Annotated in this window: 38 protein-coding genes and 2 tRNA genes (2 of these 40 cut by a window edge); 24 read left to right on the top strand and 16 right to left on the bottom strand. The window is 67.1% G+C overall.

Features of this window, described 5'->3' with window-relative positions; all coding sequences use genetic code 11:
* Both mutS and IP83_RS06995 read left to right on the top strand, forming a co-directional pair.
* Nucleotides 1–40: the end of a DNA mismatch repair protein MutS gene (gene mutS, locus IP83_RS07000; protein WP_054121477.1), read on the top strand. Its footprint begins 2,531 nt before the window's first position; only the last 40 of its 2,571 coding nucleotides appear in the window; its start codon lies off the left edge, out of view; it ends in the stop codon at nucleotides 38–40.
* A 53-nt stretch (nucleotides 41–93) separates the two neighbouring features.
* Nucleotides 94–1,020, top strand: coding sequence for a hypothetical protein (locus tag IP83_RS06995; protein ID WP_054121476.1), 927 nt, complete (start codon nucleotides 94–96; stop codon nucleotides 1,018–1,020).
* Here the strand turns inward: IP83_RS06995 and IP83_RS20140 are convergent.
* Together IP83_RS20140 and IP83_RS06990 are read right to left on the bottom strand one after the other, a co-directional pair.
* Nucleotides 985–1,383, bottom strand: coding sequence for a hypothetical protein (locus IP83_RS20140; RefSeq protein WP_156309610.1), 399 nt, complete (start codon nucleotides 1,381–1,383; stop codon nucleotides 985–987). The genes IP83_RS06995 and IP83_RS20140 overlap by 36 nt on opposite strands.
* Before the next feature lie 4 nt (nucleotides 1,384–1,387).
* Nucleotides 1,388–2,638 (bottom strand): NupC/NupG family nucleoside CNT transporter, encoded by a 1,251-nt coding sequence (locus tag IP83_RS06990; protein ID WP_054121475.1) that lies wholly within the window; start codon nucleotides 2,636–2,638, stop codon nucleotides 1,388–1,390.
* An 87-nt stretch (nucleotides 2,639–2,725) separates the two neighbouring features.
* Here IP83_RS06990 and IP83_RS06985 point away from each other — a divergent pair, with 87 nt between their 5' ends.
* The 7 genes from IP83_RS06985 to IP83_RS06955 all read left to right on the top strand — a co-directional run bounded on the left by IP83_RS06985 (nucleotide 2,726) and on the right by IP83_RS06955 (nucleotide 7,710).
* Nucleotides 2,726–3,421, top strand: a complete 696-nt coding sequence (locus IP83_RS06985) for a queuosine precursor transporter (RefSeq protein WP_054121474.1) — start codon at nucleotides 2,726–2,728, stop codon at nucleotides 3,419–3,421.
* A gap of 44 nt (nucleotides 3,422–3,465) precedes the next feature.
* The gene (argB, locus tag IP83_RS06980; protein WP_054121473.1) at nucleotides 3,466–4,404 is read left to right on the top strand and encodes an acetylglutamate kinase; all 939 of its coding nucleotides are present in this window, start codon (nucleotides 3,466–3,468) and stop codon (nucleotides 4,402–4,404) included.
* 37 nt (nucleotides 4,405–4,441) lie between these two features.
* On the top strand, nucleotides 4,442–4,915 hold the full coding sequence (locus IP83_RS06975) for a hypothetical protein (protein WP_054121472.1): 474 nt from the start codon (nucleotides 4,442–4,444) through the stop codon (nucleotides 4,913–4,915).
* Between the two features lie 153 nt (nucleotides 4,916–5,068).
* Complete coding sequence (locus IP83_RS06970; RefSeq protein ID WP_054121471.1) at nucleotides 5,069–5,368, top strand: YggT family protein; 300 nt, start codon at nucleotides 5,069–5,071, stop codon at nucleotides 5,366–5,368.
* A 24-nt stretch (nucleotides 5,369–5,392) separates the two neighbouring features.
* Nucleotides 5,393–6,286: a bifunctional methylenetetrahydrofolate dehydrogenase/methenyltetrahydrofolate cyclohydrolase FolD gene (gene folD / locus IP83_RS06965; RefSeq protein WP_054121470.1), complete on the top strand. Its 894-nt coding sequence runs from the start codon at nucleotides 5,393–5,395 to the stop codon at nucleotides 6,284–6,286.
* 46 nt (nucleotides 6,287–6,332) lie between these two features.
* Nucleotides 6,333–7,085, top strand: coding sequence for a hypothetical protein (locus IP83_RS06960; protein WP_054121469.1), 753 nt, complete (start codon nucleotides 6,333–6,335; stop codon nucleotides 7,083–7,085).
* 4 nt (nucleotides 7,086–7,089) lie between these two features.
* A complete protein-coding gene (locus tag IP83_RS06955; RefSeq protein WP_054121468.1) occupies nucleotides 7,090–7,710 on the top strand; it encodes a MarC family protein in 621 nt (206 codons plus the stop codon).
* Between the two features lies 1 nt (nucleotide 7,711).
* On the opposite strand, the gene IP83_RS06950 is transcribed toward IP83_RS06955, so the two are convergent.
* Together IP83_RS06950 and IP83_RS06945 are read right to left on the bottom strand one after the other, a co-directional pair.
* Entirely contained in the window at nucleotides 7,712–8,338 is a 627-nt protein-coding gene (locus IP83_RS06950; RefSeq protein WP_171955462.1) for an LON peptidase substrate-binding domain-containing protein, read from the bottom strand.
* A gap of 4 nt (nucleotides 8,339–8,342) precedes the next feature.
* Nucleotides 8,343–9,251, bottom strand: a complete 909-nt coding sequence (locus IP83_RS06945) for a tetratricopeptide repeat protein (RefSeq protein WP_054121467.1) — start codon at nucleotides 9,249–9,251, stop codon at nucleotides 8,343–8,345.
* Between the two features lie 193 nt (nucleotides 9,252–9,444).
* Here IP83_RS06945 and IP83_RS06940 point away from each other — a divergent pair.
* The 5 genes from IP83_RS06940 (at nucleotide 9,445) to IP83_RS06920 (ending at nucleotide 14,713) form a co-directional block, all read left to right on the top strand.
* Nucleotides 9,445–9,519: transfer RNA gene (locus tag IP83_RS06940), tRNA-Gly, on the top strand.
* Between the two features lie 368 nt (nucleotides 9,520–9,887).
* Nucleotides 9,888–11,393, top strand: a complete 1,506-nt coding sequence (adh, locus tag IP83_RS06935; RefSeq protein WP_054121466.1) for an aldehyde dehydrogenase — start codon at nucleotides 9,888–9,890, stop codon at nucleotides 11,391–11,393.
* Between the two features lie 4 nt (nucleotides 11,394–11,397).
* Nucleotides 11,398–11,739 carry a DUF779 domain-containing protein gene (locus tag IP83_RS06930; RefSeq protein WP_054121465.1) on the top strand — a complete coding sequence of 114 codons (342 nt, stop codon included), beginning with the start codon at nucleotides 11,398–11,400 and terminating at the stop codon, nucleotides 11,737–11,739.
* A gap of 110 nt (nucleotides 11,740–11,849) precedes the next feature.
* Entirely contained in the window at nucleotides 11,850–12,443 is a 594-nt protein-coding gene (locus tag IP83_RS06925; protein ID WP_054121464.1) for a TetR/AcrR family transcriptional regulator, read from the top strand.
* Nucleotides 12,440–14,713: a molybdopterin-dependent oxidoreductase gene (locus IP83_RS06920; protein WP_054121463.1), complete on the top strand. Its 2,274-nt coding sequence runs from the start codon at nucleotides 12,440–12,442 to the stop codon at nucleotides 14,711–14,713. Before IP83_RS06925 ends, IP83_RS06920 begins: the two co-directional genes overlap by 4 nt.
* Here the strand turns inward: IP83_RS06920 and IP83_RS06915 are convergent.
* The 8 genes from IP83_RS06915 to IP83_RS06880 form a co-directional block, all read right to left on the bottom strand.
* Nucleotides 14,710–14,994, bottom strand: coding sequence for a hypothetical protein (locus IP83_RS06915; RefSeq protein WP_054121462.1), 285 nt, complete (start codon nucleotides 14,992–14,994; stop codon nucleotides 14,710–14,712). The two genes, IP83_RS06920 and IP83_RS06915, sit on opposite strands and share 4 nt — an antisense overlap.
* Before the next feature lie 294 nt (nucleotides 14,995–15,288).
* The gene (locus IP83_RS06910; RefSeq protein WP_054121461.1) at nucleotides 15,289–15,894 is read right to left on the bottom strand and encodes a pyridoxamine 5'-phosphate oxidase family protein; all 606 of its coding nucleotides are present in this window, start codon (nucleotides 15,892–15,894) and stop codon (nucleotides 15,289–15,291) included.
* Nucleotides 15,895–16,005: 111 nt separating this feature from the next.
* Nucleotides 16,006–35,934, bottom strand: a complete 19,929-nt coding sequence (locus IP83_RS21070; protein WP_054121460.1) for a hypothetical protein — start codon at nucleotides 35,932–35,934, stop codon at nucleotides 16,006–16,008.
* Between the two features lie 95 nt (nucleotides 35,935–36,029).
* Nucleotides 36,030–37,889: a TolC family outer membrane protein gene (locus IP83_RS06900; RefSeq protein WP_197274302.1), complete on the bottom strand. Its 1,860-nt coding sequence runs from the start codon at nucleotides 37,887–37,889 to the stop codon at nucleotides 36,030–36,032.
* A gap of 100 nt (nucleotides 37,890–37,989) precedes the next feature.
* A complete protein-coding gene (locus tag IP83_RS06895) occupies nucleotides 37,990–38,331 on the bottom strand; it encodes a PilZ domain-containing protein (protein WP_054121458.1) in 342 nt (113 codons plus the stop codon).
* Nucleotides 38,331–39,971: a hypothetical protein gene (locus IP83_RS06890; protein ID WP_156309608.1), complete on the bottom strand. Its 1,641-nt coding sequence runs from the start codon at nucleotides 39,969–39,971 to the stop codon at nucleotides 38,331–38,333. The genes IP83_RS06895 and IP83_RS06890 overlap by 1 nt, the downstream gene beginning before the upstream one ends.
* Nucleotides 39,972–40,009: 38 nt before the next feature.
* Nucleotides 40,010–40,738: a hypothetical protein gene (locus tag IP83_RS06885; RefSeq protein ID WP_054121456.1), complete on the bottom strand. Its 729-nt coding sequence runs from the start codon at nucleotides 40,736–40,738 to the stop codon at nucleotides 40,010–40,012.
* A gap of 92 nt (nucleotides 40,739–40,830) precedes the next feature.
* Nucleotides 40,831–43,068, bottom strand: coding sequence for an ATP-binding cassette domain-containing protein (locus tag IP83_RS06880; RefSeq protein WP_082364547.1), 2,238 nt, complete (start codon nucleotides 43,066–43,068; stop codon nucleotides 40,831–40,833).
* 157 nt (nucleotides 43,069–43,225) lie between these two features.
* Here IP83_RS06880 and IP83_RS06875 point away from each other — a divergent pair, with 157 nt between their 5' ends.
* The 6 genes from IP83_RS06875 to IP83_RS06850 all read left to right on the top strand — a co-directional run bounded on the left by IP83_RS06875 (nucleotide 43,226) and on the right by IP83_RS06850 (nucleotide 52,149).
* A complete protein-coding gene (locus IP83_RS06875) occupies nucleotides 43,226–44,632 on the top strand; it encodes an HlyD family type I secretion periplasmic adaptor subunit (RefSeq protein ID WP_054121454.1) in 1,407 nt (468 codons plus the stop codon).
* A gap of 218 nt (nucleotides 44,633–44,850) precedes the next feature.
* Entirely contained in the window at nucleotides 44,851–47,478 is a 2,628-nt protein-coding gene (locus IP83_RS06870) for a TonB-dependent siderophore receptor (RefSeq protein WP_231624946.1), read from the top strand.
* Nucleotides 47,479–47,585: 107 nt separating this feature from the next.
* On the top strand, nucleotides 47,586–49,310 hold the full coding sequence (ggt, locus tag IP83_RS06865; RefSeq protein ID WP_054121452.1) for a gamma-glutamyltransferase: 1,725 nt from the start codon (nucleotides 47,586–47,588) through the stop codon (nucleotides 49,308–49,310).
* Between the two features lie 61 nt (nucleotides 49,311–49,371).
* The gene (locus IP83_RS06860) at nucleotides 49,372–49,848 is read left to right on the top strand and encodes a GNAT family N-acetyltransferase (protein WP_231624945.1); all 477 of its coding nucleotides are present in this window, start codon (nucleotides 49,372–49,374) and stop codon (nucleotides 49,846–49,848) included.
* Between the two features lie 146 nt (nucleotides 49,849–49,994).
* Entirely contained in the window at nucleotides 49,995–51,482 is a 1,488-nt protein-coding gene (locus IP83_RS06855; protein WP_054121450.1) for a phosphomannomutase, read from the top strand.
* Nucleotides 51,483–51,588: 106 nt separating this feature from the next.
* Complete coding sequence (locus tag IP83_RS06850; protein WP_054121449.1) at nucleotides 51,589–52,149, top strand: VOC family protein; 561 nt, start codon at nucleotides 51,589–51,591, stop codon at nucleotides 52,147–52,149.
* 27 nt (nucleotides 52,150–52,176) lie between these two features.
* On the opposite strand, the gene IP83_RS06845 is transcribed toward IP83_RS06850, so the two are convergent.
* A tRNA-Arg gene (locus tag IP83_RS06845) sits at nucleotides 52,177–52,253 on the bottom strand.
* A gap of 92 nt (nucleotides 52,254–52,345) precedes the next feature.
* On the opposite strand from IP83_RS06845, the gene IP83_RS06840 reads away from it, so the two are divergent.
* Nucleotides 52,346–52,726: a hypothetical protein gene (locus IP83_RS06840; protein WP_231624944.1), complete on the top strand. Its 381-nt coding sequence runs from the start codon at nucleotides 52,346–52,348 to the stop codon at nucleotides 52,724–52,726.
* A gap of 48 nt (nucleotides 52,727–52,774) precedes the next feature.
* A complete protein-coding gene (locus IP83_RS06835; protein ID WP_054121448.1) occupies nucleotides 52,775–53,269 on the top strand; it encodes an MmcB family DNA repair protein in 495 nt (164 codons plus the stop codon).
* On the opposite strand, the gene IP83_RS06830 is transcribed toward IP83_RS06835, so the two are convergent.
* Complete coding sequence (locus IP83_RS06830) at nucleotides 53,266–53,838, bottom strand: TMEM165/GDT1 family protein (RefSeq protein ID WP_054121504.1); 573 nt, start codon at nucleotides 53,836–53,838, stop codon at nucleotides 53,266–53,268. The genes IP83_RS06835 and IP83_RS06830 overlap by 4 nt on opposite strands.
* A gap of 391 nt (nucleotides 53,839–54,229) precedes the next feature.
* On the opposite strand from IP83_RS06830, the gene IP83_RS06825 reads away from it, so the two are divergent.
* Nucleotides 54,230–55,615 (top strand): alginate export family protein, encoded by a 1,386-nt coding sequence (locus tag IP83_RS06825; protein ID WP_231624943.1) that lies wholly within the window; start codon nucleotides 54,230–54,232, stop codon nucleotides 55,613–55,615.
* Here IP83_RS06825 and IP83_RS19540 read toward each other — a convergent pair.
* Together IP83_RS19540 and IP83_RS06820 are read right to left on the bottom strand one after the other, a co-directional pair.
* Entirely contained in the window at nucleotides 55,588–55,776 is a 189-nt protein-coding gene (locus IP83_RS19540; RefSeq protein WP_082364546.1) for a DUF1289 domain-containing protein, read from the bottom strand. The genes IP83_RS06825 and IP83_RS19540 overlap by 28 nt on opposite strands.
* Nucleotides 55,773–57,098 (bottom strand): M20/M25/M40 family metallo-hydrolase, encoded by a 1,326-nt coding sequence (locus IP83_RS06820; RefSeq protein ID WP_054121503.1) that lies wholly within the window; start codon nucleotides 57,096–57,098, stop codon nucleotides 55,773–55,775. The genes IP83_RS19540 and IP83_RS06820 overlap by 4 nt, the downstream gene beginning before the upstream one ends.
* A 286-nt stretch (nucleotides 57,099–57,384) precedes the next feature.
* Between IP83_RS06820 and IP83_RS06815 the strand changes: the two genes are divergently transcribed.
* On the top strand, nucleotides 57,385–57,671 hold the start of the coding sequence (locus IP83_RS06815) for a DEAD/DEAH box helicase (protein ID WP_054121502.1). The gene runs 1,234 nt beyond the window's last position; the window shows 287 of its 1,521 coding nt (coding positions 1–287); its start codon is at nucleotides 57,385–57,387; the stop codon falls past the right edge of the window.

Below are 57,671 nucleotides of genomic sequence, written 5' to 3'. Positions count from 1 at the left end.
GGCGCTCGATCTCCTCTATGATCTGAAGCGCGAGCTGTGAGGGCGTGGCGCGCGCTCCTGCTGGCGCTGCTTGCCTGCCTAGCGATTCCAGCCATGGCCGGTGCGCCCAAAAAGCCGATCCAACTTGATCAGGAACTCTATCGCACCGTGGTCGAGCGCGTCCGGGCAGGCGAGAACTTCTATCCCGCAACAATGGCTGCGCAGCGCGAGCGCTCCTACCCGGTGCAGCCTGCGCTCGCCGTGCGCCCGCCGACGATGACCTGGTGGCTTGCGCTGTTTCCGAACACCGGAACGCGCACCGCAGCCTTGATCGCCCTCCTGTTCGGTGCGCTCATCGCGCTGCGACAAAGCCTGTCCGACCGCCCGCCTGTCGAAGCACTCAGTGTGGTGGCCTTGGCCGTGGCAGGACTGTTCGGCGCATTCTTTCCGGACAACGTCTATCTGCACGAGCAGTGGAGCGTGCTGCTGATCATGCTCTCGCTGGCGGCCTATCGGCGGCCATGGCTGATGATCGGGCTCGCGTTGCTGGCGGTGCTGGTGCGCGAGACAGCGCTGGCGTGGCTGGGAGCCATCGTTCTCCATGGCCTGTGGCAACGCGACTGGAAACGCGCCGGAATGGCAGCAGCAGCCATCGCGCTGGCCGCCGGTCTCTGGCTGGTGCACGCGCAATTCGTGGCCGCACAGGTCCAGCCCGGCGACCTCACCTCCCCCGGCTGGGTACGCTTCGGCGGCCTTCCGCTGGTGATCGACGCGCTGCGCCGCAATCTCGTGCTGACCGGCCTGCCCGGGCCGCTCGTGCTGGCGCTGGTGGCGGCGTCGCTTGCCGCGATGCTGCGCTGGGGCGGCGAGATGGAACGGATTGCCGCCGTCGGCAGCGCGGGTTTCCTTGCGGCGCTCACCGTCTTCGGACGGCCCGACAACGGCTACTGGGGCTTCATGGCCGCGCCGTTCGTGCTGCTGGGGCTGCCGCTGATCGCGCGGCAGTTACTTCCTCGACACCGCAAGACCGGCAGGCAGTAAAGCAAATACGATCTGGCCCGCCAGCCCCAGCATGCCGGGCGGACGCGCCATCCCAGCAAGTATGTCCTGCAAAGTCTGACCCAGGGCCAAGCCGAGCATTACTTCGCAGGCCATGAGAGCGGCAAACCCGACCACACCGGCAACAAGGGCATAAGCTGGCCGGGCAGACTGCCAATTGTGGAGGCACCAGCTGGCAAGCGGCAAGCAGGCTGCCAACAGAAGCGCGGTTTCGACGGCAACCGCAGCAAATGCGCCTATGGCAGGGGCAACGAAAAGAGTTCGGACGACGCCGAAAACAAGCCCGAGCGCAAAGCCGATCAAACCGTAAGCAAGTCCGGCGGTGATCGGACCGCGGATGCTCACGATCTCATACGCTCAGGAACAGCCCCGCCAGCGCTGCACTCATCAGGTTGGACAGCGCGCCCGCCGCCAGTGCTTTGAGGCCAAGCTTGGCGATCACAGGACGCTGGTTGGGCGCAAGGCTGCCCGAAACCGCCATCTGGATCGCGATCGAGCTGAAATTGGCGAAACCGCACAGCGCAAATGTCACGATGGCAACGGTGTGGGCGCTGAGGTCCTTCGCCGCGCTGAGATCGATGAAGGCAACGAATTCGTTGAGCACGATCTTGGTACCGAACAGGCCTCCCGCGTGCGCCGCCTCCGCCCAGTTGGGTGCGCCGAGGAGGAGGAATACGGGGGCAAAGATCGCGCCGAGGATCTGCTCGAACGAAAGGCCCGGATAGCCGATGTGCGCCCCGATGCTGCCGAGCAGGCCGTTGGCCATGGCCACCAGCGCCACAAAGGCGAGCACCATCGCACCGACCGCCACGGCAAGACGCACGCCCGTCTGCGCGCCCTGGCTTGCTGCCATGATGAGGTTGGCGGGGCGCTCCTCGTCCGGCGCGGAGACGGCGATGTGGGGGTTGGGCAGGTCCGCATCGGCGGGCGCTTCGGGCATCGGAGGCATGTCCGGCATGATCAGCTTGGCCATCAGCACCCCGCCCGGCGCCGACATGAACGCGGCGGCGACGAGGTAGTCCACCCGGATGCCCATCGCGGCATAGGCGGCAAGGATCGTCCCCGCGACGCCGGCCATGCCCACGCTCATCACGGTGAAGATCTGCGAGGGGTTGAGGCTGGCGAGATAGGGGCGAATGACGAGCGGCGATTCGCTCTGGCCGACGAAGATGTTGCTTGCCGCGCACAGCGCCTCGACGCGGCTGATGCCGGTGATCGCCTCGAGCCCACCGCCGATCCAGCGGATCACGAGTTGCATGATGCCCAGGTAGTAGAGGATCGAGATCAGCGCCGCGAAGAACACGATGGTCGGCAGCGCGGCGATGGCGAAGCTGCGGCCGCCGATGGCCGGATCGGCGAGCGGCCCGAACAGAAATGCGACGCCCGCCTTGGCATATCCGAGCAGCCCCTCGACCCCCGCCGCCGCGCCCTGCAAAGCGGCATTGCCTGGCGGAAAGTAAAGCACGAGCGCGGCAAACCCCGCCTGCAGCGCAAAGGCGGGACCCACCACCCGCAGCTTGATCGCCCGCCGGTTGGAGGAAAGCAGGACAGCAATCAGCAGAATCAGCGCCATGCCGGCGAGGCTCATCAAAACGCGCATCGCGGGCCTGCCGCTCCCCTGAAGACCAAGTCCGGCATGGCTTAAACGGGATTTGGCGCAGGGTCAAAATCCCGCTAACCGTTGTGGATGCAAGACAAGCCGCACGCCGCAACCGCTCCCAATTCGGGCATTCCCACCTCCCTGTTCGCCTTTTCGCTGCTCTATGGCGGGCTCGTGGTGCTGGCCGGCGTGCTCGGCACCAAGATCGCCGCGCTGGGGCATTGGCCGCTGGTCGGCGATCTGGCGGTCGAAAGCGGGATCTTCGCGTTCCTGCTGCTGGTGGTGATGGCAAGCGCGGTGGCCGAGCTGTTCGGGCAGGATGTCGCCAATCGGCTGGTGCGCTTCGGTTTCGTGCCGCTGATCTGTTCGATGCTGCTCCTGACCTTTGTGATCAACGTGGTGCCGCCTGCGCCGTTCTGGGGCGATCAGGATGCCTATGCCCGCCTGCTCGGCCAGGGCGCGCGGATGCAGTTTGCGGGGCTCATTTCCTACGGCACCTCGCAGACGCTCAATGTCTATGTGTTCTCGCGCCTTGCGGGCGGACGCGGCCGACTGCTTATGCTGCGCGCCTGGATCGCCAGCCTGCTGAGCCAGATGGTCGACACGCTGATCTTCATCACCATCTCGTTCGCCGGGGTGAAGGACGCCGCCGGCGTGCCGCTGCCGATCGGGGAAATCATGGCCGGGCAGATCGCTTCCAAGCTGCTGCTGTCCACGATCATGGTGCCGCCGCTGATCTGGGTCTTCGTGCAGCTGGGCCGCAAGCTGGACGGCCAGCGCTAGAAATATTGCGCCGCCGCGCCGCTTGGTCCAAAGCGCAGGCCGTCATGGCTACCACGCACGAACCCACCGCAGACGACGCCGCCCACCACAAGGCGATGCTCGCCAAGGCCGAAACGCTGACCGAGGCGCTGCCTTACTTGCAGCGATATGCGGGCAAGACGTTTGTGGTGAAGTATGGCGGCCACGCGATGGGCGATCCTGAACTTGCGCAGGACTTTGCCGAGGACATCGTGCTGCTGAAGGCGATCGGCATCAATCCGGTCGTCGTCCATGGGGGCGGCCCGCAGATCGGGCGGATGCTCAAGGCACTCGGCATCGAATCGCAGTTCGTCGATGGCCTGCGCGTCACCGACAAGCAGACCGCCGAAGTCGCCGAGATGGTCCTGGCGGGAGCGATCAACAAGGAACTCGTCAGCTGGATCGCCCGCGCGGGCGGCAAGGCCATCGGCATTTCCGGCAAGGATGGCGGCATGGTCATCGCCCGCAAGGTCGAGGCCAAGAAGGCGCCCAAGGCGATCAACGACAAGGACAGCGGCGAGCAGATCGTCGTCGACCTCGGCTTCGTAGGCGAACCGGCGCGGATCGACACAACGGTGATCGACACCATCACCGCTGCCAACATGATCCCGGTGATCGCCCCGATCGGCGTGGGCGAGGACGGCGAGACCTACAATATAAACGCCGACACCATGGCAGGCGCCATCGCAGCGGCGCTCGGCGCGGCGCGGCTGTTCCTGCTGACCGACGTGCCGGGCGTGCTCGACAAGGAGCGCCGCCTGCTGACCGACCTGACGCCAGCAGACATCACCCGCCTTGCCGAGGACGGCACGATCAGCGGGGGCATGATCCCCAAGCTCGAGACCTGCGTCCACGCGGTCGAAGCCGGATGCGAGGCGGCGGTCGTGCTGGACGGGCGCGTACCGCATGCCATGCTGATCGAGATCTTCACCGCACGCGGCGCGGGCACGCTGATCCGCGCGTGACGCGGGAACCGGCGGCTCGGCAAGGCGTTTGGGTCTGATGAACCTCCGCATTCTGTCCGCCGCCTACCTGCTGGCCCTTGGTGCCTGCCACGATCAGGCACCGGCGTCTCCGCCGGAAGCGACCGTCTCGCCAGTGCCGTCGCCACCTGCGCCCGCCCGTCCGCCAAGCTCGCGGGATCCGGACGTGGTCCTGCGCGCCTGGGGCGATGCGATCGAGGCGCGCGACTGGACGACCGTGCGCGCGTTCTGGGGCGATCAGGGGGCACGCAGCGCTCTTTCCGAGACCGACTTCGCAGTGCGCTGGTCCGGCCTGCACTATCCCAGGGTGACGCCCAGCAAGGGGCAGAGCCAGGGCGCGGCCGGTTCGACCTACTACACCGCGCCGGTGACGATCACCGACGGCAAGCGCGTGATCACCGGCGAAGTCGTGATGCGGCGGGTCAACGACATCGAAGGCGCCACTCCGGAGCAATTGCGCTGGCACATCGAGAGCACCACACTCGTGCCCTGAGATTGCTTGTTTTCCCGAAGAACTGCTGGACAAATTTGTATGCAACACATACAAGTTTGTCCGGCGCCGTCGGCCGTTCGGCGAGGGAGCCCTTGTGGGGCGGGGAGAGGGTCGGCTAGGAGCGTGGCTCCTTGCTGACATAGGGAATGCGTGATGCTGTTCTACCAACTGATCAATGCCATACTCCTGCTCATTGGCATCGTTCGAGCAGTCGTCATCGTTCAATTCATCCTGTTCCTGCTGGTCGCATTCAATGTCGTCAGTATGCGCAACAAGTTCGTCTCCGCGCTCAACACTGCGCTCAGCGCAATTCTGGACCCGATTCTCGATCCGATCCGGCGGGTTATGCCCAATACCGGCGGGATCGACTTTTCACCCATGGTAGTGATCTTTGGCCTCAGCCTGCTGGCCGAGCTGGTGGGCTTCATCGGTCAATTGGCGCTGCAGATCTGAAGCCCCCCTCAAGAGAGTACCCCAATGACTGCCGCGATCATCGATGGAAAAGCCTTTGCCGCGAACCTGCGTGGCAAGGTGGGTGAACTTGCCGCCGCGTTCGAAGCCAAGGCCGGGCGCAAGGCGGGCCTTGCGGTGGTGCTGGTGGGCGAGGACCCGGCGAGCCAGGTCTACGTCCGCTCCAAGGGCAAGCAGACCGTGGAAGCCGGCATGGCGAGCTTCGAGCACAAGCTGCCGGCCGAGACGCCGGAGGCCGATCTCCTTGCGCTGGTCGAGCAGCTGAATGTCGATCCCGCTGTCGATGGCATTCTCGTGCAGTTGCCGCTGCCGAAGCACATGGACGAGCAGAAGGTGATTTCCGCGATCAATCCCGACAAGGACGTCGACGGCTTCCACGTGATCAGCGCTGGCCGCCTCGCGGTGGGCCAGCCTGGCTTCGTACCCTGCACGCCGCTGGGCTGTCTGATGCTGCTGAGAGACCGGCTGGGCTCGCTTTCGGGCCTCGATGCCGTCGTGATCGGGCGCTCCAACATCGTCGGCAAGCCGATGGCGCAACTGCTGCTGGCCGAAAGCTGCACCGTGACCATCGCGCACAGCCGCACCAAGGACCTGCCCGAAGTCGTGCGCCGCGCCGATATCGTGGTCGCGGCGGTCGGCCGTCCGGAAATGGTCAAGGCGGACTGGGTCAAGCCGGGCGCAACCGTGATCGATGTCGGCATCAACCGCGTGCCGGCGGCCGAGGAAGGCAAGACGCGGCTTGTGGGCGACGTGGATTATGCCGGCGCCATGGCGGTTGCCGGTGCCGTCACGCCGGTCCCGGGCGGGGTCGGCCCGATGACCATCGCCGTGCTGCTGCGCAATGCGCTCGTCGCAGCCTACCGCAATGCCGGGCTGGAGCTGGCGGCGGACGCGATCTGAGGCGCCTGCCTTTCTATTGCCGCCCGCCTGCTCTAGGCAGGGCGGCATGAAGCGGCTGTTCCCCCTCGTCCTGTTGGCTAGCGCCCTGCCTTTGGCCGCGCAGGACATCCGTCCGGCGATAACCCCCATCGGCAATCCCAGCGCGCTGATCGCGGCGGAAAGCGCCTTTGCGCGGTTGGCGCGCGAGAAGGGGCAGTGGACGGCCTTTGCCGAGACCGCGACCGACGAGGCGGAAATGTTCGTGCCGCAGCGGACGCTCGCCAAGGCGTGGCTCAAGGGCCGCGCCAATCCGCCACAGGCGGTGCAGTGGCAGCCCAGTTCGGTGTGGATGAGCTGCGACGGCAGCGCGGGCGTGACCTTCGGCGGCTATCAGGCCGGGGCGGGATATGGCTGGTTCTCCACCGTTTGGGAGCGCCAGAAGAAGAAGGGCGACTACAAGTGGGTGCTCGATCAGGGCGGGGACCTTGCCGCACCGCTGGCAGGCGCCGACTTCATCACCGGCAAGGTGGCGGACTGCGTGCCGCGTCCGCGCCGCGATCCGCTGGCGGATGATCCGCCGCCCCCGCCCAAGGTGCCCAAGGCGGCCCCGCCACCGCTGCGCCCGCTGCCCGGCCCGATCCCGGCGCTGAACGCACCCGCAGGCGCTGACAGCAAGGATGGCCGCTCGATCGATGGCACGATTGCCTGGCGCTCGACGGTGCTCCCCGGCGGGACACGCGAGTGGACGGTGTGGATGTGGCAGGACGGCAAGATGAACGAGGTGCTGAAGCGCACCGAAGTCGCGAAGAACGAAGGATAGGACGATGCTGGCGCTGTTCCTCTCCGCCTTCACGACGCTGTTCGTGGTGATCGACCCGCCCGGCTGCGCACCGATCTATGCTGGCCTCACTGCCAACGCCACGCCCCGGCAGGCCTTCATCATGGCCTTGCGGGCATGCCTGATCGCCAGCGGCATCCTGATCGTGTTCGCCCTGTTCGGCGAGGACCTGCTTGGCGCGCTGCACATCGAGCTCGACAGCTTCCGCATCGCGGGCGGGATCATGCTGTTCATGATCGCGCTCGACATGGTGTTTGAGAAGCGCACCGAACGGCGCGAGGAGCGCGCGGAGAAAGTACGCAGCCAGCAGCCGCATGTGGAGGACGTCTCGGTCTTCCCGATGGCCATGCCGATGCTGGCGGGTCCGGGCTCGATCGCCTCGGTCATGCTGCTCACGGCGCGCGCAAAGGGCCTTCAGGAAACGCTGGTGATCCTCGGCGCGCTGGGCGCGGTGATGACGCTGAGCTTCATCGCCCTCGTCGCCGCGCGGCCGATCATCCGCGCGCTGGGTTCGCAGGTGGAAGCGGTGATCACGCGGTTGCTCGGCGTGCTGCTGGCCGCGCTGGCGGCGCAGTTCGTGATCGACGGGCTGAAAGCGCAGTTCTGAATTACTGCAGCGTCACCCGGCCATCGTCGGAATCGCGCCGCCCGAAGAACTGCATGAGCTGAACCAGCAGCTCGCAGCGCGCGGTCAGGTTGTCTGCTTCGAGCAGGGCCTGCTTGGCAGCGGCATCGAACGGCGCGATCTGCGAGACGCCGTTGATCAGCGAGACATCGTCGAGCCGGCCGACCGAATCCCAATCGACCGAATAGCCCTGCGCTTCGGCAAAGCGGCGCGCCTCGCGCTCGAACGAGGCGCGCTCGACAGCGCTGAGGCTGGCGCCCGCGTCGTCTTCGATCAGCTCACCCTCGACCTGGCGGAACGGCGTCGTGACATCGAGTTCGCGCAGCAGCCGGAAGCGGGAAATGCCTTCGAGGATCACGTTGTAGCGCCCGTCCTCCATCGCTTCGACTTCGCCGATCTTGCCGACACAGCCGATCTGGAACAGCGGCGCGCCTTCGTACTGGCCCTGCGGCTGGATCATCGCAATGCGCCGATCGCGCACCAGCGAATCGGAAATCATCGCCCGGTAGCGCGGCTCGAAGATGTGCAGCGGCAATTGCAACCCGGGGAACAGCAGCGCGCCGGTCAGCGGGAAGATCGACAGGCGCAAGGTCTTGGTGTCCTGACCCATGCGCCTAGCCGAACAGCACGGTGGAGAGCTTGCGCCGGGTGGCGGCGACCCACGGATCCTCGAGACCGATGGCTTCGAAGATCTGGAGCAGTCGCGTGCGGGCGGCGCCTTCGTTCCACGCACGGTCGCGGGCGACCATGCCAAGTAGAAGAGTGGCGGCCCCGTCGCGATCACCGGCGGCGTAGAGGCCGTTGGCGAGCGCGAGTTCCGCGTCCATGTCGCCCGGATTGGCGGCGACGGCGGCGCGCAGGCCGTCGAGTTCGCTGGGTTCGGGCGCATCGGCAGCTAGCGCGAGGGCAGAGCGGGCCTGTGCCAGCGCCTGGTCTTCCGCCAGCTTGGGATCGAGCGAGGCGAGGACTTCCTCGGCCGCCGCCTTGTCGCCCGCCAGGAGCAGCGCGCGAATCAGGCCGGAGTGAGCGGCGGCATTGTCGGGTGCGATTTCGGCGATCTGCGAGAAGATGCCGACTGCGCGCTCGCCGTCGCCGCCGGCGAGCACTTCCTCGCCCATCGCGAGCAACGGGGCGATATCCTGCTCGGGCTCCTCCCCGCCGCGGATGGGCAGACGGGCGATCATCTGGTCGAGCATCTGGCGCAGCTGCGATTCGCTCCGCGCAGGCGTGAGGTCTGCCACCGGCTGGCCCTGGAACATGGCATAGACAGTAGGGATCGAACGCACCTGGAACTGCGCGGCGATGAACTGTTCCTCATCGACGTTGATCTTGGCGAGGACGACGCCCTTGTCGGCATATTCGCCGCAGACCTTTTCGAGCACCGGGGTGAGCGCCTTGCACGGCCCGCACCATTCCGCCCAGAAATCGAGCACGACCAGCTTGGTCATCGAGGGTTCGACCACGGCCTTGCGAAAGCGGTCCACCGCTTTCTGTTCTTCTAGATTGAGGCCGAGGCTTGCCACTGGATGGTCTCCGCACTGAATAGTCTTTCCCCCATGTGGGAAGCGAGGGGCATTCGGCAAGGGCATTTGCGGGCAAGCAGGGCCGGGATGCCACCGAGACGCATTTTTGCTGTTGCGCAGGCCACGGAGGGAAGCTAAGGGCGCGCTTCACCCCGGTCGGGGGCCTTTTGGCAGCCCGATCCGAAACGCACGAGCGGGCGTAGCTCAGGGGTAGAGCACAACCTTGCCAAGGTTGGGGTCGAGGGTTCGAATCCCTTCGCCCGCTCCAGTTTCTCTCCTCACATCGCAGTCGTTCCGGTTGGCCATACGGGCTAGCCTCCGCGATTCTCGCGTCCTATCCTGATCAGGTTGACACGGTTGACACAGTCCTGAGCGAAAACTCGGGAGGGGGCCTGCGAGGGCTTCCGCGGCGGCGCTGGTTCGCGATTTGACGGGCATCAAGGAGCATCGCGCCGGTTTACCGCAGGACGCACTGTGTAGGACAGGGGATTGTGCGCCGGTCTGGCGGCAGCCTGCATCGAAACCCTTGTTTTCGCGCCTGCCAGCGATAGGTTTCGCCGGTGGACAGGCCATTGCGGCCGACCCGCATTCCACGTCCGGGCGCCAGACCCGGCGGGACCAACGAGAGGAACGAGCATGACCGGCACGCTGCCCGCGCACCCCTACAAGGACTATTACGGCAACTTCATCGGGGGCCGCTGGGTCGATGCCGCGGACGGGCGGCGGTTCGACAATCCCTCGCCGATCACCGGCAAGGTGATCACTTCGCTGGCGCGCTCTTCCGCCGCCGATGTGGAAGCCGCGCTCGATGCCGCGCATGCCGCCAAGGACGCGTGGGGGCGGACGAGTCCGGCCGAGCGCGCGCTGATCCTGAACCGCATTGCCGACCGCATGGAAGCGAACCTTGCCCTGCTCGCCACCGCAGAGACGTGGGACAACGGCAAGCCGATCCGCGAGACCATGGCGGCAGACATGCCGCTGGCCATCGATCACTTCCGTTACTTCGCCGGGTGCATCCGCGCGCAGGAAGGCGGAATTTCGGAGATCGACCACGACACGATCGCCTACCACTTCCACGAACCGCTGGGCGTCGTCGGCCAGATCATCCCATGGAACTTCCCGATCCTCATGGCCGTGTGGAAGCTCGCCCCGGCGCTCGCCGCGGGCAACTGCGTGGTGTTGAAACCCGCCGAGCAGACCCCGGCTTCGATCCATGTGCTGCTGGAGCTGATCGGCGATCTGCTGCCGCCGGGCGTGCTCAACGTGGTCAACGGCTTCGGGCTGGAGGCGGGCAAGCCGCTCGCGCAGAGCCGCCGCATCGCCAAGATCGCCTTCACCGGCGAGACGACGACCGGCCGCCTCATCATGCAGTACGCCAGCGAGAACCTGATCCCTGTGACGCTGGAGCTGGGCGGCAAGTCGCCCAACATCTTCTTTGCCGACGTGATGGATGCCGATGACGATTTCTTCGACAAGGCGCTTGAGGGCTTTGCCATGTTCGCGCTCAACCAGGGCGAGGTTTGCACCTGCCCCAGCCGCGCACTGATCCAGGAATCGATCTACGACAAGTTCATGGAGCGCGCCGTCGCCCGCGTCGAAAAGATCGTGCAGGGCAGCCCGCTCGATGCTGCGACGATGATCGGGGCGCAGGCTTCGTCGGAGCAGCTGGAGAAGATCCTCTCCTACTTCGAGATCGCGCGGGGCGAAGGCGCCAGGGTGCTGACGGGTGGCGAGCGGAACATGATGCCGGGCGACATGGCGGGCGGCTATTACATCAAACCGACCATCCTTGAAGGCCACAACAAGATGCGCGTGTTCCAGGAGGAAATCTTCGGCCCCGTGGTGGCGGTGACGACCTTCAAGGATGCCGAGGACGCACATGCCATCGCCAATGACACGCTCTATGGCCTTGGCGCGGGCGTGTGGACGCGCAGTGGCACGCAGGCCTATCGCACGGGGCGCGCGGTGCAGGCGGGGCGCGTGTGGACCAATTGCTACCACGCCTATCCGGCGCACGCGGCGTTCGGCGGCTACAAGCAATCGGGCATCGGGCGCGAGAACCACAAGATGATGCTCGACCACTACCAGCAGACCAAGAACCTGCTGGTGAGCTACAGCCCCAAGGCGCTGGGCTTCTTCTGAGGGCATGACGAGCGTTTCCGCCACACCCGAAGCGCTGGCCCTGCTCGGCGAGATCGTCGCCGAGCATGGGCCGGTGCTGTTCCACCAGTCTGGCGGGTGCTGCGACGGCTCCTCGCCGATGTGCTACCCGGCGGGCGAGTTTCGCGTCGGCGCGGGAGACGTGCTGCTGGGGATCGTGGGCGATGCGCCGTTCTATATCGGCGCGCTGCAGGCCGAGGCCTGGGCCGGTTCGGGCGACGGGTTGGACCTGCTACTCGACGCCGTGCCGGGACGCGGGGGCATGTTCAGCCTTGATAACGGCCGCGAGCGGCGCTTCCTGATCCGCTCGGGAGCCTGCGCGGTCTGAACCATCGGTCTGGCGGAAAATGCGACGGCCATCCAAGGGGCCGCCTCTTTTTTTGCGCGGTTGACATGATATCTGTCATGTGAAAATTTCGGCCCCGAAGGAGAGGCTGAATGAACCGTGCCGAACAGAAAGCGGCAACGCGCGAAAAGATCCTCGATCTGGCGGCGGAGCGGCTGCGGCGCGAGGGGATGGGCGGCAATGCCGTCCACCGCCTCATGCGCGATGCCGGGCTTACGCATGGCGGCTTCTATGTGCATTTCGAGAGCAAGGAAGCGCTCGATATCGCGGCGCTGGAGCGGGCGATGGAGAGCCTGGGCGGGCTGGCCGGCAAAGTCCCGGCGGACCTGCCGCGCGCCGGGCGGCGGGCGCAGATGGCGGCACGCTATCTCTCGCGCTCGCACCGCGATCATCCTGAAACCGGCTGCCCGCTGGCCGCGCTGGTAAGCGAAGTGCCGCGCGGCGGAGAGGCCTTTCGCGAGGCCTATGCGGGGGCCGTCGCGGGCGCGCTGGTGGATCGGCAGGAGGCGCTGGGGCCGACGCCGCCGGGCGAGGATATCGCGCTGCTCGCGCTGATGATGGGCGGGCTCGCGCTCGCGCGGGCCATTCCGGACAAGACGCTGTCGGACGCCGTGCTGATGGCGTGCCGCGATGCCAGCGCCGTGCTGGCCAATGCTTACGAAGAACGCCGGGGAGACGAGGCATGACCGAGACGTGGCAGCCGACCGCCTGCATGATCTGTTCGATGAATTGCGGGATCGAGGTGCAGACCGAGGGTGAGCGCATCGTGCGCGTGCGGCCTGACAAGGCGCACCCGGTGACCAAGGGCTATGTCTGCGAGAAAGCGCAGCGAATGGAAGCCTACCAGCAGGGGCGCGACCGGCTCTCCTCCCCGATGCGGCGGCGGGCGGACGGCACCTATGAGGCGGTCGATTGGGATACTGCCATCAGCGAAGTCGCCGTGCGGCTGGCGGCGGTGCGCGATGCCCATGGCGGCGAGAGCATTCTCTACTATGGCGGCGGCGGACAGGGGAACCACTTGCCCGGCGTCTATGCGCAGGCGACGCTGGCAGCGCTCGGCGTACGCTATCGCTCCAACGCGCTGGCGCAGGAGAAGACCGGCGAGGCCTGGGTGCAAGCGCGCATGTTCGGCTGCGGCATGCACCACGATTTCGAACATGCCGAAGTGGCGCTGCTGATCGGCAAGAACCCGTGGCAATCAAACGGCTTCCCGCGGGCCCGCGTGGTGCTGCGCGAGATTGCTGCCGATCCGGCCCGCTCGATGATCGTGATCGATCCGCGCCGCAGCGAGACGGCGGCGATGGCGGACTATCACCTCGCCATCCGGCCTGGCACCGATGCCTGGTGTCTCGGCGCGCTGGCGGCGGTGCTGGTGCAGGAAGGGATCGCCAATACGGCGTGGATGGACGCGCACGTCAGCAATGCAGAGCCGGTGCTCGAAGTGCTGAAGCGCGTGCCGGTGAGCCAGTTTGCGCAGGTCTGCCAGGTGGACGAAGACCTGCTGCGCGCGGCGGCGCGGCGCATGGCGGCAGCATCGTCGATGGCCTCGATGGAAGACCTCGGCATGCAGATGGGCGTCCATTCGACGCTCGGCTCCTATCTTCACCGACTGATCATCGGCCTCACCGGCAGCTTTGGCCGCAAGGGGACGAGCTATGCCTTCGTGCCGTTCCGTCCACTGGGCGGGGGCGGCAGCGCGAACGCGGGGAGCGCGGCGCGGCCGAGCGGGGAGCGCAACTGGAAGCGTTCGCCCGTCACCGGGTTTCCGGTGATCATGGGCCTCATTCCCTGCAACGCGATCAGCGAGGAAATCCTCACCGACCATCCGCACCGCTTCCGCGCGATGTTCATCGAAAGCGCGAACCCGGTGCATTCGTTGGCCGATACGGCGCGGATGCGCGAGGCGCTGCGCGCCCTGGAGTTCAGTGTGGTGATCGACGTGGCGATGACCGAGACGGCGAGCGAGGCCGATTATGTGCTGCCGGCATGCAGCCAGTTCGAGAAGGCCGAGGCGAGCTTCTTCAACTTCGAGCCTGCCGAGAACGCCTTCCAGTTGCGCCACCCGCTGTTTGCCCCGCGTGAAGGGACGCTGGAGGAAGGCGCCATCCACACCCGGCTGTGCGAGGCGCTGGGCGTGCTGAGCGCCGAGATGGTGGAGCCCTTGAAGGCGGCGGGAGGGAACCTTGACGGGTTTGCCATGGCCTTTGCGCAGATGGCTGCAGCACAGCCGGCGATCATGGCAGTAGCGCCGGTGCTGCTTTACCGCGCGCTGGCGAATGCCTTGCCCGAGGGCATGACCAATGCGGCGGCCTTGTGGGGCGTGGCGCAGATCTTCGTGCGCAACTTCCCGGAGCAGGCGGCGGCGGCAGGCTTTGCCGGGCCGCTGGCGGGCAACCGGCTGTTCGAGGCTATCCTCAATTCGCCCTCAGGCACGGTGTTCTCGCGCATCGAGCATGGCGGGTGGGACTTGGTGCGCCAGCCGGGGCAGCGCATCAATCTGCATGTCCCGGAAATGCTCGAGCTGCTGATGGCGCTCGATCCGGCGGGCCCGCCAGTCGATCCCGACTATCCGCTGATCCTTTCCGCAGGAGAGCGGCGCACCGAGACGAGCAATACCAGCATCCGCGACGCCACCTGGCTGCGCAAGGGTACGCTCAACAGCACGCTGCGCATCCATCCGGGCGATGCCGCGCAATTCGGGCTTGGCGAAGGCGATGCGGTCGACGTGGTGACGCGGCGCGGGCGTGCGCGGGCGGCGGTGGAGATCCACGAGGGCTGCCGACCGGGCCATGTCTCGCTGCCCAACGGGCTGGGGCTGGACGTGCGGCAGGCGGATGGATCGGTGCGGCGACAGGGCGCTGCGCTCAACGAGCTGACCGACTACCGCTGGCGCGATCCGGTGGTGGGGACGCCCTGGCACAAATACGTGCCTGCGCGGCTGGAGAAGGTTGCTTAGCGCTTGCTGCAGCGCTTGCGACCGAGCGCAGCTGCGAAGGGCAGCAGGATCCACGGGAACAGCACAGCGAAGAACGCGGCCTGCGCGGAGAAGGCGATGCCGCTCGGCGCGACGAGGAAGGCGTAGACGCTCCAGCTGAGGAGGATGGCCCAGCCTGCAAACCACGTGCGCAGAAACGCCTGGAACCGTTCGGGCCGCGACTGCAGGCTCTGGAAGCAGACATGCAGGGTGAGCGGCTGGGCGACAGCTTTAGCGCGCGCGGGGCGGGGCGAGTTGTTCATGGCATCAGGCCTTCGATAGCCCGGCACGATCGGGCTGGGGGTGGAACACAGCGTGCTCCAAGGTGTGTTCGCAGCCGAAGCGCGTTTCGTTACCGGGCAGTCTGAAAGCAAAAAGGGTGGCACCCGGACGGGATTGCGGGGGGGGATGGCTCCCGCCCGGGTGCTGGGGCTCTGCGCGGCCAGGGATGTGCCGCCAGAGCGCTAGGGGCCGCCGGGAAGGGAGGGGGGAACCGGCGGCTGCAGAACCTATGTAGGTAGTCAAACCTAGCTTTGGTAGGGGGATAAACTGCAACGCTATGTTTCATTTTTTGAAAGGGCGGCGAGCTGTGCTTCAAGCGCGGCGATCCGCGCATCACGCTCGGCAAGGGCTGCGGCGACATCTTCTGCGGGCAGCAATTGCGGGATGTGCTGCGGGCAATTGATGTCCCACGCAGTGATCGTGAAGACCATCGCCTGTTCGGGAACGCCGCGATAATCGGGAGCGGCGAGCGCGGCGTTGAGCTCGGCATCGCCTTCGATCACGTCAAGCTCACCCCAGATCTTGATGCGGCGGCGATTGGCGTAGTCCATCAGGAAGATGAACGCCTTGCGGTTCTCTGCCGCATTGCCGGTGGTGATGTATTGCCGGTTGCCGCGGAAATCGGCGAAGGCGAGGCGCTTGTCATCGAGCACCTTGAGGAAGCCCTTGGGCCCGCCACGATGCTGGATATAGGGCTGGCCATCGGCGCTGGCACTGCCAAGGTAGAAGCTGCGCACATCGGCGATGAACGCGGCGAGGCGCGCATCGACGCGATCGGCCATGATCATCCCGGCGTAGTGGTGGCGCGAACCCTTGCGGATCTGCGCGGCCTTGATCGAGGGCGAGAAGGCGTGATCGGTGGGGTCTGGAGCTTCGGACATCGGCGGAAACCCTTCCTGCGTGGTTGGTCCCGTTGTAGCCCTCCCACGCCGGACGACCAGCCACCCGGCGCGCAAGGCACCCTTGCGCCAAACGGATGGGGCAGCCTGTCGTCAGATCACCGAAAGCTGCGCCACCGTCGTCGTCAGACTGCTGTCGCTGTAGAACGTGTAGTCGTTCCCGCTCTGCGTGTAGATCGCGCCGCCCGCGATCTGCAGCGTATCGCCCGCGTTGAAATCGAGCGTGAGGTGCGAGGCATTGCCCGCCCCCGCCACGCTCTGGATGAAGCTGGCATCGACTGTCAGGCTGGCGTTGGTGCCGCTGGCGTTGAAGTCGATCGTCTCGACCCGGCTGAGCACGCCGGCCAACTGGGCTGCGGAGACCGTGCCGGAACCCGCCGCCAACGCGACGGTATCGCTGCCAGCCCCGCCATCGATGCTGAAGCCCGCGCCGAGAGTGAGCGTAAAGCCGTCGGCAAAGCTGGAGCCGATCACGCTCTCGATGCCGGAAAGGGTATCGCCCGCCGCATCGCCCGCGCTGCCGGTGCCGGTCCCTGCCCCGCCACCGCCAAGCGACAGGGCGACCGCGCTGCCCGACTGCGAATAGTCGGCGATATCGGTCCCCGCCCCGCCGATGAGGCTGTCCGCCCCTGCGCCGCCTGCCAGGCGATCGTTGCCCACGCCGCCATCGAGAACATTGGCGCCGCCGTCGCCGGTCAGGCGGTCGTTGAAGGCCGATCCGATGAGGTTTTCGATCGAGGTGTAAGTATCGCCTGCCGCTTCGTTGGTGTTGAAGGAACTGTCGGCAAGGTTGGCCGCGACGCCCAGTGTCGAATTGGCGTAGGTGACGGTGTCCGTGCCCGCGCCGCCATCGAGCACATCGCTGCCAAGCCCGCCGTTCAGGAGGTCGTTGCCGGCCTCGCCATAGAGCGTGTCGTTGCCCGCGCTGCCGGAGATCGTGTCGTCACCACCGCCACCGCGGAAAGTTTCGTCCGCGCCGGTGCCGAGGAAAGTATCGGCAAGGCTGGTGCCGATGACCTGCTCGATACCGCTGAGCAAGTCGCCCGCCGCATCGCCGCCGCTCGAGGCGGTGCCGTCCAGCCGGGCTGTGACCGATGCGGTTGACGCCGAATAGTCGATCGTATCGAACCCGCCGCCGCCGATGATCGTGTCTGCCCCGGCGCTGCCATAGAGCGTGTCGTCACCGAGGCCGCCGTCGAGCAGTTCGATACCCGCACCACCGCGCAAGGTATCATTGAAGGCGGAACCCACGACGCCTTCAATAGAGATGTAGCTATCACCCACCGCATCGGAGGCCGTGACGACAAGGCTGCCGCTGGCAAAGCTGGCGATGATCGCGCTGGTGGAATTGGCGAAGGAGACGCTGTCCGTCCCCGCTCCGCCGTCGAGCACGTCCGCACCGGCGCCGCCGACGAGCACGTCGTTGCCATTGCCGCCGCGCAGCGTATCGGCGCCGGAGGTGCCCGAGAGCGTATCGTCGAAGGCCGAGCCGATGAGGATTTCGATGCCAGTCAGGCGGTCACCGATCGCCTCATTGCCCAAACCGACAGTGCCGTCGAGATAGGCTGTTACCCCGCCGGTCGAATTGGCATAGGTGAAGGTATCGGTACCCGCCCCGCCATCAACCGTATCAGCCCCGGTGCCGCCGTCGATGAAGTCGTTGCCGTTGCCCCCGTTCAACGTATCGTCGCCGACAAAGCCGCTGATCGTATCGTCGCCATCGCCGCCGCTGATGGTCTCATTCGAATTCGAGCCGACCAACGTATCGTTGAAAGCCGAACCGATCAGGCCCTCGATCGAAGTCAGCACGTCGCCCTGGGCAAATCCGCCATTTGCCGCCGTGCCGTCGAGATAGACCGAGACGGCCGCGGTGGAATCCGAATAATCTGCCGTATCGAAGCCGTTGCCGCCGTTGAGCGTATCGGCCCCCGCCCCGCCGCGCAGGAAATCGTCGCCCGCACCGCCGCTGAGCACGTTGGCATTGGCATCGCCGATCAGCGTATCGGCACTGCCGGAGCCGGTGAGGTTTTCGATGCTGACATAAGTATCGCCCGCGGCATCGCCTGCGCTGCCGCTGCCCGCGAGCAGGCTTGCGGTGACGCCTGATGCGGAGTTCGCATAGCTGACGGTATCCGAGCCATTACCACCGTCGAGCACGTCGGCACCGGCATCGCCGCGCAGGGTGTCGTTGCCGTCCATGCCATAAAGTGTGTTGTTGCCGCTGCTGCCCCACAGCGTATCGTCGAACTGGGAACCCTGCAGAATCTCGATATTGAGAAGGACGTCGCCCTGTGCCTCGCTCCCGCTGCCGGCGGTGCCATCAAGCCCCACAGTGACCGTACCGGAGCCGCTGTAGCTGACGGTATCGATCCCGCCGCCGCCGTCGATCCGGTCCGCACCGCCGAGGCCGCGGAACCATTCGGCGGCGTTGGTGCCGGTCACGCTGTCGGCCTGGTTGGTAAGGTAGATGATCTGGAAGTTCCGGTAGGTATCGCCCGCCGCATCGCCGCCCACGCCGAGTGTCACGCCGTCGAGGTTGATGGTGACGCCGGTGGTCACCGAGACGCTTTGCGGCTGGAAGGGGTCGGTGCCGAAGAAAAGCGTGTTGGTGCCCGCGCCGCCATCGAGCGCATCGGCGCCTGCACCGCCGGAAATGCGATCATCGCCATTGCCGCCGATGATCGTGTCGTTGCCGCCGAGGCCGATCAGGAAGTCGTTGCCGTCGCCGCCGGACAGCACATTGTTGCCGCTGTTGCCCTGAAGCGTATCGTTGTAGGCCGAGCCGGTGAGGCTTTCGATGCTGACATAAGTGTCGCCCAGCGCGTCGCCTGCCGTGCCGCTGCCTGCATTGAGATCGGCGGTGACGGCACTGCCGGCGGCGGAATAGTCGACCGTATCGTTGCCGGCGCCGCCGTCCATGTAATCGAAGCCGCTGCCGCCGAGGAAGGTGTCGTTGCCCGCATCGCCGAACAGCGTGTCGCTGCCGGCGTCACCGTCGATGAGGTCGTCGCCTGCACCGCCGCGGATGGTGTTGCCGCCGCTGCTGCCGACGAGCGTGTCGTTGAAGCCCGAGCCGATGAGACTGGCGAAGCCGGTGAACGTATCGCCCGCCGCATCGCCGAGTGTGCCGGTGCCGGCGGCGAGGTTGGCCGCGACGGCAGATCCGGCGGAGGCATAGCTCAATGTGTTGTTGCCTGCCCCGCCGCTGAGCACGTCGACACCCGCACCACCGTCGATGGTATCGTCGCCGTCCTCGCCATAAAGCGTGTCCGCACCGGCACCACCCTGGATCACGTCGTTGCCGAAGCTGCCCCAGATCGTGTTGGCATTGGCATCGCCGGTAAGCGTATCCGCGCCGTTGCCGCCCTGGATGTTCTCGAAGCCCGTAAGAGTATCGCCCGCCGCATCGCCGCCGCTCGCCGCGCCGGTGAGCAAGTTGACGGTGACGCCCACATTCGCGCCGAGATAGCTGACCGTGTCGATCCCGGCGCCGCCATCCATCGCGTCGGCCCCGGCCCCGCCAAGGATCACGTCGTTGCCCCCGCCGCCGCGCAGGTTGTTCGTGCCGGAACTGCCGGTGATCGTATCGTCGAAAGCAGAGCCAAGCGCATTTTCGACAGTGCCGGGAACGAAGAAATCGCCTTCCGCATCGCCGCCGATGTTGTTGGTTCCCGTACCGAGATTGATCGAGATGCCGGCGCCGGAAGCCGAGTAGTCGACCGTATCGGTGCCGGTGCCGCCGTCGATGGTATCCGCACCCGCGCCGCCGATCAGGATGTCGTTGCCGCTGCCGCCATAGAGCGTGTCGTTCCCCGCGCCGCCATCGATCGTATCGTTGCCGTCGTTGCCGTAAACGGTCTCGGCGGCGGCTGAGCCGATGAAGGTGTCATTGAAGGCGGAGAGCGACCACACCTCGATGTTCGCGAAGGTATCGCCTTGCGCGAGCCCGGTGGACAGCGCGGCATCATTGACGTTGACGGTGAGCGCGCTCGTCGAGCTGGTGTAGTCGACCGTATCGGTCCCCGCGCCGCCATCGAGCGTATCCGCACCGAGCCCGGGCGCGAGCACATCGTCGCCCGCGCCGCCGAAGATCGTATCGGCATTGGCCGAACCGTAGATCACATCGGAAAGTCCCGAGCCGATCACGCGTTCGACATTGACCAGCACGTCCCCATTGGCCTCGCCCGCGCTGCCGGGAGTGCCGTCCATGCGCACGATGACGCCGCCGGCGGTAGAATAGTCCGCCGTGTCGAAGCCGTTGCCGCCATCGAGCACGTCCGCACCGGCGCCGCCGATCAGGGTGTCGTCGCCATCGCCGCCGAGCAGCGTTTCGTTGAAGCCCGCGCCGATCAGCGTATCTGCCAGCGCGGAGCCGATCACGCGTTCGACGCCGATGATCGTGTCGCCCTCGGCGTCGCCGCCGCTGGAGGCGGTGCCGTCGAGCCGGACGGTGACGCCCGCGAGGCTGGCGGAGTAATCGACCGTATCGGTGCCGGTGCCCCCGTCGATGCTGTCGGCCTGGCTGAACGACACGAAGGTATCGTTGCCGCCCCAGCCATAGAGCGCGGTGGCGGCGATGGTGCCGCCGCGCAGTGTGTCGCCGTAGTTGGTCGAGCCGTAGATCACTTCGACGCCGGTGAGCACGTCTCCCGCCGCCCAGCCACCGGAGCCGGCCGACCCGTTGTTGGTGACGATGACCGCCGAATTCGAGTTGCGGTAGTCGACGGTGTCGATGCCCGATCCGCCGGTGACGAGGTCTGCGCCGAGGCCGGTCACGATCACGTCGTCTCCCGCGCCGCCGTCAAGCACATCCGCGCCGTCGGCGCCGTAGAGGGTATCGCTGCCGCCCCCCGCAAGGATGGTCGAACCGGTGGCTGCGGCGTAGATCGTGTCGTTCTGCGCGGAGCCGATCACGGTCTCGATATCGAACAACCGGTCACCCGCCGCATCGCCGGTCGCGCCGAAGCCGCCATCCATGTAGATCACCATGCCGCTGCTGGCGGAGGTGGAATAGTCGACCACGTCGTTGCCGGCATCGCCCCGGTAGATGTCCGCGCCGCCCGACGCGATGAACACGTCATCGCCCGCGCCGCCGACGAATTCCTCGTCCGCATTGCGCCCCTCGAAGCGGTCGGCGAAAGCCGAGCCGACCACACGCTCGATATTGGCGAGCGTATCGCCCTGCGCGTCACCGCCACTGGAGGTGCCCCCGGTGCGGATGGTGACCCCGGCGGCGGAGGCCGAATAGTCGGCGCTGTCATAGCCCGCGCCGCCGTCGATGGAATCGGCCCCGGCGCCGCCCGCGATCGTATCGTCGCCGATGCCGCCGAGCAGGGTGTCGTTGCCAGCACCGCCGGAGAGGGTGTCGTTGCCGTCGAAGCCGTCGAACCAGTCATCGCCGCTGCCGCCAACGAAGGTGTCGCTGCCGCGCGACCCGGTGAAGCGCTCGATCGACACGAACGTATCGCCCGCCGCATCGCCGCCGGTGGCCGTTCCCGCCGCGAGATCGACTGTGACGCCGCCGACCGACCCTGCGTATGTCACGGTATCGGTGCCGGTGCCGCCATCCAGCACGTCGGCGCCGCTGTCGCCGGAGAGGAGATCGTCGCCCGCGCCGCCGAGGAGGGTATCCGCGCCGCTGCCGCCCGAAAGCACGTCGTTGCCGCCGCCGCCGCTGAGGGTGTCGTTGGAGAAAGCGCCGGTGATCGTGTCTGCATAGGCCGAGCCGATCACGCCTTCGATGCCGGTAAGCCGGTCGCCCGCGGCGATGTCGCCAATGCCCGCGCTGCCATCGAGCGCAATGGTGATCCCCGCTCCGGCTGCGGAATAGTCGGCGGTGTCGTTGCCGGCGCCGCCGATCATCGTGTCGATGCCCGCACCAGCCACCAGCAGGTCATCGCCTGCCCCGCCTTCGAGCGTATCGGCCGCCGCGCCGCCGATCAGGGTGTCGTTGTAGTCCGAGCCGAGCAGGCGCTCGATCCCGGTCAGCACGTCGCCCGCCGCTTCGCCTGCGCTGCCGCTGCCATTGCCGCCGCCCGCTGCAAGGCTGACGGTGACCGCCGCCGAGGCATGTTCGTAGGACGCGGTATCGAAGCCCGCGCCGCCTTCGATCGTGTCAGCACCCGCGCCGCCTTCGATGACGTCGTTGCCATCATTGCCGATCAGCGTTTCGGCCGCACTGCCGCCCACCAAGGTATCGGCGAAGGCCGAGCCGAGCACGCGTTCGATGCCGATCAGCACGTCGCCGGTGGCCGCGCCGCCCGAGCCGGGATCGATGCCATTGTTGTAGACCGTTACGCCCTGCGTACTGGCGGTATAGTCGGCGGTATCGAAGCCAGTCCCGCCGTCGAGAACGTCGCTGCCGGTGCCGCCGATCAGGGTATCGTCGCCCGCGCCGCCGAGCAGCGTGTCGGCACCTGCCCCGCCATCGAGCCGGTCGTTGCCCGCACCGCCTTCAAGAACGTCGGCATTGGCCGAGCCGGTGAGGCGATCTGCGAAGGCCGAGCCCACGACGCGCTCGATGCTGGTGAGCGTGTCGCCCGCCGCATCGCCCGCGCTGCCGGTCCCTGCCGCGAGATCGACGGTGACGGCGCTGGCCGAGGCCGAATAGTCGGCGGTGTCAAAGCCCTCGCCGCCGGAAAGCACGTCCGCGCCGCCAAGGCCCGCCAGCACGTCGTCGCCGGACTGGCCGAGCAGGGTATCAGCGCCCGCGCTGCCACCGAGCACGTCGGCATAGGCCGAGCCCCGGATCGTCTCGATGCCGGTGAGCACGTCGCCTGCCGCATCGCCGCCGCTGCCGGTGCTGCCGTCGGTGGCGATGGTCACGCTGGAGGCCGAGTTCGAATAATCGGCGATGTCGATCCCGGTGCCGCCGTCGATGCGGTCCGCGCCGAGGCCGCCTTCGATCGTGTCGTTGCCGCTGCCGCCGGACAGCGTGTCGTCGCCCGCCGCGCCCTGGACCTGATCGTCACCAGCACCGCCTTCGATCACATCCGCTCCAGCCGAGCCGAGCAGGCTGTCGGCATAGGCCGAACCGACGAGGCGCTCGATCCCGGTTAGTACATCGCCGAGGCCATCGCCGAGCGTGCCGGAGACCCCATCCATGCGCACCGCGACGACAGAAGCCGCGCCCGAATAGTCCGCCGTGTCGAACCCTGCGCCGCCATCGAGCACGTCCGCTCCGGCGCCGCCGATAAGGGTGTCGTCGCCGTTGCCGCCGAAGATCGTGTCCGCCCCTGCGCCGCCGGACAGCGTGTCATTCCCGTCCTGCCCCAGGATCGTATCGGCGGCAGATGATCCGATGATCGTATCGCCGTAAGCCGTGCCGATGACCTGTTCGATGCCGGAAAGCACATCGCCCTCGGCGAGGCCGCCGGAGGAGGCGGTGCCGTCCATGCGCACGGTGACAGCAACCGTGCCGGCGCTGTAGTCCACGGTGTCGAACCCGGCGCCGCCGGTGAGCACATCGGCCCCGGCGCTGGCATTGAACAGGTCGTCGCCCGCGCCGCCGTCGATCTGGTCGGCGCCGGTGGAACCATTGAACACGTCGTTGAAGCCCGACCCGATCACACGCTCGACGTTGAGGATGACATCGCCATCGGCATCACCGCCGACCGAGACCGTGCCATCGAGATTGATGGTCACCGCGCTGAGCGAGGTGGCATAGGACACGGTATCGATGCCGGTGCCGCCATCGAGCAGATCCGCGCCTGCGCCGCCGATCAGGGTATCATCGCCCGCCTCGCCAAAGAGCTGGTCGTCGCCGTCGCCGCCGGTCACCACGTCGTTCCCGGCTCCGGCACGGAAGGTCTCGTTGGCTGCCGAGCCGGTAAGGCGGTCGTCGAAGGCTGAGCCGATCAGCTGCTCGATGCTGGTGAGCATATCGCCCGCTGCATCGCCCCGACTTCCCGCAGCACCGCCGAGCGTGACGGTGACGGCGCTGGCCGAGGCAGCGTAGCTGGCGGTATCAAAGCCTGCACCCCCGTCGAGCACGTCCGCGCCGGCGCCGCCGATCAGGGTATCGTCACCCGTCCCGCCCTGCAGCACATCGTTGCCCGCGCCGCCGCTGATGGTATCCGCTCCGGCGCCACCGAGAATGGCATCATCGCCCACCGAACCGCCGAGCGTATCGTCGTAGGCCGAGCCGATCAGCCGTTCGATGGTCGTGAGCCGGTCGCCGGTCGCATCGCCTGCAGTCCCGGCGCTGCCATCGAGCGTAACCGCAATCGCCGCGCCCGCAGCGGAATAATCGGCGGTATCGAACCCGTCGCCACCGACGAGCGTATCCGCACCTGCGCCGCCGATCAGCGTGTCGTCACCGGCGCCGCCCTGGAGTGTTTCATCAGCACTGGCGCCGATCAGCGTATCGCCGAGCGCCGAGCCGATCACGATCTCGATGCCCGTCAGCACATCGCCTTCGGCATCGCCGCCCGAACCTGTGCTGCCGTCAAGTGCAACGCGCACCGCCTGGATCGAGCCAGAATAGTCCGCGGTGTCGACGCCCGCGCCGCCATCGAGCGAGTCGTTGCCCGCACCGCCGATCAGAGTGTCGTCGCCTGCACCGCCGCCCAGCATATCCTCGCCGAGCCCGCCGATCAGCACATCGTTGCCGCCGCCGCCAAGGAGCACGTCGGCGCCGGTCGAACCAGTCAGGCGGTCAGCCAGTGCGGAACCGATGACCATTTCGATGCCCGTGAGCACATCGCCCTGCGCATCGCCGCCGGTGCCGGTCCCGGTTGCAAGGTTGACAGTAACCCCCGCGCTGCTTGCCGAATAATCGGCCATGTCGAAGCCCGTGCCGCCATCGAGCACATCGGTTCCGGCCCCCCCCTTGAGCACGTCGTCCCCGCCCCCGCCGAGCAACGTATCCGCGCCTGTGCCGCCGCGCAGCGTGTCGCCGAACGCGCTGCCGATCAGCACTTCGGCATTGGCGATCACATCGCCCGCCGCATCGCCGCCGCTGTTGGCGCCGCCATCGAGCCCGGCGTTCACTCCGCTCGCAGACGCTGAGTAGTCGACCGTGTCGAGGCCAAGGCCGCCATCGAGCACATCCGCGCCGAGGCCGCCCACGAGCGTGTCGTCGCCCGCCTGCCCGAGCAGCGAATCCGTGCCGACCCCGCCGATCAGCGTGTCATTGCCAGCACCGCCTTCAAGCGTGTCGTTGCCATCTGCGCCGCGCAGCGTATCGGCCTGGGCCGAGCCGATCACGCGCTCGATCGAAGTCAGCGTGTCGCCCGCCGCGTCGCCGCCGCCGGACACTGTACCATCGAGATTGACAGTGACCCCTGCGGCCGATGCGGAATAGTCTGCCGTATCGAAACCGTCGCCGCCGTCGAGCGTGTCCGAGCCTGCCGTGCCGACGAGGGTGTCGTCGCCCGCATCGCCGTAAAGCGCATCAGTGCCAGTGCGGCCGATCAGCGTATCGGCAAAGGCAGAGCCGCGCAGCACCTCGACATTGGTGATGGTATCGCCTGTGGCATCACCGCCACTGCCGACAGTTCCGCCGAGCGAGGCGGTGACGCCGGCGGACGAGGCGGCATAGGTCACGGTATCGAACCCGCTGCCGCCATCGATGGCATCCGCTCCGGCGCCGCCATCGAGCGTGTCGTCACCCGAGCCGCCCAGCAGCGTATCGTTGCCCGCAAGCCCGCGTAGCAGATCATCGCCCGCGCCGCCGGACAGCGTTTCCGCGCCTGCGCTGCCGGTCAGCGTATCGTCGAAAGCCGAGCCGTTGACGCGCTCGATCCCGGTGAGCACATCGCCCTGGGCATCGCCGCCGGTGGCCGCCGAGCCGTCGAGCACGATCTGCACGGCCGCGTCGGACGTGCTGTAGTCCGCGGTATCGAACCCGTCGCCGCCCGACAGCACATCGGCACCCGCACCGCCGCGCAGGACATCGTCGCCCATGCCGCCGAGCAGGATATCCCCCCCGCCGCCGCCCGAAAGCGTGTCGTTCCCGGCGCCGCCTTCCAGCGTTTCCGCCGCTGAACCGCCAATGATCGTATCGGCGTAGGCCGAGCCGATCACGCGCTCGATACCAATCAGGCTGTCCCCCTCGGCATCGCCGCCGGTCGCGGTCGAACCATCGAGCGTGATCTGCACCGCCGCGGCGCTCGCGCTGTAGTCGGCAGTGTCGAAGCCGGTCCCGCCATCGATCACATCGGCGCCCGCACCGCCCGCGAGTACGTCGTCGCCGCTGCCGCCGGACAGGGTATCGTTCCCCGCGCCGCCGGTCAGGGTATCGCTCCCCGCGCCGCCCAGCAGGACTTCGTCCGCCGCGCTGCCGGTGATGGTGTCGTTGAAATCCGAACCTTCGACCAGTTCGATGCCGCTCACCCGATCACCCGCCGCATCGCCGCCGGAGCCGAGGCCGGTCGCGAGGTTGAGCTGGATCGCCGCTGCCGACGCCGCATAGCTCAGCCTGTCGAACCCCGTGCCGCCGTCGATCACATCCGCGCCGGTGCCACCAGTGATCGTATCGTCACCGGATCCGCCCAGCAGCGTGTCGTCTCCCGCACCGCCGGAGATCACATCATTGCCCGCGCCGCCTTCGAGGGTATCAGCGCCTGCACTGCCGCCGAGCGTATCGGCGAAGGCCGAACCGACGACGCGCTCGATCCCGCTGAGCGTATCGCCCGCCGCATCGCCGCTGCTGCCCAGACTGCCATCCGTGGCGATGGTCACGCCGCTGCCGGATGCCGAATAGTCCGCCGTATCGAACCCGGCACCGCCGATCAGCACGTCCGCGCCGATCGACCCGGTGAGCGTGTCATCCCCCGCGCCGCCGTCGAGCGTCTCGCTGCCGATGCCGCCCGCAAGCCTGTCGCCAAAGGCCGAGCCGACGAGGCGCTCGATACTCGAGAGCGTGTCTCCCTCGGCAAAGCCTCCGCTGCCGGTCCGCCCGTCGAGCCCGGCATTCACCGCGCTTGTGGAGCCTGAATAGTCAGCCGTGTCGATGCCATCGCCGCCAATCAACGTGTCCGCGCCGAGGCTGCCGACGAGCGTATCGTCACCATCGCCCGCGTGGATGGTTTCGCTGCCCGTGCCGCCTCCCAGACGGTCGTCGTAGATGGAGCCGATCAGCACTTCGATGCCGATAAGCGTATCGCCCGCCGCGCCGTCCGCGCCGACACTGCCGTCGAGCGCGATGGTGACGCCGCTGCTCGAACCGGCATAGCTGGCGGTATCGATGCCAAGGCCGCCATCAATCGCATCGGCGCCGTCACCGCCGATGATCACGTCGTTGCCGGCGCCGCCCAGCAAGGTGTCGTTGCCTCCACCGCCGTATAGCGTGTCGTTGCCCGCACCGCCTTCGATGCGATCGGCATTGTTGCTGCCGGTGAGCTGGTCGTCGAAGGCCGAGCCGATGAGGCCTTCGATATCGCTAAGCACATCGCCCGCCGCATCGCCGCCAATGCCGCCGCGCCCATCGAGATAGGCGGTGACCGCAGCGCCGGACGCGGCGTAGCTTACCGTATCGAAGCCGCTGCCGCCGTCGAGCACGTCGTTCCCGGCGCTGCCGAGCAGGGTATCGTCGCCCGCGCCGCCGAGGATCGTTTCAGAACCTGCGCCGCCACCGAGCCTGTCGGCAAAGGCAGAGCCGATCAGGCGCGAAACGCCGACAAGCTGGTCGCCGGTCGCCTCGCCGCCTGTGCCCGCCGCGCCGGAGAGATCGACCGCGACGCCTGACGCAGCGCCCGCATAGCTTGCGGTGTTGATGCCGCTTCCGCCGTCGAGGATGTCCGCGCCGAGCCCGCCGACGAGCAGGTCATCACCGCTGCCGCCGAGCAGCGTGTCGTCGCCCGCACCGCCCATCAGCACGTCGTCACCCGCGCCGCCATCGAGGCGGTCGTCCGCAGCTCCGCCGATGATCGTGTCGTTCTGCGCCGAGCCGATCACGCCTTCGATGCCGGTAAGCACATCGCCTTCGGCATCGCCGCCGCTTGCCGGACCGCCGTCGAGCCGCACAGTTACCCCGGCGGCGGAGTCGGCATAGCTCGCGGTGTCGAAGCCGTCGCCGCCGTCGAGCAGGTCTGCCCCGACGCCGCCGGTCAGGATGTCGTCGCCCATGCCGCCTAGCAGCGTATCGCTGCCACCTCCGCCCCCAAGCAAATCGTTGCCTGCCCCACCTTCGAGCCGTTCGCCCTGCGAAGTGCCGACGATCATGTCGTCGAAGGCCGAACCGACGGCGTTCTCGATCGAGGACAGTATATCGCCCTGGGCATCGCCGCCTGCGGATAGCGAGCCGTCCAGATTGATCGCGATGCCCGCGGAGGAGGTCGAGTAATCGGCGGTGTCCGAACCCGCGCCGCCGAGCAGCATGTCCGCACCGGCGCCGCCGCGCAGCACATCGTTGCCGGCGCCGCCATCGAGCACGTCGGCTCCAGCGCCGCCGTCGAGCAGGTCGTTGCCGCCGCGCCCGCGCAGCACGTCGTCTGCGGCAGTGCCCGCAATGCTGTCGTCGAACTCGCTGCCTTCGACGATCTCGATGGAGACGAAGCTGTCGCCTGTGGCCTCCCCGCCGGTTCCGCCGGTCACAAGGCTGAGCGTGATACCTGCTGATGCGCGCGAATAGTCTGCCGTATCGAAGCCCGCGCCGCCGTCGAGTACGTCCGCACCGCCGCCGCCGCGCAAGATGTCGTCGCCGCCTTCGCCGCGCAGGGTTTCGTCGGCACCGGCGCCTGAAATCACGTCCGCCTCGGCCGAACCGATCACTTCCTCGATGCTGGTGAGCACGTCGCCTTCGGCAAGTCCGCTGGCGCTGGCGCCCCCGGCGAGAGTGACGATGACCCCGGCGAGCGAGGCCGAATAGTCGACCGTATCGTGCCCGGCGCCGCCATCGATAACATCCGCACCGGCGCCCCCGTCGATCACGTCATCGCCCGCGCCGCCGAGGATCACGTCATCCCCGCCAAGGCCGACGAGGACGTCGTTGCCCGCGCCGCCTTCGAGCGTATCGGTCTGCGACGAGCCGGTCAGCTGGTCGGCGAAAGCCGAACCGACAAGTCGCTCGATGCTGTCAAGCCGGTCGCCGGCCGCGTCGCCCGCCGTGCCGCGCCCGGTGGAGAGCGAGACGGCGACACTGGAGACAGCGTCGCTGTAGTCCGCCGTGTCGAAACCGGCCCCGCCGAAGAGCTGGTCGGCCCCGCCGCGCCCGGAGAGCACGTCATCGCCTGCGCCGCCGGTCAGGATGTCGTCCGCCGCCGTGCCGCGCAGGATATCGTCGTAGGCCGAGCCGATCAGGTTCTCGATATTGAGCAGGCGGTCGCCTTCCGCCGAACCGCCGGTGGAGACCGAGCCATCGACCGAGACCGAGACGCCCGAGGTCGAATCCGAATAGTCGACGGTATCCGAGCCGTCGCCGCCGTCGAGGAGGTCGGCCCCGGCGCCGCCGTCGAGCCGGTCATTGCCAGCCCCGCCGCGCAGCACGTCATCACCGCCGCCACCGACAAGGACGTCGTTGCCCGCCCCGCCGTCGAGCAGGTTGACGGCGCTGCTGCCGGTCAGGCGGTCGTCGAGCGAGGAGCCGATCACGCCTTCGATGCTCACGAGCTGGTCGCCCGCGGCATCGCCGCCGACGCCGATGGAGCCGTCGAGCGTGACGGTGACCGCACCGTCGCTCGCGCTGTAGTCAGCCACGTCGGTGCCAGAGCCGCCGTCGAGCACATCGGCCCCGGCACTGCCGCGCAGAATGTCATCGCCCGCACCAGCGAGGATCGTCTCGCTGCCCCCGCCGCCGCCGAGACTGTCGGCATAGGCCGAGCCGATCAGGCGCTGGATATTGCTCAGCGAATCCCCGGCAGCCTCGCCCCCGGTACCGAGCGCGCCGGAGAGATCGATGGTGACGCCCGACGCCGCACCGGCATAGCTCGCGGTGTTCAACCCGGAGCCGCCGTCGATCACGTCCGCGCCGAACCCGCCGGTGATCACGTCGTCGCCGCTGCCGCCGAGCAGTCGGTCATCGCCCGCGCCGCCGATGATCGTATCGTCACCCGCGCCGCCGGAAATCGTTTCAGCGGCATCCGCACCGACGAGCGTGTCGTCGTAGGCCGAACCGGTCAGGTTCTCGATCCCGATGAGCTGGTCGCCCTCGGCGCTGCCACCCGCGCTGACCGAACCGTCGAGCCGCACGGTAACGGCTTGGGCAGACGTGCCGTAGTCGACGGTATCGATGCCGTCGCCGCCTTCGATGCGGTCCGCACCGGCGCCGCCGTCGAGAACGTCGTCCCCCGCGCCGCCGCGCAGGGTATCGTTGCCTTCGCCGCCGATCAGGGTGTCATTGCCCGCGCCGCCTTCGAGCGTGTCATCGTTGAGGCTGCCGAGCAGGCGGTCGTCGAAGGCGGAACCGACAAGGCGTTCAATCCCGGCGAGTGTGTCGCCCGCTGCGTCGCCACCAATGCCGATGCTGCCGCCAAGCCCGGCGACGACGGCTTCGCTCGAGGCCGAGTAGTCGACCGTGTCGAACCCGGCGCCGCCATCGAGCACGTCCGCGCCCGCACCGCCGTCGAGGATATCATTGCCCGCGCCGCCGAGGAGGACGTCAGCCCCGTCGCGGCCTGCGAGCAGATCGTCCCCGGCGCCGCCTTCCATCGTGTCGTCGCTCGCCGCGCCATAGAGGCGGTCTGCGCCGGAAGAGCCGATCAATCGCTCGATGGAGATCAGCGTATCGCCCTGCGCATCGCCGCCGCTGCCGGTACCTGCAGCCAGATCGACCGTCACGCCGGTGGCCGAGGTGCTGTAATCGGCGGTATCGAGCCCAGCGCCGCCGTCCAGCACGTCGGCCCCACCGCGCCCGGCGAGCACATCATCGCCGCCGCCGCCGCGCAAGGTTTCGTCCGCGCCCGCTCCGACCAGCCGGTCGTCGAAGCCGCTGCCGGTCACTTCCTCGATCCCCGTAAGCGTATCGCCGGTGGCGGTGCCGCCGAAGCCGGTCGTGCCATCGAGATAGACGCTGACGCCCGAGCCGGAGAGGCTGTAGTCCGCCCGGTCATGGCCGGCCCCGCCATCGATGACGTCGGCGCCCGCGCCGCCATCAAACACATCGTCGCCCATGCCGCCGAGCAGCGTGTCATCGCCCGCCGCGCCGACCAGCACGTCGTTGCCATCGCCGCCGACGAGGCGGTCAGCCCGGGCGCTGCCGGTGAGCTGGTCGTCGAAGGCAGATCCCAGCACGCTTTCGATGCCGGACAAGCGGTCACCTTCGGCATCCCCGCCCGCGCCGGTGCCGGCGCCGAGATCAACGGTGACGGCGGTGGAAGAGTCGCCGTAATCGGCCGTATCGAAGCCACTTCCGCCCGCGAGCACATCCGCCCCGGCGCCGCCGTTCAGGATGTCGTCGCCCGCATCGCCGCGCAGTGTGTCATCGCCGCCCGCGCCGGACAGGCGATCGTCGCCGCCGCCGCCTTCGAGTGTTTCTGCCGCACCGACACCGGTGATTGCGTCATCATAGGCAGAGCCGAGAATGCGCTCGAAGCCGGTGACCGAATCGCCCTCGGCATCGCCGCCCTCGCCCGCCGAGCCATCGAGCCGGAGCGAGATTCCGCTGCGGCTGTCTTCATAGCTCGCGGTATCGAAGCCTGCGCCGCCGTCTAAGATATCGGCGCCGCCGCGCCCTTCGATCACGTCGTCGCCCGCGCCGCCGATCAGCGTGTCATTGCCGGCTGAACCGTCGAGCGTATCGGCAAAGGCTGTGCCGATCACACCTTCGATTCCGGTCAGCGTGTCACCATCGGCATCGCCGCCACTGGCGCTGCCGAGCGCGAGATCGACGCGCACGCCCACAGTGCTGGCGCTGTAGTCGACCACGTCCACACCGGCGCCGCCATCAAGAACATCGGCCCCGGCGCTGCCGTAAAGAATGTCGTTGCCGCCCTGGCCGAGCAGCATGTCGGCATCGGTCGAGCCGCGCAGCACGTCGGCGAACGCGGAGCCGGAAATGCCTTCGATGCCGCTGTAGAGGTCGCCCTCGGCATCGCCGCCGGTGTTGGCGCCGCCATCGAGCCCGGCGTTTACCCCGGTTTGGGAGCGCCCATAATCGATGATATCGCTGCCGAGCCCGCCGATCAGCGTGTCCGCACCCGCGCCGCCGTCGAGCCGGTCGTTCCCCGCACCGCCATCAAGCGTATCGGCCCCGGAGCCCCCGTTCAGGCGATCATCGAAGCTGGAACCGACGATGCGTTCGATGCCGGTGAGGGTATCGCCCTGCGCATCGCCGCCGAGACCGACCGAGCCGTCGTTGCCAACAACAACGCCGGTCGCGCTGGCGCTGTAGTCCGCCGTGTCAAACCCGTCGCCGCCGATCAGCCGGTCGGCGCCGCCGAGGCCTGCGAGGACATCGTCACCCGCGCCGCCGCTTAGCGTGTTCGTGTTGTCATTGCCGGACAGGCGGTCGGCAAAGGACGAGCCGGTGAGCGCTTCGATGCCTTCGAGCTGGTCACCCTCGGCATCGCCGCCGCTGCCCGCCGAGCCGTCGAGCGCGACAGTGACCGCTGCGCCCGAGGCACTGTAGTCCGCCGTATCGAAACCTTCGCCGCCCTGGAGCACGTCTGCGCCGCCGCCACCCGCGAGCACGTCGTCGCCAGCGCCGCCTGAAAGCCGGTTGGCGGCGGAATCGCCAGTGAGTCGGTCTGCGTAGACCGAACCGGTGAGGTTCTCGATGCTGCTGAAGGTGTCGCCCGCGGCACTCCCCCCACTGCCGGTGTTCGCGGCCAGACTGACCTGAACGGCTGAGGTGGAGTCGCTATAGTCGGCTGTGTCGCTGCCGGTGCCGCCGATCAGCGTATCCGCCCCGAGACCGCCGCGCAGGATATCGTCGCCCGCCCCGCCCTCGAGCGTGTTGTCGCCGCTGTCGCCGATCAAGGTATCGGCATAAGCGCCGCCGAGCACACGTTCGATGCCGGAAAGCCTGTCGCCTTCGGCGATATCGCCGGAGGAGGCATTGCCATCGAGCCGCACGGTGACCGCGCCGCCCGCAGCGGAATAGTCGGCGGTATCGAACCCTTCGCCGCCGATCAGGGTATCCGCGCCGAGATCGCCGACGAGCGTATCATCGCCGCCCTTGCCCGAAAGCGTGTTGTCTCCCGCATCGCCGCCGAGGCGGTCCGCAAAGGCGGAGCCCGCCAGCGCCTCGATCCCGCGCAGGATGTCACCTGCCGCATCGCCGCCAGTGCCCGGAGCACCGTCAAGCGCGACTGAAACGCCCGCACTTGAGCTTGAATAGTCAGCCGTATCGAAGCCCGCGCCGCCAAGCAGAGTATCCGCTCCGCCTCCGCCCGAAAGCCGGTCGTTGCCATCGCCGCCGACAAGCGTGTCGTCCGCATTGCCGCCGATCAGCACGTCGTCGCGCGCCGAGCCGACCACTTTCTCGACATTGGCCAGCCGGTCGCCATCGGCATCGCCGCCTTCGGAGAGCATGCCATCCAGCCGCACCGTCACGCCCGCGCGCGAGGCGCTGTAGTCGACGGTGTCGAAACCTTCGCCGCCGTCGATGGCATCGGCCCCGCCCAGGCCGATGAGCACATCGTCCCCGGCAAGGCCGCGCAGCACATCGTCACCCGCCGAGCCGACAAGGGTATCGCCGAAGCCTGAGCCTTCGAGCCCTTCGATGCTGACAAAGCGGTCACCTACGGCGTCGCCGCCATCGCGCAGCGAACCGTCGAGCGAGACACGCACGCCGGCGCTGGAGCCCGCGTAGCTCGCGATATCGAAACCGGCGCCGCCATCGAGCACGTCGGCGCCAAAGCCGCCTTCCAGCACGTCATCGCCCACACCGCCGGAGAGCGTTTCATCGCCTCGGCCGCCGACGAGTTTGTCGTCAAAGGCGCTGCCCTTGAGCACCTCGATATTGGCGTAAGTGTCGCCTTCGGCATCGCCGCCGCGGCTGATCCGGCCATCGAGATAGACTTCGACGCCGACCGCACTGGCGCTGAAATCGACCGTATCGATCCCGCCTGCGCCGTCGATCCGGTCAGCCCCCGCACCGCCCGTAATCGTATTGTCCCCGCCATCGCCGGTTAGCGCATCGTCGAAGGCCGAGCCGATCAGGTTTTCGATACCGAAGGCCGTATCGCCCTCCGAATCGCCACCTTTGCCTGCAGTCCCGTCGAGCCGCGCGTCGACGCCGCTGGCCGAGCCGCTGTAGTCGAGCGTGTCGATGCCGGTTCCGCCGTCGAAGCGGTCGGCCCCGGCGCTGCCGGTGAACAGGTCGTCGCCCGCACCGCCTTCGATCCACTCGCTCGCCGCGCTGCCGTGGATCGTGTCGTTGCGGTCCGTCGCGATCACGTGTTCGATGTTGAACAGCGTATCGCCCTCGGCCTCTCCCCCGCGCGAGGGGGTGCCGTCGAGGAACACTTCGATGCCTTTGGTGCCTGCAGGTAAACCATCAAGCGCGCGGCTGTAGTCCACCGTATCGGTGCCCGCACCGCCATCGAGCATGTCGGCGCCCTTGCCGCCGTTCAGCGTGTTGTCATTGGCATCGCCGGTCAGGCGGTCATTGAAATCCGAGCCGACAAGACCTTCGACATTGGCGTAGGTGTCGCCTTCCGCTGCACCGCCCTTGCCTGTGCCGGTGGCGAGGCTTGCATCGACGCTTTCGCCGGAAAGGCGATAACTGACCACGTCGAAGCCGTTGCCGCCGTCGATCTTGTCGGCGCCCGCACCGGCATGGATGCGATCGTCGCCCGAGCCGGCCGCGATGTTGGTGCCGGGCGGGTTGGCGAAGAGCACGTAGATCGGCTCGCCGGTGACCGGGTCCTTCACCGTCATTCCGGCCTGATCGAGCACGTCCTTGATGCCGAAGTGGGTCGAGACCGAGACCGAATACGTGGACGTCTTGCCGTCTGCGGAGAGGCCGAGCAGCACCGGGAAATAGAACTCGTCCTTGAAACCGTTCTCGGCGGCGGTCGCGGCGGTGGACGGCAGCTTGTAGGTCAGTTCCAGATCGAACGCGAAGTGCGATTGGCTGGCGGGGACGGGTACAGTCTTGCCGGTGGCGTCGGTGGTCGTGGTCAGCTTCTCGATCTTGCCCTGATCGATGGTGACGAGCCAGCCCTTGTCGGTCAGCGTGCCGTTGACGATCCCATAGCCCGCCGGGAGCGATGGGATCAGCACCTGCAGCAGTTCGAGACCCTTGGCGGGCACTTCGGCGACAACGTGGAGCACGCGCATGGAATTGCCCTGCGGCGCTCGCGCAGGATCATCGGCGTAGATCACGTCGTCGCCCGAGGTGCCCTCCACGCTTTCGGGCGCGGACTGGGCAGCGAACGAGGCATCCTGGGATGAACCGGGGCCGCCGGTGTTGCCCCTGATCACCGTCTCGCCGTTCTCGGTGCTGCGGGTGACACCCTCCGAGTTGAACAACTCGAACGTGAGCTTGGGGACGAGCTTGCCGATGCCGGCCGGGCCCAGCGCATCATCGGGCGCAGGCGTCGCGGAGCGGGGAGATATGACGCCCGGCGAACTCGCGGTTTGCGGCAGGGCATCGCTGATCTTTTCGGTGAGCGCCTTGCCTTGCTGGTCGTACTTGTGCTGCTTTTCCTGCTTGGCGGCAGCTTCGGCCTGCGCCTGTGCCGAATCGTCCGGTTGCACGGCTGCGGCGGGCGGCTTGCCTTCGGCAGGCTTCGACGAATCCGCGCTGCTCAGGTGCAGCTCGAGATCGGGGTTCTGCGGATTGATTTCGCCGACCATGCCGACGGTCTGGTCCGCCGAAAACTCCTTGTCGGCGAAGACAATGATCGGTTTGCGTCCGGAGAAGGCGGCGAGCGCCATGCCGGGGATGATGATGCGCGATCCGTCAGCAAAGACGAGCACCACATCGACGTCCGCGATTTCGACCTTGAACGGCGCGTACTTGATGCCCAGCCGCGCCTTGTCGTCGGCATCGAGCTGCACGACCTTGGCCGCGCCGTAGTCCTGCTTGGCAACCGCCGCCTGCGCGCCATCGGCTTCGGGCGCAAGGTGGGGAGAGCCTTTGCCGCCCTTAAGCTTGCCGACGGAACCCGATTTGGCGCGAACGATCTTGACCATAGGACCTCGATGGGTGGGTGGCGGGTTCTAGCGCCCGCAGACTTAGAGCTTGGACCGGAGGAGCCTCCGGGGTTTCACGTAGGCTGCGCGGGGCATCAGTCCTCGCTGCCGGGCGCGGGCTGGACGAGATCCGGGAGCGGCTGGCCGCCGCTGACGAGATCGAACAACCCGCCAAGCTTCTGCAGCACGCGGTACTCGGCGGCGCGCAGCGCGATCTGATTGGCCGTCTGCTTGGCCTTTGCGGCGAACAGCAGCTGTTCGGCATCGAGCAGATCGAACACCGTGCGCCGCCCGCCGCGGAACTGCTGCTTGTAGAGATCGGCCACTTTCTGGGCGGAGGCGATTTCCGCCTCGATCGTGGCGATCTTCTCGCGCGCGGCGCCAAGGCTGGCGTAATCGACGCGGATATCCTGCTCAACCTCGCGGCGGCGGCGATCGAGCTCATAATCGGCCTGGCGCAGGCGCGCGGCGATGCGGTGCTTGGTCGCCGTGGCGGCGCCGCCGTTGTAGAGGCGGTAGGAGAACGTCACCATCGCACGCGCATCGATGGCGCGGCCCGTGGCGCCAAGCACGTCCTGCCGGTAATCGCTGGCGATGGTGAGGCCGAGACGCGGCAGCGCGGTATCGGCCTGGCTGTCGTACTGCTTGTCGAGCGAGCGGCGGTCTTCAACGGCCTGCGCAAGCCGGGGACTACGTGTGTCGATCAGATCGACCGCGACATCGGCGCTTTCAGGGAGCGCAGCGCCTGCGGCAGGCACTTCGGCAGCGCGCAGCGGCATGTGATCGGTCAGGCGCTTGTACGCATTGCGCGCCTGTTCGAGGGCGCTTTGCCGGTCGAGCAGCTGCGAGCGCACGTTGTCGAGCCGCGTCTGCGCGCGTTCGACATCGGCAGCGGTGGTGAGGCCGAGGTCCTTCTGCACGGTGACGATGCGCAGGATCTTCTTCACCGAAGCGATCTCGCCCTCGGCCAGCGCGACGAGGTTCTGCTGCAGCAGCACACCGAGATAGGCATTGGCGATATCGTAGGAGATCGCCTCGATCCGCTCGCGCGTGCCCCATTGCGCGGAGCGGTAGCTGGCACGGGCGCGCTTGATATCGTTTATGGTGACGCCGAAGTCCCACAAGTTCTGGTTGAGCGAGACGGTCGCCTCGCTGCGGAAGCGCTGGGTGGCAGCTTGCGGAATGTTGCGCGCGAATTCGCGGCCCCACGCACCCGTTACGTCGATGCGCGGCAGGTAGCCCGCGCGCGCCTCGTTTACGGCAAAGCGGGCGTCGTCCTGCTGGGCGAGCGATATCTGGATTTCCGGATTCCCTTTGAGCGAGGCGATGATCGCGTCGGTGAGGGATTCGGTGCCTTCCGTACCGGGCGGCGGCGGGTCCGGGGCCGGGTCGGGTTCCTCCGGCTCGGGATCGGCGGGCGGCGGCGGGGCCGGGAGCGGGCCTGGGCCGTCGAGCTTCGAGAGCACCACGCGCCGGGGTGGCGGCGCCTCGGCCACGGCAGGCTGCGCCGGATCGAGCGGGGGAAGCTCGGTTTCGGTCGTCAGGCGTGCGTTCAGGGTGGAGCCGTCGGGCATCGGCCCTTGCAGCGGGACCGGCGCGGGTAAAGCGGCGAGTTCGGCCTGCGGGAGCGGGGGCACGACATCGGCAAGGATCGCCGGTGCGAAGGGTGCCGGAAACAGGGGTTCGGCCGAGGCCAGCCGGATCACAGCCGGCAGCATTGGCGGGGTGGGGGGCGGCGAAGGAGGGGGCGCTCTAACGACGCCATGACCAAGACTTGCTCCTGACACGGTAACGAGATCAGGACCCTCGAGGCCGTCGAGAACATAGGCCAACAGTGGCGGGGCCACTGCAGCAGCCGGGGAAGGAGCAGGCTCTGCAGCGCGCGCCGCGAACCCCGCCAGCACCGCGCCAGTGGCGAACGCCGTCAGCGGCAGTCGGGCAAGGGAATGCGGCACCTGGGCTTCCTTCTTGATCTTATCGATCCCGCACCGGTGTGCCGCCAACATGGTTAATTGCGGCGCAAGCAGACCCTAGGGGACAGCCCTTGTCCGCGCTTCAGGCGGGGTCGGCTGCGGTGTGGGTGAGCAGATGCTCCAGCTCGCTGTCCGCGAGGGGCCGTTCGAAGCGGATGCCGAAGCCGAGCGGGGTGGTCGCAACGATCTCACCGACGAGCGCAAGCCCCGCGATCTGCACCTGCACCGCATCGCCGCGACGGTTCATCAGGTAGGCAAGGCGCGGGCGGAACATCGCTCCGCCGCGCGAGAGGTTGATGAGGCGGCCTTCGTAGCCGACCATCTTCTCGGTCAGCACAATTTCACCGTCGATCCGGCACTCGTGGCGCTCGTCGGCGCGCGAGAAGACGGGGCGGCGGCCGAACGGGTGAAAATGCAGCGGCATCAGAGGGCTCCGCGCTGAGAGTTGGGCGTGGCTTCATCGCCCGCTGGCGGCTGCGCCACGGGTTCCTCGAAGCGCATGCCGAGGCGGCGCCGCAGGCGCTCCATCTCGGTGCGGGCATCGCCGAGCTGGATGGTATCGGCAGCAGGTTCGGCGGTCATGGCCGCGACAAAGGTCTCGAAGGCGGCGCGGTGCTCTGCGCTGCGCGCGTCGAGGCGGGTGATCGCATCGCGGTGGTGCGCAGAGGCGACCGCAAGGCGCTCCAGCCGCCGGTCGATCCGGCTCGCCACGTCACGAATCGCGCGGCGGTTGGCGGCGAGGCTGCCCTGCATCTCGTATCGCAGGCGCCGCGCTTCGATCAGGTGACGACGCGCCGCGCTGCGGGGCGTGAAGCCGAGCCACGCTGCGACCCGGCCCAGCGCGGAAGGCGGGGGAACCTCGCACGGCCCAGCAGACACGCGCGGCAGATGCTGCGCTTCACTCGCCAGCGTGATAAGGCTGTCGAGCTGACGGTGGATCTCGTCGCCATCGAGCACCGCCGAGCGCTCAGCAAGCGCGCCAAGTGCGGCAAGCGTGGCGCGGATATGGGCACGATCCGCTGCCGCATCCTCGTGCAGCGCGCGAAACTGGGCGAGCATGTCGGACTGGTTGTGCGCCAGCTCGGCGACCGCATCAGCCACCGGGCGCAGCATCCGGCGCGGATCGGCGAGCCCTGCGACGACATCCCCGAGGGTGCCGACAGCACCGGTGAGCCCGGTGATTTCCTGCCTGGTCGACTCCGCGTCGCGGGCAAGACCGATAATCGCGGCGCGCAGTTCGGCAAGCTCCGCCGCGCCCGCTTCGATCGCCCGGCGCACCGAGCCGAAATCGCGCGAAGGGCTGGTAGCGGCCTCGCCTTGCCCGGATTCAAGCTGCGCGAGGTTCGACAGCCAGTGTTCGAACTCATTGCGCAGCGTCTTCATCGCGCTGGTCATGCAGCGCTCGAGCGCGCCGAGGACCATCGAGGTCATCAGGCCGAACAGCGACGAGGAGAAGCCTACCGACATGCCGTTGAGCGGGGCCTTCATGCCCTCGATCATCCTGCCGAAACTGTCCGCCCCGGCGGAGCCCGAGAGGTCCATCGCGCCGATCAGGTCCGACACCGAGTGGACCGTCTTCATCAGGCCCATGAAAGCGCCGAGCAGGCCGAGGAAGACCATCAGGCCTGAGAAGTAGAGGATCGTCGACTTGCGGTCGTTGATGCGCTGGTCGACATCGTGGAGCAGCGTCTGGACGGTGTCCGCACCGATCTCGAGATGGTCCTGCTTGCCGAGCTCCTCGGCGATGAGGCGGTAACCCTGGCCCAGCAGCTCCGGTTCACGGAAGACGATGGCGGGCCGCGCATAGGGATCGCGCGGGCGCTTGGCACGTTCGCCGTAGTCGACCTGCAGCGCATGGAGCGCGATAACTTCGTTGCGCAGTGAGAGCACGTTGCGGAAGGCAATCCCCGCCGCCACCCCGAAGATCGCGAAGATCGACAGGTTGAGCGCCATCTTGGCCTTGATACCGTCGATCACGAATTCGTGGGCATAGATGCCGAGCCCGATCAGGACCGCCATGATGACGGTCATCTTGATGAGTTCGGCGCGGAGCTTCTTTTCCATGGCGGAGGGTCCGGAGGAGGGACGGCTGATGGCGGCGGTCATGGCTTGATCACCACGCGCACCATGTGCCCGTCGGGCGATGCCGCATCGGTGACGCGGATCTGGGTGGTGAGGTCGGTCGGCGCGAGCCCGGCGCGCAGGAGCAGGTTGCGCGTCATCGCTGCGCGGTAGAACGCGATGCGCTGCGCTTCGGACACCGAGCGGGTCTGCGGCGCGAACGACCAGATCTCGTACTTGGTGCCGGGGCGCGCCTTGCCCTTGAGGAAGCTGATGACACGGGCTGAATTTGCCTCGTCATAAGTCGCGGCATTGGGTGCGAAGGCGATCTGGAGCAGGGTATCGGCGGTCTTGACTTCGATGCCCTTGACATCGTCTGGCTGCTCCTGCGCCTTGACCTGCAGCTTCAGCGTATCGGGCGTTTCGCGGGTGCGGATCGAGAGGCGCTCCGCCCCGTCGATGGCGGTGGGAGAACGCAGCACGGCGCCGAGTTCGGCGACCGCCGTGCCCGCATCGGCGTTGACCGGAGAGACGACCGGAACTGCGCCAGGGGCGCAGGCCACCGGCTTGCCCATCTTGTCCACCTTGTGCTGCTGCGCTTCCTGCTGGGCCATCTGCTGCTTGAAATTGGCGATCACGCGCTGCGAAAGCTGCATGACCGCCGCGCTCATGATCACGAGCAGGAAGGTCACCACCATGATCACGGTGGTGAGCACGTCCACGAAAGCCGGCCAGTGATTGACTTCGCCGTCGGCGGATGCCCCTGCCACGTCATGCTCCTGTCGGGCGCGCTGCGATACCGCTTGGCGCCATGCTTAACCGGCCATAAGCCATCGTGTTTAAGGGGTCCGGGCCGGGCCGATCAGGCCGCTTCCCTAGGGGCCCGTTTACCATTCTGGCCTGTGAGTTGGGCCAGTACTTCAGCCGTCGGGCGATCCGCCACGACGCGGCCATTTTCGAGCCAGATCACCCGGTCCACGATCTCGAGCAGGGCAAGCCGGTGGGTCGCGACGATCAGCGTCTTGCCGCGCGTCGCCTCGGCGAGGCCGGCAATGACCGCCTGTTCGCTGGCGACGTCGAGCGAGGCAGTCGGCTCATCAAGCAGCAGCACCTTGGGATCGCGCACCAGCGCACGGGCAAGCAGCAGCGACTGCCGCTGGCCGCCCGAGAGCGCCGAACCGCGCAGGCCGACCTGACGCATGTAGCCTTCCGCCGTGCGGGCAATGAAGCCGTCGAGGCCCGAGCAGCGGATCGCGCGTTCGACTAAGGCGGCGTCCGGCTCGGCCATGCCAAGCAGGATGTTGTGCCACACGGTGCCTTCGAAGATCATCGCGTCTTGCGCGCTGTAGATCACGTTCCGGCGCAGCTGGGGAATCGCGAAGCGATCAAGCGCGTGGCCATCGAGCGTGATCAGCCCTTCCTCGGCGGGGATCAGCCCGGCGAGCAATTGCAGCAGGGTCGACTTGCCCGAGCCGGACTTGCCGATCAGCGCGACACGCTCGCCCTCGCTGATCTGGAACGAAAGACCCGACAGGCTCGGCGCACCGCTGCCCTTGAAGGTATGCCCAAGGCCTGCGACAGCCAGCGCGCCGCGGACCGGGGCAAGGCTGACGGCGGGATCGGAGACATCGCGCTCCGGCTCGGTCTGGAGCAACCCGGCAAGCGCCTGAAACTGCGCGAGGCTCTGATAAGCGCGTGCGAACATGCTCACGGTCGCGGCGACCGGAACCATCGCACGGCCTGTCAGCAACACGACCGCGATCAGCGCGCCGGTCGTCATCAGCCCCGCCTTGATCTGCAGCACCCCGATCACGACGACCATCACGGTGACCAGCTGCACCAGCAGACCGGCAGCGGAGGCTGGCAGTTCGGACCAGTGCCGCACTTGCTTGCTGCCGATGGCGAGGTGGTCGGAAATGACATCCCAGCGTCCCTCGAACAGGCCCTCCGCATGATTGGCCTTGATCGTAGTCCAGCCGCTGGTGAGTTCGGCCGTCAGGTCGCTGCGCGCCTGCAAGAGCTTCGAGGCGCGGCGGCTGGCAAGTTTCAGCGCATAGTTGCTGACCATGCCGAACAGGATGAGGCCGAGCGCACCGATCACAGGCCCAATCACGGTGAACCCGCCGATGGCTGCGATCAGCGTAAACAGCAGGACGACAAACGGCAGATCGACGCACAAGGTGGCGATGGCGTTGGGCACGAGCAGCGAGAGTTGCTCCAGATCGCGCAGGCCGGTGAGCATCGCACCGAAGCTCATGCCTGGCGTCGGCGCACGGGCGCGCAGCACCGCGACGGCGGCGCGATGCTGGACTGCCTGTCCGACACGGGTGGCCACGGCCTCCACGAAGCGTGCCTTGAGCTTCTTGAGCAGCAGCTCGAACACAAGGACGAGGACGACGCCGAAGGACAGCGCCCAGAGGCTTTCGATCGCGAGATTGGGCACCACGCGGTCGTAGATCGCGCGCATGTAGAGCGGGATGGCGAGGGCGCAGAGATTGAGCAAGGCGCTGGCCAACAGCATCTGACCGAGCGGTCGGCGCTCGGCGAGATAGGCACCGAGCAGCCACATCTTCGGGTTGCGGCGGATGAGGTCGCGTTCATGGGCGTCGCTGGCGCCGTTCACCGGGTCGACCGGGCCGCTGTGCAGTGCTTCGCCCGCAAGCAGAGGGCGCAGGGCAGCGAAGGGCACGGACTGCTCGCCCGCAGCATCCAGCGCGACAACCTGATCTGCGGCGCACTTGGTGATCAGAACCGCGCCGCCGCTCGCCAGGGGCACGACAAGCGGCAGGGCTGCCGGTTCGGGCGCGCGCTGGCCGATGGGGTGCCAATGCGCTTCCAGCCCGATCCGCGCCAGAGCGAACGGCGCGAGCTTGGCGGCGAGTGTTTCCTGCGCCATCGGCAGTGCGGCGCTTAGCGCGGCGGGGTCGTGTTGGATCCCCCGCGCGGCGGCAAGCGCTTCGAGCGCAGCGAGCATCGGCAAGGGCGTGATCGTGGGCTGAGCTTCTCCGCCTGTCTGCGTTGGCACCGGCCTGCTGCGGAAGAGACGGCCAAAGCGGCCTGAACGGCGGGCATCAGGCGACGCGGAGGATGGTTCGATCATTGGCGGTTACCCTGCTTTCGAGCCGGGAGTGCCAGTTTATGGAAAACGCCGTCTAAAGCCGGACCTACGGAACTGCGCGTAGGCCAAAGGCAAGGTGAAACAAGCATAATGACTGGTAAATCCCGGGCAACACTCTTCCTTTGACCGAGGTTCTGCCATGCGCTTTGCGCGCCTTCGCCAGTCGCTGATCACCTCGCTCGGCGGCGCGAGCCTGTTCGACGATCTGCGCGCCGGAGAAGCCGAGGCAGTTCTCGGCGGCAGGCTTGCCCTGGCCAGCCAGCCCATCGGCGCAGCTATGCCATGGAGCGCGCGCATTGGGCTCGGTGGTTCGTCGCGACTGCTCAAGGCCCTCGCGATCACGTTCGGCTTGGTCGTGCTGTGGATGGCGCTGTTCACCGTGGACAAGGTGACGCGCGGCGCCGGACGTGTGCTGCCTTCCACCCAGAACCAGCTGGTCCAGCACCTCGAAGGCGGGATTGTGAAGGAAATCCTTGTCTCCGAAGGCCAGCGGGTCCGGCGCGGACAAGTGCTGATGCGTATCAGCAATGCCTCGACCGGCGCCGCCATCGAAAGCGCGCGAACCGATCTTGTCGCCAAGCGGATCATGCTGGCGCGGCTCGATGCGGAGATATCGGGTGCGGGCAGCTTCACGCCCCCGCTCGAACTCGCCGCGCAGGCGCCCGAGATCGCCGCGAGCGAGGCCGGCCTGTTCGCTTCACGCCGCGCGCAGCGGATGAGCCAGGTCGGCGTGATCAACGAACAGGCACGCGCCAAATCGGCCGAGGTCGGCTCGCTGCAGGCGCGCCTTGCCAATCTGCGCAATGAGGAGCGGCTGGCGATGGAGCAACTCTCCAAGCTTGAACGCGCCTATGCCGAAGACGCTGTCTCCGAGCGCGATGTGCTCGACAAGCGCGCGGCGCTCCTGTCGCTGCGCACGCGCATCGCCGATGTCGCCAACCAGATCCCGCAATCCTCCGCCGGGCTGGGTGAATCTGCAGCACGGCGAGGGGAAATCTGGGCGAGCGACATGGAGCAGATCCGCGCGCAGGCCGCGCAGCTCCGGCTCGAACTTGCCAAGGCCGACGAGCAGTTCGGCGCCGTGCAGGACCGCGTCGCGCGCGAGGAAATCCGCGCACCGGTCGACGGCGTGATCAACCGGCTCAACGTGCGCACCGTGGGCGGCGTGATCCGCGGCGGGGAGCCGGTGGCGGAGATCGTGCCGGCGGCCAGCCAGGTGATCATCGAGGCGCGCATCGCCCCCAAGGACCGCAGCAACATCTGGCCGGGCCTGCCTGCGCGGATCAAGATCTCGGCCTATGATTCCACCGTCTACGGCTCGCTCGAAGCCAAAGTCGTGGATGTTTCGCCCGATGCGATCCAGGACCCGCGCGGCGGGCTTTACTACCGCGTGCGGCTTGACGCAGGTCGCGCCAGCTTCGGCGCCGGCATGCCGGTGATCCCGGGCATGACGGGCGAAGTGGCGATCCGTTCGGGCCGCCAGACGATCCTGAACTACGTGCTGGGGCCGCTCATCCGCATCTCCCAGGAAGCGCTGCGAGAGTAATGCTACGTCACGGAAATCCTAGCAAAAACGTCTGTGGCCGGACCGCACTGACAATAGCAAAAATGTCACACTGTGTCTGATTTCGCGTCTGCGGCATCAGCTTTGCCCTCCAAAGCTGTTTACACTTTCAATCGAAGGAATATCCACAACGCCATCAACCGGAGGCAGACCGGGGGGCTCTTCATGCCTGGCTGCTCATATCAGGGGGTATTCAATCCGTGCGAAATCTTTCCAACCTCGCGCTGCGCGGCGCACTTATGGCGTCTGCCGCAGCCTTTGGCGGCGTGGCCGCTCCTCAGGCCGCGTTCGCGCAGGAAACCGCCGCGCCGGCCGATGACGCCGCGCCTGCGGAGAGCATCGTGGTCATCGGTACCCGCCGTACCGACCGTACCGTCACCAGCTCGGCCTCGCCGATCGACATCATCGGCACCAAGGATATCGCGACCCAGGCGTCGGCAAACCTTGTCGATGTCATCCGCAACCTCGTCCCCTCGTTCTCGGTCCAGTCGAACTCGATCTCGGACGCCTCGACCTTCGTCCGCTCGCCCTCGCTGCGCGGCCTTTCGGCGGACGAAACCCTCGTCATGATCAACGGCAAGCGCCTCAACCGTTCGGCGCTGGTGCAGGTCTACTCGGGTGGTGACACCGGCCTCAGCTACGGTGCGCAGGGCGCCGACATCAGCTCGATCCCCGCGATTGCCCTCAAGAACCTCCAGGTCCTGCGTGACGGCGCGACCGCCCAGTACGGTTCGGACGCGATCGCCGGCGTGATGAACTACGTCATCCGCGATAACAAGGAAGGTCTCGAAGTCCAGGGCCGTTACGGCCAGTTCTACCAGAACGGCGACGGCAAGAGCTACCAGATCGCGGCAAACGCGGGCATCAAGCTCTCCGACCGGGCGTGGATCAACATTTCGGGTGAGTACAACGACGACGGCCGCACCAGCCGCGGCAAGACCCGTCCGACTGCGCTCGCGTTCGCCGCACAGAACCCCGGCGATGTCGGCCAGCTGCCGTACTACCCGCTGCCTGCCCAGATCTGGGGCAACTCGCCCACGCGCGGCTGGAAGATCCTGTTCAACTCCGCATTGGAACTGTCCGACAGCGCGAAGTTCTACGTGGTCGGCAACGCTGCCCGCAGCAAGGCCGAGCAGAGCTTCAACTACCGCGCCTCGACCGCTGCCGTGCTCGACAGGACCGGCTCGGTGCTCAAGTCGCCCGCCAACTACAATCCGGCAGCTGGCGATCAGGTGCTGTGCGGCCGCTCGTTCCTGAACTACAACCCGACCCCGGGTCGGGACGCGCTGGGCTGCGCGACCACGCAGGATCCCTATTTCCGCAACCTCTACCCGGCCGGTTTCACCCCGGTGTTCGTGGGTATCGTGCAGGAACTGTGGGGCACCGTCGGCTTCAAGGGCAACTTCGGCAAGCTTGACTACGATCTGTCTGCATCGAGCAGCCGCAACACGCTCGATCTGTCGATGTACAACTCGCTGAACACCGCGTTCACCCCGACCCCGGGCTTTGCGACCGCGCCGTACAACGTCCCTACGCAGACGAGCTTCGACTTCGGCCGTCAGGCGCAGAAGGAAACCAACGTCAACCTCGACGTGACCTATCCGCTCGAAGTCGGTTTCGCGAAGCCGATCGTGATTTCGGGTGGCTTTGAGTACCGCAAGGAAACCTACCAGCTCACCGCGTCGGACTTCCAGGCCTACGCCCAGGGCGGCGCTTCGGGCTACGGCGGCGTGAGCCCGCAGCAGGCCGGTTCGTGGAGCCAGCGCAACATCGCTCTCTACCTCGGTGCTGAAACCGACATCACCTCGAACTGGACCGTTGGCATTGCCGGCCGTTACGAGCACTACAACACCTTCGGTTCGGCCACCGTCGGCAAGATCAACACGCGCTATGAATTCATCCCGGGCTTCGCGATCCGCGGCACGGTCGGCACGGGCTTCCACGCGCCGTCGCCGGGTCAGCAGAACAACTCGACGCTGACGACGAACTTCAATCAGGGCGTCTCGATCCAGACCGGCACCTTCCCGGTCGGCAGCGCGATCTCGCAGATCTTCGGTGCTCGTCCGCTGACTCCGGAAAAGTCGACCAACTTCGGCGTCGGCTTCACCGCGCAGCCCAATTCGCACCTCACGCTGACGGTCGACTACTACAACATCAAGGTGCGCGACCGCATCTTCATCTCGCAGCCGTTCCCGACCGTCGATGCGGCGCATCCGGATGGCTCGATCACCGCGGCTGACATCGCCCAGTTCCCCGTTCTCGCGGCGGTGGGTGTCGGCGGTCAGGTGAGCTACTTCACCAATGGTCTCACCACCCGCACGCAGGGCGTCGACGTTGTCGCGACCTACAACACCAAGGCGCTTGACGGCGACATCAACGTGTCGCTGGCCTACAACCACAACAACAACAAGGTGCTGCGGGCCAACGCCAACGTGATCAGCGCTGCGCAGATCGGCAACATCCGCAATCTCGCCCCGCACGATGTCGCCCGTCTGACGGTCGGCTACTCGCGCGAGAAGATCGCGATCACGGTTCGCGGCAGCTACTTCGGCTCGTGGATCAACGCGACGGACTATGGCTTCGGCCAGACCTTCGGTTCCAAGGCAACCGCGGACCTCGACGTGACCTACAACATGTCGAAGGACCTGGCGCTGAGCGTGGGTGCGAACAACCTGTTCAACACCTTCCCGGACAAGCTGGATAACCGCTCGCTCACGATCTACCCGATCACCGGCGGTGCGGCTGACGGTCAGGTCTATGCCCGTAACGGCGGACCTTTCGGCTTCAACGGCGGCTTCTGGTACGCCCGCATCCGCGTCAAGTACTGAGTTCGGCCAGTCTGGCCAAACAGATCGGGCGGGGAAGTTTCGGCTTCCCCGCCCTTTTCTTTTGACCTTCGCGAGGGCAGAGGTGCGTCCGAGAGGACGACCAGCCCATGACCCTTCGCAACACCGCCATCGCCGCCTTTGCGGCGCTTTCGCTTGTTTCCGCGACAAGCCTGCAGGCCGCCTCGCAAGTGCCGCTGGGAGCCGAGCACGGCATGGTCGTTTCCGCGCACCGGCTCGCAAGCGATGCCGGAGTCGAGGTGCTCAAGGACGGCGGCAATGCAGTCGATGCGGCCATCGCGGTCGCTTATGCATTGGCAGTGACCTTCCCCGAGGCAGGCAACATCGGCGGGGGCGGTTTCATGACGGTGCGTTTTGCCGACGGGCGCACCACGTTCATCGACTTCCGCGAAACCGCGCCGGCCGCTGCGACGGCGACGATGTATCAGGACAAGGCGGGCAGGGTGATCCCGCTGCTGTCGACGCGCGGCCACAAGGCCGTCGCAGTCCCCGGCACGGTCGCCGGGCTGGAACTCGCACGCGAAAAGTTCGGCACTCTGCCGCGCGCCCGCCTCATGGCCTCAGCGATCAGCCTCGCCCGCGACGGCTTCGTGATGGATCAGGGTGATGCGACGTTCCTCGCCGAAGGCGCCGAGGATTTCGCCAAGGACCCGGCGAGCGCGGCGATTTTCCTCGATGCCGGCAAGCCGTGGGAAAAGGGCCACCGCTTCGTGCAGGCCGATCTCGGCCGCATGCTTCAGCTGATCGCCGACAAGGGCGCCGACGCGTTCTACAAGGGCGAGATCGCCGAGAAGATCGCGGCATCAAGCAAGGCGCATGGCGGCATCCTCACCAAGGCCGATTTCGCCGCCTATCGCGCGGTGGAACGCGCCCCGCTCGAATGCGACTACCGCGGCTATCACGTGATCTCCGCCCCGCCGCCAAGCTCGGGCGGCGTCGTGGTGTGCGAGACGCTGAACATCCTTTCCGCCTATCCGATGGGCGAACTGGGCTGGCATTCGGCGCAGAACATCCACTACCTGACCGAAGCACTGCGCCGCGCGTTCCATGATCGCAACGTCAGCCTTGGCGATCCGGGCTTCGTGAAGGCCGATGTCGCCAAGCTGATCTCGCCCGATTACGCAGCCAGTCTGCGCAGCGGCATCAGTGCGGACAAGGCAACCCCGTCCGTATCGCTCGGCGTGCCAGGTGTGGGGCATGAAGGCGCAAGCACCACGCATTTCTCGATCGTCGACGCGGCAGGCAACGCGGTCTCCCTTACCTATACGCTCAACGACTGGTTCGGCGCGCGGGTGACGGCAGACGGCACCGGAATCATGCTCAACGACGAGATGGATGATTTCTCTGCGAAGCCCGGCGAGCCCAACATGTATGGCCTTGTCGAGGGCACCAACAATGCCATCGCGCCCGGCAAACGGCCCCTCTCGTCGATGACGCCGACGATCGTCACCAAGGACGGCAAGCTCGTCATGGTCGTCGGCACCCCCGGGGGCAGCCATATCCCGACCGGCGTGCTGCAGGTCATGCTCAACGTGATCGACCATGGGATGACGGTGACCGAGGCTACCGATGCCTCGCGCATTCACGCGCAGTGGCTGCCCGACGTGATCTTTTGGGAACCCAATGCCCTTAGTGCCGAGACGCGTGCTGCCCTTGACGCAAAGGGGCACAAGCTGGAGCAGATGCGCTACTGGAACCAGATCGCCGCAATCCTCGTCGGCTCTCCCGCGCTGGGCCAACCTCCGGTCGGCCGCGACCGGCTCTACGGCGCGATCGATCCGCGCCTGCCGGTGGGCAGCGTTGCCGGGTATTGACCGGATGGCGTTCACCCACGCGCTTGCAACGGAGGAGGACCTTCCTCGCCTCCGCGCGCTGATGACGCGGGCAATCGAGGAGCTGCAACGCGGCTTCCTCACGCCGGAGCAAGTCACCGCCAGCCACCAGATCATGGGGCTCGATACGCAGCTGGTGAAGGACGGTACCTACTTCATGATCCTGGATCAGGGCGAACTTGTCGGCTGCGGCGGGTGGAGCTGGCGCGCAACGCTGTTCGGCGGGGACGACTCCATCGTTGCGCGCGAGCCACTGCCGCTCGATCCGGCAAACGACGCCGCCAAGATCCGCGCGATGTACGTCGATCCCGCACATGCCCGGCGCGGCATCGGCAAGCTCATCATGGCGCTGTGCGAGGATGCCGCACGCACCGCAGGCTTCAGCAAGGTCGAACTGATGGCGACGCTGGCCGGGCGGCCGCTCTATGCGGCTTGCGGCTATGCAGAGATCGAAGCGGTCGAAGCCACCTCCCGCGAGGGTGTGTCAGTGCCGATCATTCGCATGGCGAAGCCACTGTAGCGCATCCCGCTCGGGGACGATGTCGCGGCGCAGGGCTGCGACAGACCGCGCGACTTCGGTCTTGAACCTTGCCGCGCGGCGGGCGAAGAGCAGCGCGCAGCCGATAGCGCCGATCCGGTGCAGGCACGCGGATCGGGACAATCTCCATGGCGCAGATGACGGTGAAGGATCTCATGGTCGAAAGCGGCGTCGCTTTCGGGACAAGCGGTGCGCGCGGCACCGTGGTCGCGATGACCGACCGCGTCTGCTACGGTTATACACGCGGTTTTCTTTCCTACCTTGCGACGCTTGGCGAGTTTCAGTCCGGCGGGCGCGTGGCGCTGGCCGGAGACCTGCGCCCCAGTACACCGCGCATTCTCGCGGCCTGCGCGCGGGCGGTGCGCGACGAGGGCGGCGTGCCGGTATTCTGCGGCTATGTGCCGACGCCGGCGCTGGCGCTCTACAGCTTCGCGCAAGGCATTCCCTGCCTGATGGTGACCGGCAGCCACATCCCCTCCGACCGCAACGGCATCAAGTTCTACCGGCCGACGGGTGAAGTACTGAAGTCCGACGAGGCCGGCATGTCATCCCAGCTGGTCCCCCTGCCGGATGGCGCCTTCACGGCGGACGGCATGCTGACCGAGGCGGAAGTCCTGCCATCGGTTACCGATGTCGAGACCGCCTACGTCCAGCGCTACATCGATCATTTTGGCGCCGGCTCGCTCGGCGGAAAGCGCATCGGGGTCTACCAGCACTCCGCCGTCGGGCGCGACATCCTGGCACGGATCGTCCGCGAACTGGGCGCAGAGATCGAGCTGCTCGGGCGCTCGGAAAGCTTCATCCCGGTCGATACCGAAGCCATCCGCGACGAGGATGTGGTGCTCGCGCGTGACTGGGCAAGCGCGGTGACGTACGACGCGATCATTTCCACAGATGGCGATTCGGATCGCCCGCTGCTCGCCGACGAGAACGGGGTCTGGATGCGCGGCGACGTGCTCGGCATTCTCTCGGCGGCCCGGGTCGGGGCGACGGCGGTCGTCACCCCGGTCAGCAGCAACACCGCGCTGGAGCTTTCCGGTCTGTTCCCGCGCTGCCGCCGTACACGCATCGGCTCACCCTATGTGATCGCAGCCATGCGCGAAGAGCATGCCGCGCCCTCTGACGTGGTGTGCGGCTACGAGGCGAACGGCGGTTTCCTGCTCGGTTCGGACATCCCCGGAGCGGGCGGCACGACGACGACCGCGCTGGAGACGCGCGATGCCGTGCTGCCGATCCTGCTCGTGCTGACTGCGCCGGGGGGAAGCGTTTCGCAGCAGCTGGCCAGCCTGCCGCAGCGCTTCACCTTCAGCGACCGGCTCAAGGAATTCCCACCGACGCTCAGCGAGCAGCTGTTCGCGATGCTGAAGGCCGGTTCGCGCGGGGAACAGCTGGTGCTGCAGACGAAGCTGTTCGGAGCCTTTACAGGCGAAGCGAGGGTAATCGACGATACCGACGGGGTGCGTGCCACGTTCAGCAGCGGCGAGATCGTTCACTTGCGCGGATCGGGGAATGCGCCCGAACTGCGCTGCTATACCGAAGCGGACAGCGAGGACCGCGCAGTGGCACTCAACCGCGATGCGCTGGGCAGCGTAAAGGCGGCGCTCGGTTTGGCATAGTAACAGCTCCCTTACGACAAACGCTAAGTGACTTGGGCCCGATCGGTCGGCAAGTTCTTCGCGCGCTGCCCAGCGTCGTGGCTTGCGACCAGAAGGAGAGACCCGCATGACCCGCTCCTATCCGCTGTTCCAGCAGGCCTATTATGTGCAGAGCATCGACGCTGCAGCGGAGAAGTGGGCGAAGGCCTTCGGCGCCGGACCCTTCTTTATGGCCCGCCACCACCGCTGCGAGGAATTCACCTATCGCGGCACCGCGGTCGAGGCCGATGTCTCCTATGCCTTCGGCTATCTCGGCGACATGATGATCCAGTTCATCGAGCAGCACGATGACCAGCCATCGATCTATCGCGACATGTACAAGGCCGGCGAGGAAGGCTTCCACCACATAGCCTACCTCGTCTCCGACTTTGCCGCCGAACGCCAACGCTGGCTCGACATGGGCTATCCGCTGGCGACCGAGCTCTATGCCGATCAGGTGAACGCCGCCTATTTCGACACGCGCTCGCTCAACGGCGGCTTCACCGAGATCCACGGCGATCCGCCTCACATCATGGGCATGTTCGGCGTATGGAAACGCGCCCACGAAGCCCGCGACGCGAACACGCCTGCCACGATCGAAAGCGGTGCGATCAAGACCTATAGTCGCGCACCGCTGCTGCCGAAGTGAAAATGTGGGTGGTGTGTGGGGGGCCTCTGGCGCACCCGACAGGATTCGAACCTGTGACCTCTGCCTTCGGAGGGCAGCGCTCTATCCAGCTGAGCTACGGGTGCGTGGGATGCACCGCCTAGCAGCGCCGCGCGCTGCTTGCCAGAGGTTTGTCGTTTAGGGATTTGGTAGGCGCCGCGGGGTTATTCCCCCGCGCATGGCCAGCCGTCCCCCCTCTCATGATGCGAATCGTACGGGCGCTCGTCCGGCGGCGAGCCAGATGGCGGTGAAATGGACGGCGGTGCACGAGGCTGCGGCGGCCATCGGCGAGCTCGCCGGAATTGCGCCCGAATATCGCTCGCCGGAGGTGCGGAACTTCCCTGCGATCATGCGCGATACGGGGGGGTGGCGGATGCGGCTTGCCGAGCAGGGCGTGGACGATCTCGCCGCGATTCTCGAGCCGGGCCTTGCCGCCTTGCTGGCATTGCATGACAGCGGGACGCCCGCGGGTGCGGCGGCTCTGGCGCTCTGGCAGGAGTTTCATACGGCACGCGCGGGGCTGCTGGCGCTGATCCCGCCGCTGGGAATCGAACGCTAGCGCCAAAGCGCGCTTTCTTTGTTCTATTTTTGTTCTTAAGCTGCAGCCATGCTCGATTCGGCCATCCCTGCGACTGCCCCTGCCGAGCGCGAGGCGCAGGCCGTCGCGCGCGGAATCGGGCGGCTGTTTGCGCGAAATGGCATCTGGTGCCTGCGGGAAATGCCGCTCCGTTCGGGCCGCCGGGCCGATCTGATGGGGATCGACGGCAAGGGCCGGATCGTGATCGTGGAGATCAAGGTCGCGCGGAACGATCTGCTCGGCGATGCGAAGTGGCCGGACTATCTGGAATATTGCGACCGGTTCTACTGGGGCCTTGCCCCGCACCTTGACCGCGCCTGCCTTGAAACGCCAGCTTTCAGGCCGGATCTCTGCGGCCTGATCGTGGCGGATGGCTATGACGCGGAGATCCTGCGCCCCGCCCCCAGCCTGCCGCTCGCCCCTTCGCGCCGCAAGGCAGAGACCGAGCGGCTCGCCCGCGCGGCGCTGCGGCGGCTGGTTGTGGCGGGCGATCCGCAATGTTCCGGGTGGGGCGAAGAGCCCTAGAGCCAGCCGGCCGTCGCCAGCAGCAGGACGATACCGAGCAGCGCAAAGAACAGCGCCGCAATCAGGCGCACCACGCCGAGCGGCACGCGTTTGACGATCTCTCCGCCGAGCAGCACCGCGGGCACATTGGCCAGCATCATACCGAGGGTGGTGCCCATGGTGACCGCGACGGCATCGTGGAAGCGGGCACCGAGCGCGATGGTGGCGACCTGCGTCTTGTCGCCCATTTCGACGAGGAAGAAGGCGATCAGGGTCGTCAGGAATGCACCGCCGCGCGAAACTGCGGGCGCTTCGTCGTCGTCGAACTTGTCGGGTACCAGGGTCCAGGCGGCCATCGCGAGGAAGCCGATGGCGACGGCATAGCGGAAGGCCGGGCCGTCGAACCAACCCGCTGCCAGCGATCCGACCAGCGCGGCAAGGAAATGATTGGCCAGCGTGGCCACGAGAATGCCGAGAACGATCGGCAGGGGCCGCTTGAACCGCGCGGCGAGCACGATGGCAAGGAGCTGCGTCTTGTCCCCGATTTCTGCGAGGGCGACGATGGCGGTGGAGGTGAGCGTGGCGGCAATCTGGGCTTCGAGCATGGGCAGGTTCCAAGGCCGGGCGAGCATTCGAGACAACGGCACCGCACTCCCCCGCCCGGCCGGACGGGGAGCACAGGTGCCATTGGTCTCGCCCGGCAGCTTCAACCTCGAAGGCCCTTCGCTGCCGCCTGCGCCATGGCCTCTCGGCCAAGCATGTTGACGCGCCAGACAAGTCTGGCAGGGGACTGCGCATGGACGCGCAGCGGCTACTCCCCAAGTGACGGCGCGGGCACTAGTCCGCAACGGACCACTCTGCAAGGCACTTGACGCGCGACAGGGATGGACGGCCCGCGTAATTGCTGTATTCAACAATGCATAGCACCAATGATCCAACCCGGCTGCGGGAGGCGGTGCGCCCTGAACAGTGGAAGCGACTTTGACCAGAAGAGCGACCCTTGCCCTCAGCGCGGCCTGCGCCGTGCTGCCATTCTCCACGCCCGCGATGGCGAAACAGGGGCCGCTCGCGGAGGCCTTGGGCGCGCCGGATGATCTTGCGATCAGCGCTACCGTCCGCGCGCGGGTCGAGGGGATCGACGGGCAGTTCCGCCCGAGCCCTGCCTCAGCCGATGCGATGTTCTCGCTCCGCACCACGTTGGCAGTGGAATACGATGCAGGCCCGGTTCGCTTCGGCGGCGAGCTCTGGGATGCGCGCGCTTATGGCGAAGGGCCAGCCTCTTCGATCACGACCTCGGAAGTGAACACCGTCGAACTCGTGCAGGCCTATGCCAAAATCGAACTGGGCGATTGGCGCAAAGGTGCGAAGGGCGGGAAAGGCCTGCTGACTTTGGGCCGCCAGACCATGGATATTGGCTCGCGCCGCCTCGTCGCGCGCAACCGTTTTCGCCAGACCACCAACGGCTTCACCGGCGCGGACCTCGAATGGACAACGCACGGCGGCACGCGGCTGCAGGCGTTCTGGACGATGCCGCAGATCCGCAGGCCCGACGATCTGCCGAGCCTCAGGGACAACGCGGTCAAGTTCGATCTCGAAACTACGCGGGTGCAGTTCTTCGGCGCGCATGCCACGGTGCCGCATCTGCTGGGCGGTGTGCTGGAGACCTATGGCTACCGGCTGGCCGAGCAGGACGGCGACAATCGGCCAACGCGCAATCGCCGCCTGTGGACCTTGGGCGCGCGGGCCTTCGCCCGCCCGGCAACGGGCAAATGGGACCACGATGTCGAGGGCGCCTGGCAGTTCGGCACGGCGCGGCGCAGCGCGAGTGCGGCCGATGTGACCGACCTCGATGTCTCCGCCTGGTTCCTCCACGCCGAGGCGGGCTACACCCTGAAGGGCGGGTGGAAGCCGCGCGTGGCGGCGCTGTTCGATGCGGCAAGCGGGGATGGCGGCAGGGCCGGGCACTACGGGCGCTTCGACACGCTTTACGGCGCCCGCCGGTTCGATTTCGGGCCGACCGCGCTTTATGGCGCCTTGCAGCGGACCAACATCATCTCACCGGGTGTGCGACTGGAAGCGGTGCCGGACAAGCGCACCGATGTGATGGTCTCGTACCGCGCGATGTGGCTGGAGAACCCGCGTGACAGCTTTGCGACCACAGGCGTGCGCGATGCGAGGGGCGCATCGGGACGCTTTGCCGGACATCAGGCCGAAGCGCGGCTGCGGCACTGGCTGGTGCCCGAGGTGCTGCAGGCAGAGACCGGCGGCGCGGTGCTGTTCAAGCAGGGCTTCCTGCGCAATGCGCCCAATGCGCCGACCAGCGGCGACAGTATCTACGGCTACTTCGACCTGACACTGACGCTTTGACCAAGCTCGGCGAGGCGAGCAAGGATCGCGTGCTTCTCGGCTGCTGTGGCGGTGGGCCAGGCCATGATCTCCTCGATCGTGCGCGCGCACCCGCGGCACAGGCGGGTAAGCGGATCGAGCGTACAAGTGCCAGTGCAGGGGCTGACCGGCTCGCCGCTCATCGCTTCTCGGCGGCCAGACGGCTCATCAGCAGTGCGGCGCGCTTGGCCTGCAGATTGAGGCTGGAGAGGTCCACCGTCTCGTTGGGCGTGTGGTCGCCCCTGCTGGCCGGGCCCAGGCCGACGAGGCCGGGCACATCGGCGGCGACGAAGCTGATATCGCCCGCGCCGCGCTTGAGCGGATCGAGCGGCGGCATCGCGGGCAGGCCGAGCGCGGCGTTCACGTCGTTGAGCCGGGCCAGCAGCGCGCGGTTGGCATCGGTCGGCGCCATCGGCGGGTAACCGTCCTCGAACGTGATCCTGGCCGTAGCACCGGGGAAAGCGCGCGCGACGATGGCCGCCATCTTTTCCTGCGCGCGGGTGTTCTGTTCGGGCGAAAGCGTGCGCAAGTCGCCGCGCGCGATGGCCTTGGCCGGGATGATGTTGGTCTTGCCGGTCGCGCTGGCGTGCGCCTGGTCGGCGGCCAGCGCGGCTTCGGCCCCGCCCGCGATCATGCCAACGTTGAGCGTCAGATTGGGTTCGGGCACTTCGGCGCGGATCGCCGCCAGCATGCGCGACAAGGCGTAGATCGCGCCATCGCCATCGGCGCCGAACACGCCGCTCGAATGGCCGGACTTCGCGGTGACCTCGATCGTCCAGCTATATGCCGAGCGGCGGGCGATCGAGCCCATGTCGATCAGCTTGCCGTCCGGCCCCACATCGCGGGCGAGGCCCTCGAAATCGAGCGCGATGTCTGCCTTCTTGCCTTCGGCGATAAGGTCGGCGCGGGCGGCGGACTGCGGGTCGCCGGCGTCTTCCTCGTCGCCCGTCAGGTACGCAACCACGTTGGCGTTCCTGAGCGTGCCCGCCGCCGCCATCGCGCGCAAGGCGGCCAGCATGGCGACCACGCCGCCCTTGTCATCGGCAACACCGGGGCCGGTGGCAAATGCGCCATTGCGGGTGAACTTCTGGAACGGCGAATCCGCTTCGAACACCGTATCGAGGTGACCGATCAGCAGAAGGCGTTTTGTGCCCGGCTTACCGCTATGCGTGGCGACAAGGTGCCCCGCGCGGCCCGTCTGCTCCATCGGCAGCCACTTCACCGTGAAGCCCAGCGCCTCGAATTCGGGACGCAGCATGTCTGCCACAGCCTTGACCCCGGCGAGATTGCGCGAGCCAGAGTTCTGGTTCACCAGCTTTTCGAGCAAGGCGAGATCGCGAGGTTCGTTCGCTTCGACCGCCGCGACCATGCGCTTTTCCGGCGTGGTGAGCGCGGGCGCGGCAAGTGCGCTGGCAGGAAGCAGAAGCGAGGCGGCGAGGAACGCAGAGGCGAGGCGGTTTTGCATCGGGAGGTGATAGAACCACAGCCCCTTGCTTGGGAAGCCCGCTGGCACTTCGCGTAATTTCCTTGCTTTCACGCGCAATTGCATATAGGCGCACTTTCAGCAGGACTGGCGAGCGGACGTTCCGCCGCAGGCCCGGGCTAGCGTGAGGTTGCGCCGTTCAGGGCGTGAACCCGCCCCGGTCGAACAGCTGCTTCGCTTGGCTTCCCCTTCACGCATGGGTCGCATGGACGACCCTTTGCCTGCGCGCCGCATGAAGCCGCGCGCGCCATTCAACGATTGGATTCCCATGTCTTATTTCAGCGATCTCGGCCTTGCCGAGCCGATCCTCCACGCGCTTGCCAGCAAGGGTTACACCGACCCGACGCCGATCCAGCGCCAGTCCATCCCCGCGCTGCTTGAGGGGCGCGACCTTCTTGGCATCGCGCAGACCGGCACAGGCAAGACCGCAGCCTTCGCGCTGCCTTCGCTCCACCGCCTCGCCGCCAATCCGCAGCCGCGCAAGCCCGCCTCGTGCCGCATGCTGGTGCTTTCGCCGACGCGTGAACTCGCCGCGCAGATCGCCGAGAACATCGC

The sequence above is a fragment of the Novosphingobium sp. AAP93 genome, from assembly GCF_001296055.1.
GTDB lineage: Bacteria > Pseudomonadota > Alphaproteobacteria > Sphingomonadales > Sphingomonadaceae > Novosphingobium.
Note: the sequence above shows the minus strand (reverse complement) of the source record. Positions and strands in the feature narration are given on the sequence as shown.

Bases quoted from the DNA above. Each gene is read 5' to 3' on its own strand.
- IP83_RS06995 (WP_054121476.1), top strand. From the start codon at position 94: ATGGCCGGTGCGCCCAAAAAGCCGATCCAACTTGATCAGGAACTCTAT.
- IP83_RS06990 (WP_054121475.1), bottom strand. From the start codon at position 2,638: ATGCGCGTTTTGATGAGCCTCGCCGGCATGGCGCTGATTCTGCTGATT.
- IP83_RS06985 (WP_054121474.1), top strand. From the start codon at position 2,726: ATGCAAGACAAGCCGCACGCCGCAACCGCTCCCAATTCGGGCATTCCC.
- argB (WP_054121473.1), top strand. From the start codon at position 3,466: ATGGCTACCACGCACGAACCCACCGCAGACGACGCCGCCCACCACAAG.
- IP83_RS06975 (WP_054121472.1), top strand. From the start codon at position 4,442: ATGAACCTCCGCATTCTGTCCGCCGCCTACCTGCTGGCCCTTGGTGCC.
- IP83_RS06970 (WP_054121471.1), top strand. From the start codon at position 5,069: ATGCTGTTCTACCAACTGATCAATGCCATACTCCTGCTCATTGGCATC.
- folD (WP_054121470.1), top strand. From the start codon at position 5,393: ATGACTGCCGCGATCATCGATGGAAAAGCCTTTGCCGCGAACCTGCGT.
- IP83_RS06960 (WP_054121469.1), top strand. From the start codon at position 6,333: ATGAAGCGGCTGTTCCCCCTCGTCCTGTTGGCTAGCGCCCTGCCTTTG.
- IP83_RS06955 (WP_054121468.1), top strand. From the start codon at position 7,090: ATGCTGGCGCTGTTCCTCTCCGCCTTCACGACGCTGTTCGTGGTGATC.
- IP83_RS06950 (WP_171955462.1), bottom strand. From the start codon at position 8,338: ATGGGTCAGGACACCAAGACCTTGCGCCTGTCGATCTTCCCGCTGACC.
- adh (WP_054121466.1), top strand. From the start codon at position 9,888: ATGACCGGCACGCTGCCCGCGCACCCCTACAAGGACTATTACGGCAAC.
- IP83_RS06930 (WP_054121465.1), top strand. From the start codon at position 11,398: ATGACGAGCGTTTCCGCCACACCCGAAGCGCTGGCCCTGCTCGGCGAG.
- IP83_RS06925 (WP_054121464.1), top strand. From the start codon at position 11,850: ATGAACCGTGCCGAACAGAAAGCGGCAACGCGCGAAAAGATCCTCGAT.
- IP83_RS06920 (WP_054121463.1), top strand. From the start codon at position 12,440: ATGACCGAGACGTGGCAGCCGACCGCCTGCATGATCTGTTCGATGAAT.
- IP83_RS06915 (WP_054121462.1), bottom strand. From the start codon at position 14,994: ATGAACAACTCGCCCCGCCCCGCGCGCGCTAAAGCTGTCGCCCAGCCG.
- IP83_RS06910 (WP_054121461.1), bottom strand. From the start codon at position 15,894: ATGTCCGAAGCTCCAGACCCCACCGATCACGCCTTCTCGCCCTCGATC.
- IP83_RS21070 (WP_054121460.1), bottom strand. From the start codon at position 35,934: ATGGTCAAGATCGTTCGCGCCAAATCGGGTTCCGTCGGCAAGCTTAAG.
- IP83_RS06895 (WP_054121458.1), bottom strand. From the start codon at position 38,331: ATGCCGCTGCATTTTCACCCGTTCGGCCGCCGCCCCGTCTTCTCGCGC.
- IP83_RS06890 (WP_156309608.1), bottom strand. From the start codon at position 39,971: ATGGAAAAGAAGCTCCGCGCCGAACTCATCAAGATGACCGTCATCATG.
- IP83_RS06880 (WP_082364547.1), bottom strand. From the start codon at position 43,068: ATGATCGAACCATCCTCCGCGTCGCCTGATGCCCGCCGTTCAGGCCGC.
- IP83_RS06875 (WP_054121454.1), top strand. From the start codon at position 43,226: ATGCGCTTTGCGCGCCTTCGCCAGTCGCTGATCACCTCGCTCGGCGGC.
- ggt (WP_054121452.1), top strand. From the start codon at position 47,586: ATGACCCTTCGCAACACCGCCATCGCCGCCTTTGCGGCGCTTTCGCTT.
- IP83_RS06860 (WP_231624945.1), top strand. From the start codon at position 49,372: ATGACGCGGGCAATCGAGGAGCTGCAACGCGGCTTCCTCACGCCGGAG.
- IP83_RS06855 (WP_054121450.1), top strand. From the start codon at position 49,995: ATGGCGCAGATGACGGTGAAGGATCTCATGGTCGAAAGCGGCGTCGCT.
- IP83_RS06850 (WP_054121449.1), top strand. From the start codon at position 51,589: ATGACCCGCTCCTATCCGCTGTTCCAGCAGGCCTATTATGTGCAGAGC.
- IP83_RS06840 (WP_231624944.1), top strand. From the start codon at position 52,346: ATGGCCAGCCGTCCCCCCTCTCATGATGCGAATCGTACGGGCGCTCGT.
- IP83_RS06835 (WP_054121448.1), top strand. From the start codon at position 52,775: ATGCTCGATTCGGCCATCCCTGCGACTGCCCCTGCCGAGCGCGAGGCG.
- IP83_RS19540 (WP_082364546.1), bottom strand. From the start codon at position 55,776: ATGAGCGGCGAGCCGGTCAGCCCCTGCACTGGCACTTGTACGCTCGAT.
- IP83_RS06820 (WP_054121503.1), bottom strand. From the start codon at position 57,098: ATGCAAAACCGCCTCGCCTCTGCGTTCCTCGCCGCCTCGCTTCTGCTT.